We start from the raw sequence: 57,671 nt of genomic DNA, 5'->3' as shown, positions 1-57,671 counted from the left end.
ACTCCAGGCCACCGCGCAACTCCCAGCGGCTGAGAAAGCGCCAGCGCACATCGCTGCCGAACGCATGGCGGGCCGGTGAGTAGCTGTAGTAATCCCCCGCCGCCTGCTGCAAATCCTCGCGATCATTGGTGTCATACAGGTAATAGATGCCGAGGTCCGCGCCGAACGCAGTGCGGCGCGCGCGGGCTGAGAAGCGCTGCCGCCAGCCATCGAGATAGGCGTAACTCTCACCACCCGAGTAATAGGCGGGTATATAAGACAGCTGCAGCCGCACGGCGCCGAACTCCCGCGCTGCCCGCGCGGTCAACTGCAACTGGCGGCTGACCTGTTCGCCACCGAGGGAAACCTGCTCGACACCTCCCCCGGTCTCCAGCTGCCAACCACGCCAGCGACGGTCACGAATCAATGCAGCGCTGAGGCTTCCCAGGTTCAAGCTGTCCAGCTCGGAGTAGCGCCGGGTAAAACCGTAGCCCTGCAAGCGCCAGCCATCGATGTCACTACCAGCAAGGCGGTACTGCCCCCAGGCAAACAGTTCGAGAAAGTTGTCATCCCCGACCGCATCTTCACCCAGCAACTCGGCCTTCACCGCGTACGGGTTGTTGTCGAAGCCGCCATTGACGCTGGCCATGGCAAGCCAGGGACGCGGCGCCGCTGCACGCTCCACGCTAGTTCCCAACTGTAGCGCAGCAAGACGTTGCAGCTTGGGCGAACCCGCGCGCTCACTCACCCGGCGAAAATAGCGCGCAGCAAGCGCTGGATCACCCTGCCTGCTCGCCACCAGGCCAAGGTTATATTCCGCCAGGTCACGCCACTTCGGCTCTGGCACCAGCAACCAAAAGTAGTCGGACGCCTCGGCGTAGCGACCCAGCTTGTAGAGGGTGACACCGAGATTGAACTTCAGCCGCGCACTTTTATCGCCGGCCTGCTCCTTTTGCCGGAACAGCGCCAGCGCCCGGGGATAGTCACCACTTTTAAACGCGCTGGTAGCGCTGGATAACTCCGCCGCGGCCAGCCGCGCGGGACCAAACACCGACACCAGTACCAGCATGGTGAGCAGCACAAACAACTGGATAAACTCGCGCATTCCTTGCCTCGTGACGCAGCAGGGTTTTTGATGGAAGGATCCGCGGGCTCAGCTACCTGTAGCGTCGCTCGCATCAACCGGTTCGGCTGCCACCTCCCCACGCAGGGATTCCAGCAGTGCATCCACCTCACTCATGTCTACACCCGCACCGGCGGGCAGACTGCCGAGAATGTCCTGCACCATCTGCTCGATCATGCCCTGCATCTCGTCGCTGGTGAGGCCGTTTTTCAATGCCTCCTCGACTGCCTCACGGGCAGACTCCACCGCCTGCTGTGCCTGCTCATTCGCGGCAAGTGCCGCATTGTGTGCGCTTGCCATCACCTCACCGCGTCGCTCAGCCATGTCGGCCAGCATGGCTTCCCTGCGTGCGGCGACGTCACTGGAGACCTCGTTAGAAGCGGGGACCTCGCCCTGATTAGAGGGCGACGCCTCGCGCGCTGCCTTGATCGCCGCAAGCGCCGCAGCGAGGCGCTGTTCCGCTAGCGCTCGCACCTCCTCCGGGAGCTCAATGCTATCGAGCAGGTCTTCAGCGCTTTGCGCATCTTCGATCACCTGCAGGGTGACATCCGGGTCGACCATATCAGCCTGTGCATCGAGCACCGGAGCGTCATCGGGTACGGCCACATCCTGCTGGGCAACAGTAACACTGGAAAACAACAGTGCAGTAAACGCCAAGCCAACCAAACCGGCAGAAACGACTGGAAGTGCAAATAGAGAAGGGATGCATTGAAAAAAATGCTGTGCTTGTTTTGCTGACATAATCCTTTACCTCGCGTCATCAAAAGCAATCAATGGAGCGGAATGACAAGGAAATTAAAGCAGGCTATTTGCACATGGATTGGGGAAACTGCGCAAAGCAGGTCTCAAAAAACAGGCTTGATGCTCACAGAGGTGACAGGCTGCTGCCATTCGACGCAAGAACAGGCATGCAGGTGACAAGGGAAAGGAAGTTGCAGAGAGACCGGGCACCAGCCTCTCCGCCATGCAACAATCAGAGTGATGGTTAACCCGGCCGACGTTGCCGCACGGCCTCGAACAAACACACGCCGGTGGCCACGGAAACATTCAGGCTGCTGACTTCACCCGCCATCGGAATTTTAATCAGGTGATCGCAGTTCTCCCGCGTCAGGCGGCGCAGCCCCGGCCCTTCAGCCCCCATCACCAATGCCAGCGGCCCGGTCAACGAGGACTGGTACACATCCTGCTCCGCCTCACCCGCAGCGCCATAAATCCATACGCCGGCCTGCTGCAGCATTTGTAGCGTCCGTGCCAGATTAGTAACCGTAACAAACGGCAACACTTCCGCCGCACCGCAAGCCACCTTGCGCGCCGTTGGCGTGAGCCCTGCGGCTTTATCCTTGGGTGCGATGACTGCGTGCACACCGGCCGCATCCGCGGAGCGCAGGCAAGCACCCAGGTTGTGCGGATCGGTAACTCCATCGAGGATCAACAGGAAGGGCGCTTCGCCATTAGCGTCGAGATCCTTCAGCAGAGATTTCAGGAACTGCTCATCATAGATCTTGGTATCGCCCACACAGATGGCCACCGCGCCCTGGTGATTGCCCTCATCGGCAACCTTTTCATCCAGTGCACGGCGATCCACATAGCGAATCACGATTTCATTCTGCTCCGCCTGCCGAATAATTTTCTGCAGTTTTTGGTCGCGGCGGCCGCGCAAAAGCAGCAATTCCTGCACCTGCTGGGGCGAACTTTTTAACAGGGCCTGCACCGCGTGCAGGCCATATACCAGTTGCTTTGCCACGACTTACTTCTTCCCGCCTGATTTTTTCGCCAGCTTTTTCTTCAGCTTCTTTTTCGCCGCTTTCTTGGCCGCACGCTGTGCTGATTCGGCTTTTTCTGCCTTCTGCGCCGCTTTGCGTGCCGCTACCGCCGGGCGTTTACCGCCTTTGCGCGGCGGTGTTTTCTTCGGGCGACGTTTCTTCGGTGCAGCCTCTTCGCCAGCGCCAGAATCCTCAACAATTTCTGTTGAGGGCGGCACCACCTCGGCGTCATCGCTACCCACCTTGCGTTTGCGAATCGGGCGCGGCTCATCCTCAGCCGTATCGGTGCGCTTGGATTTCAAGCCACCGCCCCAGGGGCTCGCCTTTTCCGCCTCCTTGCTAAAGTCGTGTTTACCACGACGTTTACGCTCAGCCTGAAACTCCACCGCCATTTCCATCGCGCGACCACTGACTTGCGTGGACTCTTCACCAGAGCGGGATTTCTTCGCCACTTTTTTCGCCTTGCTTTCCACATCGGGCGCCGGTGTTGGCTCACCGGTAACACTGTACTTCACGGACTGTTTATCAACCTTGCTGTCATTTTGCTTGCGGGACTTCTTGTCGGACGCTTTGTCCGCCTTCTTATCAGCCTTTTTATCGGCTTTAGGCTTGCGATACTTGGGCGTCTGATAGCTGGGGCGCGGGTGCAATTCGACAAAAGTGAAATCGACCTTGCGCTCCTCCAGGTCCACACGCGCCACCTGAACCGTGACGCCATCTCCCAGGTGGAAGCGGGTGCCGCTGCGCTCACCAACGAGGCGCTGCTGCGCCTGCTCAAAGTGGTAGTAATCCTTTGGCAAGGCGGTGACATGGATCAGACCTTCCACATACAGGTCTTCCAGCTCGACAAACAAACCAAAGCCGGTCACTGCGCTGATAACACCGCGATATACCTCACCCACATGATCCTGCAAATATTCACACTTCAGCCAGCTGACCACATCGCGGGTTGCGTCGTCGGCGCGGCGTTCGGTCATCGAGCAGTGCTCACCCAACTCCACCATGGCCACGGCGGTGTACGGCAAAATCTGGGCGCGTTCCATTACCTGGGCGCCCGGTGCCTGGCGCACCTTCTTGGCCACTGCCGCCGGATTGGCGCTGCCATTGCGAATCAGCCAGCGCAGCCCGCGGTGCAGCAGCAAATCCGGGTAGCGACGAATCGGTGAGGTGAAGTGCGCATAGGCACGATAATCGAGCCCGAAGTGGCCGCGATTCTCCGGCTGATAGACCGCCTGGTTCATCGAGCGCAGCAACATGGTCTGGATAATGTGGAAATCCGGGCGACCATCCGCCTGGGATAACAATTCCTGGTAGTGACTGGGCTGGGGCTCGCTGCCGCCTTCGAGGCGCAAGCCCAGCTCACCCAGATACTCGCGCAGATTCTCCAGCCGTTCCTGCTTGGGGATGTCGTGCACGCGATACAGCGCGGGCAATTCCGCCAGCTCCATCAGCTCTGCCGCACACACGTTGGCGGCGAGCATGCACTCTTCGATCATCTTGTGCGCGTCGTTGCGCTGCACCGGCACAATGCGCTCAATCTTGCGCGCAGAATCGAAAAGAATGCGCGTTTCTGTGGTTTCGAAGTCGATGGCTCCACGGCGATCGCGCGCACCGCGCAACGCACCATACAGGTCGTGCAGGTTGTCGATATGCGGCGTCAGTGCGGCAAACTGTTTGCGGATCCCGCTGTCGCGGTTATCTCGCTCCGCAACCATCTCCCCAACCTGGGTATAAGTGAAGCGCGCATGGCTGCGCATCAGGCCTTCGAAGAACTGGAAATTAAGAATATTGCCGGACGCATCGATGTGCATTTCGCACACCATGCACAGGCGGTCTACGTGTGGATTCAACGAGCACAGACCGTTGGAGAGCTTCTCCGGCAGCATCGGCACCACAAAATCGGGGAAATACACCGAGTTTCCGCGCTGATGGGCTTCCTGATCCAGCGCCGTGTTGATCTGCACATAATGGGAAACGTCGGCGATCGCGACCAGCAACTTCCAGTTGCCATCCGGCAGCACTTCACAGTAGACGGCATCGTCAAAATCCCGCGCATCCTCACCGTCGATGGTCACCAGCGGTAGCTGGCGCAGATCAATGCGCGCTGCCTTATCCTCTTCCAGCACCTCATCGGCGATGGTGTCGGTTTGCGTCAGCACCGCGGCGGGCCAGCTGTGGGGGATACCATAGTTGCGGATGGCAACGTCGATCTCCATCCCCGGCGCCAGATGGTCACCAAGGATTTCCGCGACCTCACCCTGCGGCAAATTGTTGCGCCCCGGCTGGGTAGTGATATTGACCACCACATACTGGCCGCTCTGCGCATCCGCACACTTGCCTTCCGCCACCAGTACGTCGAGGGTCATGCGCGGGTTATCCGGGCGCACAAAACAAACACCGTCTTCACGGTACAGGCGCCCGGCCAGCTGATGGGTATTGTGTTTGATTACCCGCACGACCGCGCCTTCGCGCTTACCGCGAAAACCACCGGGGGTTTCCCGTGCCAGTACTTCGTCGCCGTCGAATACCTTGCGCATCTGGCGGTGAGACAAGAACAGGTCGTCGCTGCCGTCACCCGCAGACACAAAGCCGAAACCATCGCGGTGACCGATTACGCGGCCACGCACCAGGCTCATTTTATCCAGCACGCCGAAGTCGCCGGCGCGGTTGCTGGCGATCTGCCCGTCGCGGCTCATGGCAATCAAACGACGGCGCACACCCTCGCGACGATCTTCATCGTCGATCGAGAGAATATCCGCGACCGCTTCCCAGGCAACCGGGCCCGGTTGCTGCTCCAGCACATCGAGCAGAAACTCGCGGCTGGGAACGGGTTTTTCGTATTTCTCTGCCTCGCGCTCGGCATGAGGATCATCCGAGATGGCAGAGGGATTGGTTTTATCTTGATTCAAATCTGCTTCCATTGTTCTGCGTTAAACCGCGCGCTCTGCGCGTCCCCGGAATCGTCCGGCGCAGGGAGGTAAGTGGGTGCAACTGCCAGGCCTTGGCGTTCATGGTCGAAGCCGCCGGGAAGTCATTCCCAGGTATGCGGTTCACAGGCGAGAATCCAAGGTGAGCATTTGGAGTGGCGAATGCCGGGAGCGGCACAGGGCCACTAAAATCGTTGCACATTGCCGCGATTATAAGCGATTTGCGAACCAATTCCCCCGTTGATTTGGAATATCCGTCCAGATCTATGTCCAGAAAGAGACTGAGTGGACAAAAAAGGGCACAAACTGCGCCGCAAAAAGCGTTGACACCCCCAGGGCAAATCACTATAGTGCGCGTCCTCAACGGAGCACACCGTTGAATTGCCCAGGTGGCGGAATTGGTAGACGCGCTAGCTTCAGGTGCTAGTGACCGCAAGGTCGTGGAAGTTCAAGTCTTCTCCTGGGCACCATCTTTAAAAAAGGGGCCAACTCGCAAGAGTTGGCCCCTTTTTGTTTTTGGGATTTTGCGCAGGCAAAGCCAAAAGAACCAATAAAAAGGGGAGCGATACGCCCCCCTTTATCTGGCCCAGGAAGTTAACTCAGTTCCACTTCAGAACCAGTCGTCCCGCGACATCGTTGCCCGCTACCGCGTGGTAACCATTGCGCCCCTTGATGCGCGCAGCCGGGCCGGTGAAGCCCTGCCAGTTTTTCATCACCTTGCCGCCCTTCGCCCAGGCAAGCCACTCGAAGCCTTCCAGTACATCCTCGAAGCACAAGCCTCCGCCGATTCCCTGGCCGGAATAACGAATGCCATAGTTGCTAGTGTCGGGCACTAGCGCGAGAGTTGCCCGTGGGTAGGTACCAACACCATTCACCGCAACACCCAGCGGCTTGATGTTGTCACAGCTCATACCACCCATGGCGCGCTCACCAAAGGCCTGCTTGCCGCGATCAACACTGTCATAGCACAGACCCCCACCAATGCCTTCTCCAGACAAACGCACACCGACCAGCACCAGTGGCTCATAGGCCTCCCCATTCTCACCCAGCGCATACAGCTTGTAACTCACGCCATCTTTGAACGCCTTGTCCACCACGACCTTACTCGCCGTGGTACTGCCGAGCGGCGCAGCATTGTTACAGGAATAATTATTGGCGGCCTGGGAGGCCAAGCTGAAGCAGGCAGTGAGTAAAGCCAAAAGGCAAGCGAATCCATTCTTGTACATTATCTACTCCAAAAAGGTCATTATTGAGAACAAGGTCACACATTTCGAGCGCTTTGGATCCTATCACGAAAGCGCAAAACGCCAATGTATTTGCCTGTACGAGCGACCAATTAGGCGCACCTTTCGTCTTATTGCTCGCGTTCTCGGCCGCACACTAATTGCGATTAACCCTTTTTAGTCAACAAATTTCCCTCCACAAAAACCCCACGTTCACGGCAACCCTCTGCCAGCTATATGTTCTCAGCAGCCACTAAAAAAGGCCGACTCGATTGAGCCGGCCTTTCATTGTTTGACGAACTTGGGGGGCACCCGCAGCAACGCGGTTTAACCGGTATTGCGCATCCCCGCCGCAATTCCCGCAATCGTCACCATCAGTGCACTTTCCAGCACCGGGTCTTCCTCACGGGTGCGCAGGCGCGCCATCAATTCCGCCTGCAACAGGTGCAGCGGATCGGTGTAGGGGTCGCGCACGCGGATGGACCAGCGCATCACCGGATTGTTATCCAGCAGGCTTTCGCGGCCAGTCAACTCGCTCAGGGCCGCCACGGTGCGCGCCAAACGGCTACGCAACTCGACGCCCAGGCGCTGCAGTTCCGGATCGTCGGTAAGGCGCTCTTCATACCACAGCGCCACGCGCGGATCGGACTTGGCCAGAACCATTTCCAGCATATCCACCACGGTCTGGAAGAAGGGCCACTCTTCACTCATGGCGCGCAGGGTATCCGGCGCGTTTTTCAGGCCAGTCTCCAGCGCCGCACCGGTACCCAGCCAGGCTGGCAACATCAGGCGCATCTGGGTCCAGGCAAAAACCCACGGAATTGCGCGCAGGGTTTCCACGCCACCTCCCGGCTTGCGGCGTGCCGGACGGCTACCCAGAGCCAGACGGCTGAGCTCGGTTTCCGGGGTGACGGTGCGCAAATAAGACACCAGCGCCGGATCGTCACGTACAACTTCGCGGTAGGCGCCCACCGAGGCCTGCGTCAGGCGGTCCATCACGGCACACCATTCCGGGTGCGGCTCTGCCGGCGGCAGCAACGTAGCCTCCAGGGTGGCTGCGATGTACTGCTCCAGGTTGTAGGCCGCAACCGACGGGCGACCATACTTGAAGCGAATCATCTCACCCTGCTCGGTAACGCGAATGCGTCCGGCCACAGAACCGGGTGGCTGCGACATCAGCGCCATGCGGGTGGGCGAGCCACCGCGGGAAATAGAACCACCGCGGCCGTGGAACAGCGTCAACGGGATACCGTGCTCCTTAAAAATTCCGGTGAGCGCTTCCTGCGCACGAAATTGCGCCCAGGCCGCCCCCAGGAAACCGGCATCCTTGGCGGAATCGGAATAGCCGATCATGACTTCCTGACCCGCCTTCACCCGCTCGCGGTAAAAAGGAATTTCCAGCAATGCACTCATGGTATCGAACGCATTGTTCAGGTCGTCGAGAGTCTCGAACAGCGGCACCACGCGCATGGGCTCACGCACGCCGGCAATTTTCTGCAGCAACATCACCGCCAGCACATCGGACGAAGTGCGGGCCATGGAAATGACGTAGGCACCGAGCCCCTCTGAACCCTGCTCCGCAATCACCTTGCAGGTGTCGAGCACTTCGCGCACCTCATCGGTACAGAACTCGCTACGGAAAAAAGCACCATTGATTAGCGGGCGACGACTCTCCAGCTCCTCCAGCAGGAACTTCTGCTTCACCTTCTCGCCCCACTCGGCATAACTGCCGAGATCCAGGAAGCGGGTGATGGCGTCGATCGCCATGGCGTGACGGGTAGACTCCTGGCGAATGTCCAGCTTCAGCAGAGTAATGCCAAAACCGTTGAGACGACGCAGCGTGTCTTTCAGCTGCCCATCGGCGATGGCTGCCAGCCCCACTTCGCGTAGCGAGCGGTCGATCAGGCTCAACGGCTCGCACAGTTCACTGCCCGAGGTATACACCTCACCCTGCGGCTCGACCGCGCCATTCACCCGCGCCTCCATTAGTTCACGGGTATTGCGCAGACGATCGCGCACCGCACGCAACAGCAGCCGGTACGGCTCGTGACTCGGCCCAGTATGTGCCAGCAGTTCCTCACTGGCGCGATGCATGGAGAGGTCGGCGAGCAGGTTTTCCACATCGCGCAGGTACAAATCCGCCGCCATCCAGCGCGCCAGATTCAACACGCGGCGGGTAACCTTGGCGGTGACATTAGGGTTACCGTCCCGGTCACCACCCATCCAGGATGCAAAGCGGATGGGCACCCAATCTGCGGGCAGCGGTTCGATACCGGCGAGCGCCAGTTCGTCTTCAATTTCGCGCATTCCCTGGGGGACAGCCTGCCACAGGGACTGCTCGATGGTGGCAAAGCCCCACTTGGCCTCATCGACCGGAGTCGGGCGCTCGCGACGGATCTCATCGGTGCACCAGGCAGACAAAATCTGCTCGCGCAACAGGCGGCGCAGGCGCTCGGCCTCTTCCGGCGTGCAATCCGGGCGATCGAGGCCGGTCAGCAGGTCCGCCATCTGGTCGTACTTGCGGATCAGGGTGCGACGCGTTACCTCGGTCGGGTGCGCCGTGAGCACCAGCTCCACGGACAAATCAGACAGCACCTGGCGCACCTGCTCGGGGGCGACATTCGACTTCTTCAGTTCCTCCAACACCTGGCGCAGGCCGCGGTCGGTGTCCGGGTCACCAGGGAAGCGCTCGTGCTGGCGACGCAGGCGCTCGCGATGGCGCAACTCGGCGATATTGGCGAGGTTCAGAAACTGGCTAAACGCACGGGCCACTTCCAGCAGGGTCTCATCGTCCAGTGGATCGAGCAGTTCTCGTAATTTACCTACAGGCATTTCCCCCTGGCCGCGGCTCTCCACCGCGACCTGGCGAATGGTCTCCACGGTATCGAACAATGCTTCACCAGCCTGCCCGCGCAACACGGTTCCCAGCTCTTCGCCGAGAAGGCGAACATCTTCCCGCAACGGTGCATTTTGATCTTGATCCATGGAATATCTCCCCCTGAAGGATTACTTTCTGGAATGTATTCTCACATATTTCCAGCCGGATTTTGATGTCGCAGGCTAAATTCTTGTAATTTAACTACAAGGATATAGAGCAAAAGCCCTATTCAGCCACCCATCACAGGATTCACCGGTCACACCTGACAATTGACACCCCGCAAAAAACGGCTATAGTGCGCAGCCTCAACGGCGCATAGCGCTGTTTGCCCAGGTGGCGGAATTGGTAGACGCGCTAGCTTCAGGTGCTAGTGACCGCAAGGTCGTGGAAGTTCAAGTCTTCTCCTGGGCACCATCTTTAAAAAAGGGGCCGACTCGCAAGAGTCGGCCCCTTTTTGTTTCTGTGTTCTTGGTTTTGCGCTCCCAGCTTTGCGCCTTGGGAGGCAAGTGAAGACCAGCGACCACCTACCACACTGGCGCTGCCAGTAGCCACTGCGCTCTCGCGCGGCATGGCCTAGCTATAAATCGGGCTTGATAAACAGTGGCTACCAAGCCGAGAGAAAACTTTGGGCACATATGCGAAAGGGTAATCACTCAACTGATGCCAACTTAGTTCCCGAGAAGCCCCTTTAGGTGAGCGACGACACTACGGCCTAATGCGGATAATGCGTAACCGCCCTCGAGTGCGGAAACAATCCGCCCTTGGCAGTTCTCATCCGCGTATTCGCGCAATCTCTCGGTTACCCACAGGTAGTCATCTTCCTTAAAGCGCAGCTGGGCCATCGCGTCCTCAATATGTCCGTCGAAACCAGCGGAGATAAACAACATCTGCGGCCTGAACTTTTCCAGGGCAGGCAGCCACTGCTCGGTGACGATTTCACGCAGCGCATCGCCACCGGCGCCCGCCTCCAGCGGAGAGTTGACAACATTATCCGGCAGCTCGCCGGTGCCAGAAAACGGATAGTAGGGCGACTGAAAACTGGAGCAGAACAGGTAGCCCTCGCGGCCGGCGGCGAAGTCTTCGGTGCCGTTGCCATGATGGACATCGAAATCGAGGATGGCGACACGTTCCAGACCATGCTGTTTTCGCGCGTGCTCGGCAGCAATCGCAATATTGTTGAACAGACAGAATCCCATAGCCTTTGCACGCTCGGCGTGATGCCCGGGGGGGCGCACGGCACAGAACCCGGAGCTGATCTCGCCCCGCATAACGCGGTCAACCGCATCCACCCCACTACCGGCGGCATGCAATGCGGCGGCGAGCGTGTGGGAGTTCATGCGCGTGTCTTCGTCGAGTACGGCAAACCCTTCACTCGGTGCGCGCGCGAAAATTGACTCGACATATTCTGGAGTGTGCACCCGCTCAATGTGCCTGCGTGTTGCCTGCGGCGCGTCGAAGAAGCGCAGTACGTATTCGATACCGCTACTCAGCAGTTGGTCCTGAATAGCATCCAGGCGCGCGGGACACTCGGGGTGATCGTCGCCCATGTCGTGTTTATGACAAACAGGGTCAGAGAAGAATCCAACGGCGGGCATAGTCAGTCCTTGTTCCCAGTCAGTGTCAGTTCGAGATAGAGCTCATCCATGGAGTCACCGGGGCGAGTGGCGAAGCCACTCGCTTCAAAGATTTTGAGCATGGGTTTATTGTCACGGCGCACACAGGCAAACATTTTCTCAATACCACGCGCCCGTGCAACTTTTTCCATTTCTTTCAGTAAGGTGGTGGCAATGCCCTTGCCGCGGCGACTCTCCTTGATCACAAACGCCACCTCACAGCTATTATCCGCCGGATAATAGTAGTAACGCCCCACCCCCTGGATTACTTCGCTGTGACCATCAAAGTCGGTAAAGCACAGCGCCAGGTCACGGCCCTGATCGACACTCACCAGGCTGCAAGACTTTTCCCGGGACATCTGCGTCACATGGTGGTTGTAGCGCATCATCAGGGTTTCTTTATTGTGGGTATAGAAGAACTCCTGAAGCCGCCGCTCATCCGCGGGGCGCAGTGGGCGCAAGGTATAACGCACACCATCGAAGGTATATTGCTTCTGGTCTACCGGGCCCAGCTCCGGCACCGTGGTAGGCGCCTGTTCCTGATACTCCGGTACCCAGTAAAATTCGCGCACTTTCTCCAATAATTCACGGCGGAACGCCGGGTGCGCGATACGGATCATTTCCAGGGTGCGCTCGCGCACACTTTTGCCGCGCAGGGAAGCAATGCCATACTCGGTTACCACGTAGTGCACATGCGCCCGGGATGTGACCACGCCGCTGCCGGGTGTGAGGGATGCCACTATACGCGACACCAGCTTGCCGTCCTTGTCCCGCGCCGTGGATGGCAAGGCAATAATCGGCTTGCCACCCTTGCTCAGCGCAGCGCCACGGATAAAGTCTACCTGACCACCGATACCGCTATATAGCAACTGGCCAATCGAGTCAGACACTACTTGCCCGGTGAGATCCACCTCGATGGCACTGTTGATCGCTACCATCTTGTCGTTGCGCGCGATTTTTACTGGCGAGCTCACATGCTCGGCAGGGTACAGTTCGACATGGGGGTTCCCGTCGACAAAGTCGTAGAGTTCGCGCGAACCCATGCAGTATGCCGTTATGGTCTTGCCTTTGTGGAAGGTCTTTTTGCGGTTATTGATCACACCGCTTTTCATCAAGCGGGCAATGCCGTCAGAAATCATTTCCGAGTGCACACCCAGGTCCTTGTGGTTGCCCAAATAACGCAACACCGCATCGTGGATCTTGCCCATGCCAATCTGCAACGTGGCCCCATTCTCAACCAACAGGGAGACATACTGCCCGATCTGCTCCACTGCCTGATCCATTTCCGGCGGCGGGGATTCCGGGATGGGGGCATTTTCGGTCATCCAGGCATGGATCTGATCGCGATGGATAAATGTGTGGCCACAGGTTCGCGGCATACTGGGATTAATCTGGGCAATGACCGTGGTGGCATGCTTCACTGCGGATGACACTACATCCACACTTACACCAAGCGAGCAGTAGCCCAATTCATCCGGTGGGCTCACCATAATCAGCGCGGCATCCAGTGGCAGCACATGGTCGCTAAACAACTTTGGCACTTCCGAGAGGAAGGTCGGCGTATAGTCCGCGCGCCCTTCGGCAACCGCATTACGCACCGCGGTACCACCAATATACAGGGCATTGATGGAAAACAACTCAGCGTGTTTACGTTCTGCCCAGACATTGTCTGAGAGGGTAAACACCTGAGTGACCTCGATGTCATTCAACCCGCGACTATTGGCGATCAGATCAGCCATTAACGCATCGGGAACAGCGGCATGGGAACCAACGAAAATACGACAGCCGCTTTTTAGCAGCTGATCCCAGGCGACGGGTTCGCTGGTTTTGGGGTTTGTCAGAGACGACATTTAGATGGGTGGAATCCTACCTTGAACTTGAAGGTATGGTAGGCGAGTGGTTTAGTGGTCACAAGCGAAGCTCACGGGATCCAATTAGAGACTACGGTGGCGGCCAAGCACCGGGTACAGGTTTTCAGGACCGCTGTGAACCCATCCCTGGGCGCTGCGGCGCAAACATCCTGTTTGCGACGCTCCTGAAAACCTGCACCCGGCACTTGACCTTCGCTTCAGATCACGCGCTACGAACATGCAAGGCTAGCGGAGCTAGGAGGGAAAATTGAAGGCTGGGTGACGGGTATAGGCTTTCGGAAGCGTCGGCGACAGGGACGTCGCCGACGCAGCGTACATGGACGTATTCACAGCGGTTCCGAAAGCCTATACCCGGCGCTCAGCCGCCACAGGACCGGCAAAAGAACCCCCAACTTTTATGCGGGTTCCGACATCTGCACAGGAATAGTATTGGTACTACGCTCAACCCGATTCTGCTCATCCAAATAAACAAGCTTGGGTTTGAAAGAGTCGGCCTCAGCCTCAGACATCTGTGCATAGGCGGCAATAATAATACGGTCGCCAACCTGCACGCGGCGGGCCGCAGCACCATTCATGGAGATAATGCCGGAACCGCGCTCCGCCAGAATCACATAGGTGTGAAAGCGCTCGCCATTGGAAACGTTGTAGATATCGATTTTTTCAAACTCGCGCAGGCCCGCAAGCTCAACCAGATCTTCATCGATCGCACAGGAGCCGTCGTACCAGAGTTCCGCCTGGGTGACCGCCGCCATATGCAGCTTGCCTTTCAACATCTCAATTTGCATCAACGAACTCCTGACTTCACACACTCAAGGAAACATTGTCGATCAAGCGCGCACCGCTGGTGTACATAGCACCGAGAATCGTGATCTCACTGTCGTCGTGGGCGGCCGGTTGCAGGTCCTTGCTGTTACAGATGGAAAAGTAATCCACCTTGAAACCTGCCTGCTCAATCTTCGCCCGCGCCTCGTCTTCCAGCGCCGCGAAATCCTTGCGGCCAGACTTGATCTCATCGCTCACCCAAATCAGCGACTGGTTGAGAATCGCCACCCGTGGACGCTCCACTTCGCTCAAGTAACCGTTGCGCGAGCTCATCGCCAGGCCGTCCTCTTCGCGGTGTACCGGCGCAGCCACAATCTCCACCGGAATACACAGGTCTTCCACCATACGGCGGATCACCGCCAACTGCTGAAAGTCCTTGATGCCGAATACCGCCTTGTTTGGCTGCACGATGTTGAACAGCTTCGCCACCACCGTGGTCACGCCTTCAAAGTGTCCCGGGCGACTCGCGCCACACAGCACATCGGTCATGGCCGGACAAATGACCTTGGTCTGTTCGTCCATGCCATTCGGGTAGATTTCGGCTTCATCCGGGTGGAACAGGTAATCACAGCTGGCCACACGCAGCTTGGCCATATCCGCCTGCATGGTACGCGGGTAGGTATCCCAGTCTTCATTGAGTCCGAACTGCAGGCGATTGACGAAGATCGACACCACCACGACATCACACTGCTCACGGGCCAGATTGACCAGTTCGATGTGCGCGTCGTGCAGATTGCCCATGGTGGGCACGAATCCGATGGTCTTGCCATCGCGACGGGCCTCGGCCAGCGCCTCGCGCAGGCTGGCCACGTGATGAAAAACTTGCATTGCCGGGGTTCCGCCAAGTGGTTAGTTGCGCGGCATCTTACCTTCAGCAGGGACCCCGAACAAATCTGGACGCATTGGTCACATTCGGTTTTGGTCGCCCGGAGCGTTTTTGGCAGCCGGTTCAGGAAAGATTCAGTGTACGCAGGGCAAACTGGCCCCCACGTTATCGAGAAGCCTTTTTATAGGGCCACAGAGTCAGCCACACGGATGGCTGAGGAGCATGACCATGAAAGTACTGATCACCGCGCTTGCCACCGCCAGCTTGTTACTGACGACGGTGCCCGCCCTTGCCGACCGGGACGATCGCCACCACGACAACAAGCAATACCATAAGCACCAGGCGCGTAAACACGAGCGCAAGGCACACAAACACGAACAACAGGCGCGCAAGCACGAGCGCAAAGCGCGTAGGCATGAGCGCAAGGCGCACAAGCACGACCGCAAGTACTATCAGGATTACAAGTATGTGGACTACCGTGGGCACCACAAGCCCCGTCACAAGCCACACTACAAGCCGCATCATCGCCCACATCACCGGCCACATTACCGCCCGCACGAGCATCGCTGGCGTCCGGCACACTTTGGCTATGGTTACCGCTGGAAGCGTTTGCCCACTTCCTATGTGAGTCTGAGCCTTGGCGGCCTGGGTTACTACTTTAGCGATGGTATTTTTTACCGCCCTTACGGTGCCGGTTATGTCGTAGCGCAGGCTCCAGTCGGCGCCTTTGTACGCACCCTGCCAGGCACTGCCTACAGTGTCAGCTTTAACGGCCTGAATTACTTTGTTGCCTACGACACCTACTACCAGTGGGACCATCACCGCCACGGATATGTAGTGGTTGCCAACCCGGGCTTTCTCTAACTTCCAACCCCAACAACCGAATTAATATTCGGTTACTTCCCCAGGCGACTCTTTCGAGTCGCCTTTTTTATTGCTACGAATTCGGCAGCTTGCGCCAGATCTGACGGCTTGAATTCTACTCAAGCGCGATATGCAAAAAGTGAATAAAAAACCGAATAAAAATTTAGTTTTAACCTTGTTGATTTATCCGCAATTTCTTTTCATTTCTTATTGATTTCCACACAATCAAACCCCAAGATTCGCGCCCCGAATACGGCACCGGGTTCCATCCAATATTTGCCCAAAGTTAACAGGCGCCATGAAGCAACAACAGATCGACAACTGGACCTGCGAAGACTCCGCAGAGCTCTACGGCATCCGCAACTGGGGTGCTGGCTACTTCAATCTGAACCAAAGCGGTGAAATCACGGTTGAAGTGAAAAATGATGCCGGCGACCTGCATGCAGTATCGCTGTTGGATATCGCCCACGGTGCCACCGAGCGCGGATTAGGTATGCCGCTGCTGGTGCGCTTCGAAAACTTGCTCGACGCGCAGATCGCACGCATCAACAACTCCTTTCGCAGTGCGATCGACAGCTGTGGTTACAACAATGTGTTCCGTGGCGTGTTTCCCATCAAGGTCAACCAGCAGTGCCAAGTGATTGAAGAAATTGCCCGCGCCGGGCGCAACTTTGGTCATGGGTTAGAAGCGGGCAGCAAGGCGGAGCTCATTGCCGCGCTGTCGATTCTCGACAATACCGATGCGCTTATTGTCTGCAACGGCTATAAAGATGAGGAATTTATCAACCTCGGCCTACAGGCCCAGCGTCTTGGTGTGCAGGTGTTTTTCGTGGTGGAAACACCCTCGGAAGTGGACACCATTATTCACTGCGCGGAGCGGGAAAACATTGAACCTAATATCGGTGTGCGGGTAAAACTGGCAAGCAAGGTGGGCGGCTACTGGAATGCCACCAGTGGTGACCGCAGTATTTTTGGTCTGGGTAGTAACGATCTGATCGCAATGGTCGACAAGTTGCGCGATCACAACATGCTGCATTGCCTGCGGCTACTGCATTACCACCTGGGTTCACAGGTGCCGAATATCCGTGATATTCGTACCGGTGTACTGGAGGCTTGCCGCTACTACGCAGACCTGGTGGAAGAAGGCGCAGCCATGGGGTACCTGGACCTCGGCGGCGGCCTCGCAGTGGACTACGATGGCTCCAAGACGAACTACACCCACTCCAAGAATTACTCGCTTGACGAGTACTGTGTGGACGTGGTGGAAGCGATTATGGAGACCCTCGACAGCGAGGGTGTGACGCACCCGGTCATCATCACCGAGTCTGGTCGCGCGACGGTCGCCTATTCATCGGTCCTGCTCTTCAACATTCTCGACACCACCAGCTTCGAACCCATCGAACTGGAAGATGACCGCATCGCGAGCGACGCACATCTGATGCTGAAGAATTTGAAGGAAGCACTGGAAAGTGTGTCGTCGAAAAATTTGCAGGAAAGTTACAACGATGGGCTCTACTACCGCGATGAGATACGCGCGCTGTATCTGCACGGCCAGGTAAGCCTGCGCGACCGCGCGCTGGCGGAAAACCTGTTCCTGCAGTGCGCACAGAAAATTCGCAAGTTGCTCGATGAAGTTGACCAGATACCGGCAGATCTCGAGTTGCTGCCAGAGGTTCTGTCCGACATTTATTACGCGAACATGAGTGTCTTTCAGTCTCTGCCGGATATCTGGGCGATCGAGCAGCTGTTCCCACTGGTACCGGTTCACCGGCTGAATGAGGCACCCACGCGCTCGGCGATCATTGCAGACATTACCTGTGATTGCGACGGCAAGATCGACCGCTTTATCGACCGGCAGGGCGAGCGAAAGACTCTCCCCCTGCACCCATTGAAGGACGGCGAAGAATATATTCTGGGCACTTTTCTGGTGGGTGCCTATCAAGAGACACTTGGCGACTTACACAATCTGTTTGGCGACACCAATGTGGTAAGTGTGCGCATTGATGACGACGGGCAAGTCGATTACAGCCGGGAAATTCACGGCGACAGCATCGCCGATGTTCTGAGTTATGTGGAGTATTCGCCGCAGGATTTGTTCGAGCGTTTCCGCAAACTCGCGGAGCGTGCGGTCAAGGAGAAGCGTATCACCCCGCAACAGCGTAAAGATATTTTGCATACGTATACCGCCAGCATGAGCGGATACACCTACTTCGAAAAGTAACTTTTGGTTTTCCCACTATCAGGAACAGGGAGAAAGAAATGGCCAACGTTCTGATTGTCGGCGCCGGCGGCGTCGGTCAGGTAGTCGCGCACAAGTGCGCACAAGTTGAAGAAGTATTTGAAAATATTACCCTCGCCAGCCGCACCAAATCCAAGTGTGACAAGATCGCAGAGATGCTGCCGCGGAAAATTGATACTGCCGAAGTCGATGCAGATAACGTTGGGGAAATGGTCGCGCTGATCGAAAAAGTCAAACCGGACATGGTCATCAATGTGGCACTTCCCTACCAGGATTTGCACATCATGGACGCGTGCCTCGAAACCGGTGTGCACTACCTCGACACCGCCAACTACGAACCACCGGAAGAGGCAAAATTCGAATACAAGTGGCAGTGGGCCTATCAGGACCGTTTTGAAAAAGCCGGCCTGATGGCATTGCTCGGCAGTGGCTTCGACCCGGGTGTGACCAGTGTGTTTACCGCCTATGCGAAAAAGCACCACTTTGACCGCATCAAGACCCTGGACATCCTCGACTGCAACGCGGGTGACCACGGCCTGCCATTTGCGACCAACTTCAACCCGGAGATCAATATCCGCGAGATCACCGCGAATGGCCGCTACTGGGAAGATGGTAAATGGGTCACCACCAAACCCATGGAAGAAAAGCGGGTATTTGAATTTCCCGAAGGTATTGGTGAAAAAGACCTCTACCTGCTGTACCACGAGGAACTGGAATCACTGTCCACGCATTATCCTGAGATCGAGCGTGCGCGTTTCTGGATGACCTTCGGTGCCAGTTACCTGAAGCACCTGGAGGTGTTACAAAACGTGGGCATGACCAGCATTGAGCCAGTGGAGTTCCAGGGGCAACAGATTGTACCCATCCAATTCCTCAAGGCGCTGTTACCGGATCCGGCGAGCCTGGGCCCCCTAACCAAAGGCAAAACCTGTATCGGCAACATCATCAAGGGTACCCCGCAGGGCGGCGGAGATGACAAGATCTACTATGTCTTCAACATCTGCGACCATGAAGAAGCGTACAAGGAAGTTCAGTCCCAGGCGATTTCCTATACCACCGGCGTACCAGCCATGATCGGCGCCAAGATGATGATGGAAGGCAAGTGGATGAAGCCCGGGGTGTGGAATATGGAACAGCTGGATCCGGATCCATTTATGGACGACCTGAACAAATACGGGCTTCCCTGGCAGGAAACCTGGCTCGACAAACCATTTCTGTAACAGACACAACACTGCAAGCCCGGGCGCCTACTCGCGTGGCCCGGGGCTCTCGCACTCCAGCGCAAGAATTGATTTATGGACCTGACACCCCGTCGAGACTACTTTGGCGAATTCGACCCCAGCCGGGTGCCCACCCCCTGCTTTGTGGTGGATGAGATTGCGCTGCGCGACAACCTCGAGGTACTGGCCGATGTGCAGAAGCGCAGCGGTGCCAAGGTGCTCGCCGCACTGAAAGCCTTCTCCATGTTCAGCGTCGGGCACATTGTTGTCGAGTACCTGTCCGGCACCTGTGCCAGTGGCATTAACGAGGCAAAACTGGGCTTCGAGGAGTACGGCGGCAAGGATCTCGGCAAGGAAGTGCATGTCTTCAGCGCAGGCTACAAACAGCAGGAGCTGGAAGAAATCCTTGGGTTTGCCCACCACGTTATCTTCAACTCGTTTTCGCAGTGGCAACGCTACAAAGCCATGTGTCTCGAAGCACAACAGCAACGGCCAGAGTTGCGCTTTGGCCTGCGCATCAATCCGGAGCATTCGGAAGGCCACACCCCGATTTATGACCCATGTGCCCCCTGCTCGCGCCTCGGTATCGTACGCTCACTATTTGATGGGGAAGACCTGACGGGTATCAGCGGCCTGCACTTCCATACCTTGTGTGAGCAGGACTTCGAACCCCTGCAACGTACGATTGCAGCGGTGGAAGAAAAGTTTGGCGATCTGCTCCCACAGATGGAGTGGATCAACTTCGGCGGCGGTCACCATATTACCCGCAGGGATTATCAGGTGGAGGCACTTATTGACGCAGTTAAGGGGTTTTCGCAAAAACACAATGTGCAGGTTTATCTCGAGCCTGGTGAAGCGGTAGCCCTATTCTGTGGTGTGCTGGTGGGCGAAGTTATCGATCTAACCTGGAATGGCAAGCAACAGGCGATTTTGGATGTATCCGCGACCTGCCACATGCCCGACGTAATCGAAATGCCCTACCGCCCGGAAATTACCGGTGCCAGCCTACCGCAGGAATTGCCCCATGCCTATTTGCTGGGCGGACAGAGCTGCCTCGCGGGGGATCGGATTGGTGAATACAGTTTTGCCGAGCCATTGAATATCGGCGACCGTTTGGTGTTTGAGGAGATGGCGTATTACACCATGGTGAAAACCAACACGTTTAATGGAATTCCGCTGCCTTCGATTGCGCTGTGGAATTCAGATACGGATGAACTCCGAATGGTCAGAGAGTTTGGCTATGAGGACTTCAAAGGGCGGCTGTCATAAAGTTGCTTCCTCGCATTTGCTCTACCTCAGAGCCGTGGCGGTATAGCACCGGGTGCAGGTTTTTGGGACCGCTGTGAACCCATCCCTGGGCGCTGCGGCGCAAACATCCTGTTTGCGACGCTCCCAAAAACCTGCACCCGGCACTATCCCTTCGATTTTGGCTTCAATGCCAATTAACAACTTTTTTGGTTCCGAAGTATTGGGCTGTAAAGCGAAGGCGAAATGCTGGGGATCTATTTTCAAAAGCGTCGGCGCCATGGACGGCGCCGCCGCAGCGCCCAGGGATGGGTTCACAGCGGTTTTGAAAATAGATCCCCAGCATTTGGCCGCCATAAAACGTCCTTATGGGTCCCTCAACCTGGAACTGTGAAACCAAGAATCACTGGCTAAATCTCATGCATACTGAAGATCCCAATATTTTCCTCGGCTCCGAAATCGAACAACCCAAACCCGAAGAGGCACTGTTCCATATCCTACCGATCCCCTACGAGGAGACCGTCTCCTACGGAGGCGGGACCGGCAAAGGACCAGCGGCAATCATTGAAGCATCCCACCAGCTCGAGACCTTCGACAATTTTTCGTCGCCCTGTGACCTCGGGATCTACACGCGCAAAGCGGTGGATGTTGACGGCCCAGCAGAGCAGGTAATGGAGAACATTGCCAAAGCCACCAGCGAAATTCTGCAGCTCGGTAAAATGCCCGTTGGTATCGGCGGCGAACACTCGGTCACATGGGGCATTATCAAAGGCTACCTCGACGCAGGGATTAAAGACTTCGGCGTGGTGCAGATCGATGCTCACGCCGACCTGCGGGACCGATACGAAGGTCACAAACACAGTCACGCCAGTGTCATGCGCCTGGTGTGCGAAGCGGGCATCCCTCTGTATCAGCTAGGCATCCGCGCCTACTGCGAAGAAGAAATCGAGGCACGCAAACAATACGGCGTGGGCTACATGGACGCCCACGAACTGGTACCCACCCAGATCCAATCCATCGAGCTGCCCCAGGATTTTCCCAGCAAAGTGTTCTTCACCCTGGACATCGACGGCATGGACCCATCGGTCTTCCCCTCCACCGGCACCCCAGTACCCGGTGGTCTCGGCTGGTACCAGACCTTGAACCTGTTTGAATCCGTGGCCAAACAGCGTGAGATCATTGGCTTTGACCTGCTGGAATTCGCGCCCATTCGCGGCTTCCACGCCTACGAGTTCGGCGCGGCGCAACTGCTGTACAAGCTGATGGGCATAGTCCAACGTAACCTGAACGCCAGCTGAACTGACAATTCTTAACCATGACGCGCCATCGCTCGCTAGAAAGAACCCCCAAAAGCGTTTATTATTTGCACAGATAGTAAGTACTCGCTCGCGGGGGAATTCATGAAACAAGCGGCTAAATACCTTTTGCTGGGAGCTGGTCTCGCGGCCCTGCTTTCCTTTGCATTTGCCGCACCGGCGGAGGCGCACCCAGGCCACCGCGGTCATCACCACGGCCATTTTCCGGCTTATGGACCACGGTTCCGCCCAGTGTACGGGCGCGGCTATTGGGGCCCCCGTTTTCGTGGGCCGCGCATCAGCGTTGGAGTGACCGTGCCGATCCTGCCGGCGGGTTACGTAAACCTCGCCGTGGGTGGGGTGCCCTATTACTACTCCGGTGGCTATTACTACCGCCCGGCACCTCGCGGATTCGTCGTGGTCGATGCGCCACTGGGCGCGGCCGTACTGACCCTGCCCGGCAGTGCGGTACGCGTGCAGATCGGCGGGCTCACCTACTACCAGTATGGGGCTTCCTATTACCAGTGGCGTCCGCATATGAATCGCTACGTGGTGGTTCCAGCACCGGTCGCGACCGTAACCGCAGCCCCAGCTGTAGGGGCAACACACTCCGCCTACTCACCGGGTCAGGTGGTCAACGAGCTGCCGGTCGGCTACACCGCCGAGGTAATCAACGGTATCCAGTACTACCGCTACGGCGGCCACTACTTTATGCCGACCCAGCGCGATGGCCGCGAGGTCTATGTGGTGGTTCAGGTGTAATCACCGACGAAAAACCATTTCGGTTTACAGGCCCTCGGAGACAAGCCCATGAAAACGAGCGAAGTCTGCGAGGGCCTTGTTGAATCCGGACAATAGTCCTGCCCGCGGTTGCTCTCGCCAGTGCAACGCCTTAATCCGCAAACGCCCCACACTGCGATCCGCCTTCAGATCAACGACACCAGCAAACCCATCCCGGTACAAAATCGGCAGGCAGAAATAGCCATACCTGCGCTTGGCCGCGGGTACGTAGCACTCGAGCTGGTAATCAAAATCAAACAAACGCTTCAGGCGTTTGCGCTGCAACACCAGCGGATCGAACGGGGACAGCAGCCGCACCTTGCGCGGCACCACCGGTGGCTCGCAGTCCAACTCTTCGGCGAGCATCAGCTCCGTGCCCACCTCCAGCAGCTCCCCGGTTCTTTTCATCTGCACAACGGCATCATTGATCAACGGCTTGTCATGTTTACGTAAATACGACATTTCCGTCGCCCGACCAATTCCCTGGGCGTTTAAAAAGCTACGTACAAGGTGGCGGCCGTACTCTGCTTCGCTCGCCGCTGTCGTCTCGACCTGCGACGGCAGCAGGCGCTCGGGCAAGTCAAACACCTTCTGAAAGCCCTCGCGGTGGCTCACCATCAACTCGCCCTCATGGAAAAGCTGTTCGAGCGCCTTCTTCTCCTCGCTCCAGCTCCACCAGCCACCTTTTGTACGCACAAAGTCACTGGCCTTTAGCGGCCCCTCCGCACGAATTCGGTCCAACACAAAGCGGCACAGCTTTGCGTTTTTTTCGAACCAGTGTTTCTGCCCTTCGCGAATACGATCCATACGCACGCGGGCAAAGCGATAGCTCTGCATGGGCAAATAGGCGGCGGCGTGGGACCAGTACTCGAATACCCGGCGTTCACGCTCCGCGCTATCCAGCATCTGGATCAACCTGGTTTCATCAGGCTTGGGCAGGCGCACATGCAACTGGTGCAAATGGGCACGGGTAATTACCTGAATCGCATCCAGCTGCAAGGCGCCAAGATGGGCGATCAGGCCAGCGATATCGCCGGGCCACGGCTGCTGCACAAATTGGCGCGCCAGCACCAGCGCACGGGCTCGATCCACTGGCAGAGGCGGTGCTTTGGTATAGGCTTTCAAAGGCTGTGATGTCCCTATATCGGTCGCATAACTGCACACCACTATCTGCGCAGCACGGTATGGATTCAAGGCCCGGCAGCTCGAAAAATGACAACAACGGAGAGAACATTGCGCAACAGGCCCACACTTTTCACCGCTTCATGGAACTACATTTGTCGTCTTCCCTGGCGCTTTCTCTGGCGCACTCTCTGGCCTGGCGCCTGCCACCTCACGGTGGTGATTGCGCTCTGCTGGGCGAGCTTCGCGCTCGCAGAAGGGTTCCCCAAGGGCCGCTGGGTGGACCTGTCCCACGATTTTGCTGAGGACACTCTTTACTGGCCCACGGCCGACAAATTTAACAAACACACGGTGTTTGCCGGGGAAACCGACAAGGGGTATTACTATTCCGCGTATAACCTGGCGGCAGCCGAGCACGGCGGTACCCATGTGGATGCCCCGGTGCATTTCGGTCGCGGGCGGCAAAGCGTGGATCAGATACCGTTGCAGCAACTGATCGGGCCCGCCGTAGTCATTCGGGTCGCAGGGCAAATTCCACAAGCAGGCAAGGGTGCCAATAGAAACTACCTGATCAGCGTTGCCGACATAGAGCGCTGGGAGCAGCAACACGGCAAGCTCGAGAGAGACACGATCGTGCTATTTGATACCGGGAGTGCGCAGTACTGGCCAGACCCGGTGAAATATCTGGGTACCGCAGAGCGCGGTAAGGCGGCGGTAGATAAACTGAACTTTCCCGGACTGTCACCCGAGGCGGCGATATTTTTGGCCGACGCGCGCGGCATAAAAGCGGTAGGGTTGGACACGCCGAGTATCGACTATGGCGCGTCGAAACTGTTCAAGGCACATCGCGAATTATTCAAACGCAATGTTCCCGCACTGGAAAATGTCACCAATCTGCAGGCGCTACCGGAGAAGGGCTTCACCCTGATTGCACTACCGATGAAAATCCGCGGCGGCAGTGGTGGGCCCACGCGGGTGGTGGGATTTATTCCCAAGGATTAGCAGAGTAATTGCGCCAACGCTTAACCCGGCGCGAGGGCATCAAGAGCATCAAGGGCTGAAACAGCAGCGGCTGCATGCGCCAACTGTAAATACAACACCTCATAGGTCGCTGGCAGTCCTACGTCGGTGCGTTCGCGCTCATAGGCGTCGGTGAGCTTGCGCAATTTCGCGCGACTCAGCAGCCCCTTGCCCGCGTCACGATTCACATTGTGCGCACCAATGCCCTTAAGTTCCCGCATTAGCGATTTCACATCTTCGAAATGCAATACCCGCTGCTCGACTGCGGTCGTTGTTTGCAGATGATTGGCCACACAGGCACTGTGCCAGTCACTCTCGGGCAGGAAGCGATTCACATGCACCGCGTCATCTGCGGCCTTCCAGCTAGCCTCCAACTCTTTGAGCGTTCCCGGTAGCAGCGTGGAAATGAGTACGTCACCGTCGGGCGCCAGCACCCGGCGTAGTTCCGCAAACAGCTGCGGCAACCGGTAACACCACTGCAGGGCAAAGCTGGAAAACACCAGATCAATGCAATCATCCGCCAGTGGCAATTGTTCTGCATCTGCCGCCACATACGCGTTGCTGACCGGGCGGTGTGCGCGGGCAAACTGCAACATCTGTGGGGCGAGATCCAGCGCAATAATTTCCGCTTCGGGGAAGCGTTTGCGCAGCAGCTCACTACCGTAACCGGTGCCACTGCCCAGATCGAGAATACGTCTTGGGGAACAGTGCTCCGGGGCGCGGCTAAGCAGCTCGCGACAGACCGCGCGCTGCAAGTGAGCGGCGGCATCATAACTCTCGGCCGCACGGCCGAAGGCTCGCGCCACGGCAGACTTTTCCAGCGGTGCGGCAAAGTTAGAAGCAGAGCCGAAAATAGAGTCGCTAAGTGAATTACCGACAAAGTCGCGAATAATCTCCGCGACTTGCGCGGGACGACTCAGGTGCGGGCAGTGCCCGGCTTGCGGGATCACCTTGCACGACGCACCCAACACTTCCAACGCACTCGCGGCCTCAACTGGTACCAGCGCGTCACCTTCACCAAACAGGTGCAGCGTTGGCACTGCAGGCACCGCCAATAGTCCGCGGTTATCCAGGCTACCCAGGCATTCGAGGGCCTGCGACCAGCTTTGCGGGACCGCTGCGGGGACCTCGGCCCTCAGCGTTTTCAGCAAGCCGCGCATCGCGGAATCTCCGCGCGCCTGCAAGCCGGCAAAACGCTGCATATTTTTTCCCGGCGCTTCATGCTGGGCGCGGCAGAAATCGCTAAATACCGTTTCCGGCATGGCCGCCGGCCAGCCATCGGAGGCGACAAAGCGTCCGTTGGCACCGATGGTCACCAGTGCCCGCACCTTGTCGCTCCCAACCTGCTTGCTGCGTTCGGCAAGCTGCACCGCGAGCATCCCACCCAGGGACCAGCCCAGTAGCAGGCAATCCTCCGGTAGCTGTGCTTCCAGTTCGGCAAGCAGGGTTTCGGTTTGCGGCCAGGACTCGTGAATACGCGCACCAAAGCCCGGCAAATCTATATTTACGACGGGGCCAGCAAAGGGGCCGTTGAAGGGGCCATTAAAAGTGCCATTGAAAGTACCGGCAACGGATTGCCACTGCTCCAGCAACGGCTGCCAGCAACGGGAGTCGCCGCCCCAACCATGAATCAGCGCCAGGCTTTTAATTTCGCCCATTGAACACCTCACGCCGGTGCCTCCACCGCGCGCAGTGCCTGAACCAGTGCATGCAGCAGGCCATCGATCTGCGCCTCGCTGTGTGCAGCGGACAGGGTGATGCGCAAACGGGCGGTGCCCGCAGGTACCGTGGGTGGACGAATAGCGCCCACCAGAAAGCCCGCTTCCTGCAATCGTTCGGCGACGGCGAGCACGGCTTGCTCACAGCCGAGCACCAGGGGCTGAATGGCACTGGTGGAGTTTTCCAGCGGCAACTGGAGCGTCGCGGCGCACTGACGGAAATAATCAATGCGCTGCTGCAAGGTCTCGCGCAACGGCTGTTGCTGCATCAGCTCGAGCGCGCGCAGGCACCCTGCAGCCACCGCCGGCGGCATACCGGTGGTGTAGATATAGGTGCGGGCAAACTGGGTGAGGTATTCGATCAGCGCTTTTGAGCCCGCGACAAAGGCGCCAGCATTGCCGGCCGCTTTGCCGAGAGTCCCCATAATGATGGGCGCGTTGTGCTGGTCCAGCCCGGCGGCAGCGGCACTGCCGGCGCTGGGGTTTTGGTGACTTCCCATCACGCCGAAACCATGAGCTTCATCCACCATCAACCAGGCGTCATAGCGCTGACAAAGTGCGGCCATCTGCACAAGCGGCGCGGTGTCGCCGTCCATGCTGTATACGCCATCCACCGCGAGCAGAATTTTTCCGCTGTTTTTTTCCCGTGCGCGACGCAGCTGAACTTCCAACGCTTCCAGATCATTGTGGGCAAAGCGCAGGTACTGGGCGCCGGAGATGCGCCCGCCATCAATCAGTGAGGCGTGGTTGAGTTTATCCTGCACCACAAAATCACCGCGGCCCACCAGCGCATTGATGACACCAACGTTGGCCATATAGCCGCTGCCGAACAGCAGCGCCGCTTCGCGGCCAGTAACTTCGGCAATCTTGTTTTGCAGTTGCTGGTGGATATCGAAGTGGCCATTGACCAAATGGGAGGCGGTGGCCCCGGCACCCAGCGCGGCACCGCGCTGCTGCGCGGCAATTACGTCGGGGTGGGTGGCAAGGCCGAGATAATCATTACTGCTGAAGGTAACCAGGGTACGGCCATCTACCTCGGCCACAGGCCCCGGGGCAGCCGCGAGGACTTTGTGTCTGCGGTACAGCTGCTGCGCCCGGCGTTCCGCCAGGCGCGTATCGAGAAATTCCTGCAGGCTATTTACCACGGCGGTCACAGCAACAACTGAACTTACGCCTTGGCGGCGTCGTAAAAGAAGGGGTCGGATTCCTGTTCGGAGATCTTTGCCTGCAGCTCGGCTTCCACTGCGGACTCATCTTCATACTGCTGGTATTCCTCCGGCTTGATGCCCAAGCGCTTGAACAATTGCATGTCCTCGTTGGCTTCCGGGTTACCGGTGGTCAGCAGTTTTTCGCCGTAGAAAATCGAGTTGGCACCGGCGAGGAAGGCGAGGGACTGCATCTCGTCGTTCATGGATTCGCGACCGGCGGACAGGCGCACGTGGGACTTCGGCATCATGATACGCGCCACCGCGATGCAGCGGATAAACTCGAACGGATCCAGGTCTTCGTTGTTTTCCAGCGGCGTGCCGGCAACTTTTACCAGCATGTTGATGGGCACCGACTCGGGGTGCTCGGACAGGTTGGCCAGCTGCATCAGCAGGCCCGCGCGGTCTTTTTCCTCTTCGCCGAGGCCGATAATGCCACCGGCGCACACCTTCATGCCCGCCGCGCGCACATTTGCCAAAGTATTCAGGCGGTCTTCGTAAGTGCGCGTGGTGATGATGTCACCGTAGTATTCCGGCGACGTATCCAGGTTGTGGTTGTAGTAATCCAGACCCGCTTCGGCCAGGCCCTTGGCCTGCTCGTCGCTCAGCATGCCCAGGGTCATGCAGGTTTCCATGCCCAGGGCCTTTACTTCCTTCACCATCTGCGTGACGTAGGGCATGTCCTTGTTCTTGGGTGAGCGCCACGCGGCGCCCATGCAGAAGCGGGTCGCGCCACTGGCCTTGGCTGCGCGCGCCTCTTCCAGCACCTTCTCCACCTTCATCAGTTTCTCGCGCTCGAGGCCGGTATCGTAACGAGCACTTTGCGGGCAGTAGGTGCAATCTTCCGGGCAGGCGCCGGTTTTGATCGAACACAGGGTGCTCACCTGAACCCGGTTAGCGTCGAAATGCTGGCGATGCACCATCTGCGCGGTAAACAGCAGATCGTTGAACGGCAGCGCAAACAGGTCGAGTACCTGCTGGCGGCTCCAGTCGTGGCGTACCTCACCGTAAGTGGACGAGGCGGAAGACATTTGCGGGTTGGCGGTCACTGGGATTACTCTCCTCAGACGACGAGACTCAATAGGGGTTTCGCCGTCGATCGGCTGCGGACAGGAGCCCGCGCCGCGTTGTTCTTGGTTTTTGCAGGTAAATCGTGCGCGAAAGGCTGTCAGTGTAGCGGTGGCCCCTTCGCTGTCAACCAAGAGAACCGATTCCGGTTTACAAGTCTGCAGTCAGGGAGGATTGCGGTGCCGCTATTGCGATTACTGGGTCAGGCGCTCACCCACCCGCTCGACAAACACCTCGCCCGCTGCCTGTTATGCGGCTCCGGCGACGAGGTACAGGCCGGGGTTTGCGCGCCGTGCCAGCACGACCTTCCGACGCTGGGTCATGCCTGTGCGCGTTGCGCACTGCCCCTGCCGGAAACACAGGACCGACACTGTGCCGCCTGCATTCAACGCCCGCCCCCGCAGGCCGCGAGCGTCGCCTGCTGGTCCTACGCCTATCCGGTCGCGCAGCTGGTGCAGCGCTTCAAATACCAGCGCGACTTCGCCGCTGGGCGCACGCTGGCAGAACTGGCGGCACAGGCGCTTTACCCGCACATCCAACTGGCTCCGCGCGTCGACATTCTGGTGCCAATCCCCATGCATTGGCGCAAGCAATTAATCGGCCGGGGTTACAACCAGGCACAGCTGATCGCCGACATCTTCGGCCACCACTGGCGCCTGCCGGTGGCCCCGGGTGCGCTGCGCAAAGTTGCCGCCAGCGACAGCCAGCAGACCCTCACGCGCGCCCAGCGACGCAAGAACCTGACCCACAGTTTTGCCGCCGAACCGCAGGTGCAAAACCTCCATGTAGGCCTGGTGGATGATGTCATTACCACCGGCGCCACCCAGGAGGCGGCAGCCCAGTCGCTGCTTGCCGCGGGGGCCGCGCGGGTCAGTGTTTTCGCCTTGGCCAGAACCCCCTAGCAGTCAGCCAATATCCCCCAATGACTCGTTAGACTCCCGTTCCTATTCATAGACCAATGTGACTCTAGGCGCCAAAATAGTCGCCCTTTTCGCGGCCGCTGCGCAAAAATCCACCGGCTGCTAACGTTACAAGTAGAGCGCGCCCTTTATCGCCCGTTTACTCGCAGGGCTTACGGGTGCGATGCACAGGATGATGGGACCCAGAAACATGAGTGAATTCCAATTGCCTCGCGGCATCGTGATCAGCGGCACCGGTCTGTGGACTCCGCCTGAGGCCATCAGCAATGAAGAGCTGGTGGAGGCGCTGAATGCCCACGCGGAAAAATTTAATCGCGAACATGCCGATGCCATTGAGTCCGGCCAGGTAAAAGCCAAGTCTTTCTCTTCCGCGGAATTCATCGAGAAAGCGTCCGGCATCAAGAATCGCTACGTCATTAGCAAAGAGGGCATCCTCGATCCGGAGCGTATGCGTCCTTACCTGCCAGAGCGCGCCGATGAGGAACTGTGCCTGCAGGCGGAGATGGGTTTGAACGCGGCCAAGCTGGCCCTGGAAAAAGCCAACAAGAAACCGCAAGACATTGATGCGGTGATTGTGGGCGCGTCCTATATGCAACGCGCCTATCCGGCGATTTCCATCGAGATCCAGTCTGCGCTGGGCATCGACGGTTTTGCCTTCGATATGGAAGTGGCCTGCTCTTCCGCCACCTTCGCGCTGCAGCGCGCGGTGGATGCGATCAGTTCCGGTTCGGCCAAATCGGTACTGGTAATTAACCCGGAACTGGCGTCACCACAGATCGACTTTTCTGATCGCGACAGCCACTTTATTTTCGGCGATGTGGCGGTGGCCACCGTGGTGGAGCGCAAGGAAAGCTGCAATACCGACAGCGCCTGGGAAATTCTCGGCACCAAGGCCAAAACTGTTTTCTCTAACAATATTCGCTCCAACTTCAGTTACACCGCGCGCGCTGCGGATGTGGACCCATTTGGTGAGGGCAAGCTGTTCCGCCAGAACGGGCGCAAGGTATTCAAGGAAGTCTGCCCGATGGCAGCCGCGCATCTGGAGAGCCAGGTGCAGGCGCTGGGTTTCGAACCGAATGAAGTCAATCGCTGGTGGCTGCACCAGGCAAACATCAATATGAACTTATTGATTGCGAAAAAGCTGATGGGCAATGACGCTTCCCCCGAGCGCGCACCTATCGTCCTGGACCAGTACGCCAATACCGGCTGTGCGGGCTCCATCATCGCGTTCAATTTGCATAACGACGATCTGCCGGTGGGCAGCAAAGGGGTGATCTGCTCCTTCGGCGCTGGCTACTCCATCGGTAGCCTGGCGCTGGAAAAAATCGCGATTTAATTTTCGCTGCGCCGTTTTTGCCAGCAAATCTCAGCCCCTCTTACCTGCCGGTGCAGGTGGAGGGGCTTCCGATTGCTGTAGCGCTCTCCGCTTTCTTTCTTCTCTGCAAACACCTTCTCGACCTGCATAAATAGTGTTTTCAGGCGACACTCGTCCGACATCTGCCACCCAAATCCTCATTTCACGATATTACACTTTTTGGCGCGTAAAGCTTGCCAACCTCGTGACCAGTGTCTGACATTCGCGAACTGCATTTCGCTTACAGTCATACATCGACGTTTAAGCAACGCCGAGCTTGCGGCTTTCCAATACGGAATGCCTTACCGGCGACCCGTACTGGCGCAAGTTTTGCTGAACAGTAGCCCTGCCAACAGCAGTCCGTTGCAACTCAGCACACCACCCAAACATAGATCCTTATACGGGGAGAAAAATAAGAATGAAATCCATTCTGAAGGGGTACTCACTTGCTGCCATTTCGGCAATCACCGCGCTGGGGTTACTCGGCAATCACTCGCAAGCAATCGCACAGGTTGCTGCCGACGGAGATTTCTCCAACGTCCCGCAACGCCTGATCGTGCGCTACAAAGACACGCAGGTGCGCGATTGGCAGTCACAGGCAAACACCCTGTCCAACCGCGGCGGCGTAAAGATGGGACATCTGCGCAAAATGGCGTTGCCGGACCGCCAGGTATTCCGGTTGGAAAAGCGCATGGCCCCGGGCCAGCTGAAAAAACTTCGGGCCGCGCTGGAAGCGGATCCCAATGTGCTCTCCGTTGAAGAAGATGCGCTGATGCTTCCGCAATTTACACCCAACGACTCCTTCTATAACGTACAGTGGCACTATTACGAAGCCACCGGCGGCATAAATTTGCCGGCAGCGTGGGACAAGCAAACCGGTGCAGGAATAACCGTTGCAGTGCTCGATACCGGGTATGTGTATCACTCGGATCTGGACGCCAATATCCTGCCCGGCTATGACTTTATCGATGACACCTTTGTATCCAACGATGGTGACGGCCGCGACGCGGATCCGTCCGACCCGGGTGATGCGGTTACACGCAACGAATGCGGCATTTTCAACCCGCCCCAGGATCAGGACAGCAGCTGGCACGGTACCCATGTTGCCGGCACGGTAGCGGCTGTGACCGATAACAACAAAGGCGTAGCCGGCGTTGCCTTCGACTCCAAAGTAGTACCGGTGCGCGTGCTGGGTAAATGTGGTGGCTATCTGTCGGATATTGCCGACGGAATCGTGTGGGCTTCCGGCGGCAACGTGGCTGGCGTACCGGTGAATTCAAACCCGGCGCAAGTGATCAATATGAGCCTCGGCGGGGCCGGCGCCTGTGACTCCACCTACCAGAGTGCAATCAACACCGCGGTCGCCAACGGCTCGACGGTTGTTGTCAGTGCCGGCAACAGCGATGACGATGCTGCCGGTTATCGCCCGGCCAGCTGCAACAATGTGATTTCTGTTGCAGCGACCGAGCGCTTCGGTGCCCGCGCGTATTATTCCAACTTCGGTAGCACCGTCGACGTGAGTGCCCCCGGTGGGGACGTCGCTTACGATGCAACCCACGGTGTCGCTTCCACCCTGAACGATGGCACTACCGGTCCGGGCGCAGAGTCTTACGTCTACTACCAGGGCACCTCCATGGCTGCGCCCCATGTAGCGGGCGTTGCCGCGCTGATGTACGCGGCCAATGGCGGCGTTACCCCGGCTCAGGTTGAAAGCGCACTCAAGTCGACCGCGCGTGCCTTGCCCGGCGCCTGCTCCGGCGGATGTGGTGCGGGCATTATTGACGCGAGTGCCGCGATTGATGCGGTCGGTGGCGGTGGCACCCCCACCAATCAGGCACCGAACGCGAGCTTTACCTTTAACGCTTCGGATCTGTTCGTAACCTTCACCGATGGCAGTAGCGATAGCGATGGCAGTGTTGTCAGCCACAGCTGGGACTTTGGTGATGGCGGCAGCTCAACCGATGCCAACCCGAGCTACAGCTACGGTGCTGCCGGTACCTACTCTGTCACCTTGACGGTTACCGACGACGATGGCGCAAACGACAGCAGCACCCAATCGGTCACCGTCAGCGATGGCAGCGGCGGCCCGAGCAGCGATGGCTTTAGCGAGAGCAATATCAGCGTCGCTGGACGTGCATGGGAGTACTACACCATTGATGTGCCAGCCGGCGCGACCAGCCTGGAAGTTTCGACTTCCGGTGGTAGCGGCAACCTGGACCTGTACCTGCGCCTTGGCGCCAACCCTGCAAACAACCAGTACGATTGTCGCGACACCGGTGGTGGTAACAATGAGAGCTGCACCATCAGCAACCCGGCAGCGGGCACCTGGCATATTGGCCTCAAGGGCTCTCGCCGCGGTGCCAGTGGCGTGACCCTGGATGCCTACTGGTACAGCAACTAAGCGGCGCTAGCGCTGCGCGCGAATTTACCGCAATTCGCAAATAACGAGGGCGCCCTGTTTTCAGGGCGTCCTTTTTTCTGTCCGGTACCATAAAGTTGCCGATTACTCCTCGCTGTTCGGCGGCGTAACCACCCACTCCGGTTCCTCGTAGGAGCCGAGCACCCGAATCTCCACAAAAGGGGCAGCACTGCGAATAATGCTGTCGATCTCCGGATTATGCTTTTCCTGCATCGCATCGCGCTGCGTCTTGGATTCCCAATGTGCAATCGCGATCAATTTATCCGGCTCGCCAATCATGCGGTGCAGTTCGGTGCCCCGCGCCCCCGGCGCCTGCTGGATCAGTTCCGATGCGCGCACCCAGGCATCGGCGTATTGTTCCGCACGGAAGCCCGGTTTTATCTGCACCTCAAAAATGTATTTCACGCCAATTCTCCTGCCGATTTCCCACTCACCAGCAACACCGGTAAGTCCCCATGAACAGTTGGTGCGCTAGTCCATCCGCGTTAGCATAGCGCCCCCATTTGATCCGAGCCCCACCGTGCTCAGCGGAGCCCCCATGACCGAATCGTCACACCCCTACGACGCGCTTACCCCCGACCGGGTAATCGACTGCGCGGAGAGCGTGGGCCTGCTGTCTGACGCGCGTATTTTCCCGCTCAACAGTTACGAGAACCGCGTCTATCAGGTGGGCATCGACGAGGCGCAACCATTAATCGCCAAGTTCTACCGCCCGGGGCGCTGGAGTGACGCGCAAATCCTCGAGGAACACGCATTTTCCCTGGAGCTCGCGGCAGCCGAGATACCCGTGGTGGCACCGCTGGAATTCGATGGCACCACCTTGCTGGAAGCCCACGGGTTTCGCTTCGCACTGTTTCCGCGCCGCGGCGGCCACCAGATCGAGTTGGATAATTTTGACCACCTGGAACAGGTGGGCACCATGCTCGGGCGGATTCACGCCATTGGTGCGGCGCGCCCCTTCGCGCACCGCCCACAGTTGAGTTTGCAGCGCTTCGCTATCGACAGCCGCGCAGCGATTCTTGCCGGGGACTTTTTGCCGCCAGAGAACGTGGAGGCCTACGCCACTACCACGGCCCATATCATCGAACAGATTACCCCGCGGCTGGAGCAGGAATGGCCCACATTGCGGCTACACGGCGACTGCCACAGCGGCAACTTCCTATGGCGGGACGATACGCCCTGGTTCGTGGATCTGGACGACTGCCTGCAGGGGCCGGCGATCCAGGATATCTGGATGCTGATTTCCGGTGACCGCGCTGAGGCAACCGCTTATCTGGATACCGTGGTCGAAGGCTATGAAACCTTCTACTCTTTTGATCCGGCCCAGCTGCAGCTGGTAGAACCACTGCGCTGCCTGCGGCAGATGCACCACGCCGCCTGGCTGGCGCGACGCTGGGAAGACCCGGCGTTTCCCAAGGCATTCCCTTGGTTCAATACGCCCCGCTACTGGGCGGAACATATTCTGGCTCTGCGCGAACAGCTTTCCGCACTGCAGGAGCCACCCCTCACGCTTGGCGCGGTATAGACAGCGTGCAAGCCGTAGTGAGAAAACAGGAGCCCTAGCCGATGGGAAACGTAACGCCGAGCGCCAATCAACTCGACCAGCTAGACCCAATCTGGGACAGCATTCGCCGGGATGTCGCCGTGCAAGTGGAGCGCGAGCCAATCCTGGCGAGCTTCCTGCACGCCACCATCCTGAATCACGCCACGCTTGAGTCAGCCCTCAGTTTCCATCTGGCAAACAAACTGGACAGCCCGGTGGCTCAGGCACTGCTGATTCGCGAAGTGATAGACGAAGCACTGGCGGCGGACCCGCGTATCGGCGCTGCGGCACGTGCCGACCTGGCCGCGATTGAACAGCGCGACAGCGCCTGCCACTCGCTGTACGAACCCTTCCTGTTCTTCAAGGGTTACCACGCCCTACAAGCCTGGCGCGTGGCCCACTGGCTGTGGCAACAGCAGCGGCGCTCACTATCCCTGTTTATCCAGCACCGTATCTCGGTGGTCTTTGGGGTGGATATCCACCCTGCCGCCGAACTGGGGCAGGGCATCCTGCTCGACCACGCCACCGGCATCGTCATCGGCGAAACGGCGGTGGTGGAAGACAACGTATCGATCATGCAGTCGGTCACCCTGGGCGGCACCGGTAAGGAAAGTGGCGACCGCCACCCGAAAGTGCGCTGCGGCGTGCTGATTGGTGCCGGCAGCAAGATCCTCGGCAATATCGAGATTGGCGCCTGCTCGCAGATCGCCTCCGGCAGCGTGGTACTGAAGCCGATCCCCGAGAAATCCCTGGTGGCCGGGGTACCCGCCAAAGTGATTGGCACGGCAAGCTGCGACCAGCCCGCCATCAGCATGAATCAGATGGCCATATCGCAGGTGGATCAGTTGCGCTGATTCTGCTGTCACAGGTTGCACAGTTTCATTCCAGCCGGGCACCGGCAAGACTATCCTGTAACCATGAAATACAGTCTCAGCGCCAAAAACCTCGTTTGCCGCAACCTGGAAACCAAAGCCGGGTACTTTGCCGGGCTGGCCAATCCCAATCAGACCAAAGAAATCACCGGCCTGCTGCGCACCGACAGCGGGCTCCTTTCTGCGCACTTCAACCAGGTCATAAGCAACTCGGTGGCACAGCCGCGCATCCTGCAACGCTTCGTGGTGGACTACTTTGCCGAGCGCCACAGCCCGTTCTCCCTGTGGCACTGTGCGAGTAAACCGCTGGACGATGAAGCACTGGCAGCACTGCACCTGGTTCGCCAGCCGCCGTTAATCGCCATGGCTGCGGAAGTGAAACAACTGGCCCCGGACGAGAAGCGCGATGACAAGCTGGCGATTAAAAATGTCGCGCGCGCGGAAGACGTCATCGCCTACGGTGACCTGATTGCCGCAGCACAGAGCTGCAACCTGGAAGCCGCGCAAATCAAAAAATTCTACAAACACCTGTCCGAACTACCGGAACATAAATACAGCCGCTTGAAGATGCACATCGGTGAATTTGAAGGGAAAGCCGTTGCTACCGGCTGCCTGTTTTCTTCCGCCGACGCACTCGGTTTTTACGACCTGTGGACGCTGCCCGAATACCGCGAACACGGAGTGGGCAGTGCCATGTTCCAGCAAATGGTGCGGGAAGTCGTGAACAGCCACCACAAGCACGCGGTGGCACTGGTTGGAGAAGACCAGCAGGACCTGTGGCTCGATACCGGTTTTTACGCGGTGGGTGAAGTCACCAGCTACGTATTCACCCCCGAGCGCGGCGCCAGCAGTCTCCAACAGGATGCGCCGAATGACGACGCCAGTGACGATCGCGCAAGCGCCTGACCAGTTGGGCCTCAGCAATAACCATCAAGCGCGCTCGATCGGGAACGCAATCACCTCCTCGATACGCTGTGCCCCGCAGGCCAGAATTAACAACCGGTCCACCCCCAGCGCCACCCCCGCGCAATTCGGCATGCCCGCGGCGAGGGCCTCGACCAGACGCTCCTCATACGGATTCACCGGCTTGCCATGCTCCGCACGGTATTGCTGATCCGCTGCAAACCGGCGCTGCTGCTCCGCCGCATCGGTTAATTCCCAGTACCCATTGGCCAGCTCCATCCCCGCCACATAAGCCTCAAAGCGCCGCGCCACCGGCGCCCCCAACTCATCATCCTCCACCCGCGCCAGCGCCGCCTGACTCGCGGGAAAATCGTAGACCAGCGTAATACCACGCTCGTCTGACGAATCCATGTTCGGCTCGATATGGTGGCTCATCAATAAGTCCAAACACTCATCGCGATCCGCCGGCTCAAACGACAACTCCAACACCCGCGCCACAACCGCCTTCAACTCCTCCAGCGACGCCCGGTGCGGGTCGATATCGAGAAACTTCAAAAACAGCGCACGATAGCTATAGGAACACACCCGGGAAATGTTCAGCATCCACGACAGAAACTCGCCCACCTCGATCATCAACCGATGATCGTCCCAGCCCACCCGGTACCACTCCAGCATGGTGAACTCCGGGTTGTGGCGGCCCCCGGCCTCACCATTGCGAAACGCCTTGCCTAGGTAATAACAGTCCCCCATACCCGCTGCCAGCAAACGCTTCAGGCCAAACTCCGGGCTGGTCGCCAGGAACGCCGACGCGCCGCTGCAGTCCGCCGTAATCGAATCGATATGCGGGTCGCTGGTGGCGCGACGGGACAGGATCGGCACCTCCATCTCCAGCACCTGGCGTTCACTGAAGAAACGGCGGATATCCGCGAGTAGGGTGGCGCGGCGGCGGAGATTATCGAGTGGGGCAGTGGGCTGCCAGAGGGAAATATCGGACATACGATTGGGGATACTTTAGATTGAATTCAGTCTAGCCGGGCAACCGGAGTTATCTGCGGGCGAAGGCAGAGTGGTGAGCAGAAGTTTTTAGGATCGTCGCAAACAGGATGTTTGCGCCGAAGCGCCCAGGGATGGGTTCACAGCGGTCCTAAAAACTTCTGCTCACTGCTTTGCCGCCACAAGTCCAGAGGACCGTATACAGGCCAAAACCAAAAAGGGCGAATACCAGAGTATTCGCCCTTCGGAATCGCTGAGCAAAGGAGGATTAGTCTTCCTTCGCGCGACCCAGGTATTCCGCGGTACGAGTGTCGACCTTGATGGTCTCACCGATTTCCAGGAACAGGGGTACCTTCACCACGGCACCGGTGGACAGGGTCGCCGGCTTGGTGCCGCCCTGCGCGGTATCGCCACGCACACCCGGATCGGTGTCGGTGATTTCCAGAATCACGTGGTTCGGCGGCGTTACTGCCAGCGGTGCGCCGTTGTACAGCGTGACCACGCAGATATCCTGCTCCTTCAGCCACTTCGCCGCATCGCCAACCGCCTTCGCATCCGCCTGATGCTGCTCAAAGGTCTCCGGCTCCATGAAATGGAAGAACTCACCATCGTTGTAGAGGTATTCCATATCGCGGTCCATCACGTCTGCACTCTCCAGGCTCTCACCGGAACGGAAAGTACGCTCCCACACGCGACCGGTCTTCAGGTTGCGCAGCTTCACGCGGTTGAAGGCCTGCCCCTTACCGGGCTTCACGAACTCATTGTCCACAATGGAACAGGGGTCGCCGTCCAGCATTACCTTCAGGCCGCCTTTGAATTCGTTAGTGGAATAATTAGCCATGAGCTCCTCGAAATATCAGCATTACGCCGTCAAATTGATTAAACTTCGCGCGCCCCACCCGGGGCTATCCAGTAGCCAACGGCCACCGCGCCAAAAAAACAGCCCGCTATGATACAGCACCGCCAGCCCGCACGTGAAATCAGCAGCATCGAAATCGCCGCCTCCGGCGAGGAGATCCTGCGCCCACGCCGCTGGCAGGAAGAAATGAGCGATCTGGTGCGCGACCCGCAGGAACTGCTCGCGCTGTTGCAACTGGATGCTGAGCAGCTACCCCAACTGAGTGCTGCCTCGGCCGCCTTCGAACTGCGCGTACCGCGCCCGTTCCTCAGCCGTATCCGCCCGGGTGACCCCAAGGACCCACTGCTGTTGCAAGTATTGCCCACCGCAGCAGAACTGCAGCCCAGCCCGGGCTACATCGACGACCCATTGGAGGAGGCCAACGCCAACCCGGTGCCCGGTGTCGTGCATAAATACCAGGGCCGCCTGCTGCTGATTGCCGCCGGCCAGTGCGCGGTCAATTGCCGCTACTGCTTCCGCCGCGCCTTCCCCTACGCGGACAACCATTTGAACCGCCAGCAGTGGCAGCAGGCGCTGGACTATATCCGCGCCCAGCAGGGCCTGCGCGAAGTGATCTTAAGTGGTGGCGACCCGCTGGTGATGAGCGATCGCCAGCTGGCCTGGCTGGCGGGCGAGCTGCAGCAGATCCCGCAGCTCGACAAGCTGCGAATCCACACCCGCCTGCCCATCGTCGCGCCGTCCCGCGTCAACGACGAACTGCTGGATTGGTTTACCCGTAGCCGCCTCAAGCCCGTACTGGTGCTGCACTGCAATCACGCCAATGAAATTGACGAGGAAGTCGCAGCTGCCCTTGCTCGCCTACGCGCTGCCGGCGTTACCCTGCTCAACCAGGCCGTGCTGCTGAAACACGTCAACGACAGCGCGGACACGCTGGCCGAGCTCTCGGAGAAACTGTTCGCCAATGGCGTGCTGCCCTATTACCTGCACCAGCTGGATCACGTGCAGGGTGCCGCCCACTTTGAGGTGACAGACGCCCGCGCGCGCGCGCTGGTGGAGAGTGTGCGCCAGCAGTTGCCCGGTTACCTGGTACCGCGCCTGGTACGAGAAATTCCCGCGGAAAAATCCAAAACGCCTGTGTGAACCCCGCGGGCCGATGTGTGCCTGCCAGCACTCGACGCACACACAAACTAAACGCATCCCAAAAAAGAGCTAATAAGCGACGACTTTGCTGCTTGCTCGACGATTTTTGGCGCCAAATAATTCGTATTGGACGCCTATTTGCTCTGACATATTTGTGCAAATTTCGCGGCCTCGTATACTGCAAGCACGCAACACTCGGTTATCGCCATGCAGGACGCAGCAGACTCAGAAGTAGGGCAAGATGCCCATCGCGGACACCACACCGCGCACAATTCCAACACCGAATTTCCCTCGCCACACAGTGCTTCGGCAGGACCGACCACGCCCCCCTTGCGGGACCTGGCCCAACTCACCTGCGGCTGCCGCAATCATCGCCAGTTGAAACACTGGTTGCGCGACTTCCTGAGCAATAACCCACTGGACGAAAAAGCCCAGCGCAACGCCGGTACCCTGCGCAGCCTGCTCGCGGAAATTACCCGCTGGGATGCACCGGTGCGCCTGCGCCTGGCCAGCCTGGAAGTTCTGCGCCCCGCCATCGTCGAGCACTGCAGCAATCTGGCGCTGGCGCCGCTGGCGAATATCAGCAACACCTTGGGTAGCCAAAACCAGCGGCAACGGCGTGAACAACTCACCGCCGTGATTCTCTATCAGCACCTGGCACAGGCTTATGCCAGTGTGAGCGGCCAGCTTATGGAAGCGAGCCACGCGCTGTTTTTCCGCCGCCGGCTGGCCCGCGCGCTGCATCGCGGTTGCGATAGCTACCGCCGGCTGATCCAAATCTGCAATCTCGCCTACCAGGCCCCGCCCAAAGGGAGCTGGTCGCGCCTGCAGCACCTGGTACAAACTGCGCGCGAGCACGGCCTGGAACAGCGCCTCGTAGTTGACCCCCTGGCGACAGGTGCCGCCGATGCACCTCTGGCTGCCAGGCGCCGCCTCAATCGCTGGGTAAAGCTGAGCCACCCCTATCTGCAAACCGCCCTGTTTGCCAGTGCCAACCCACTGCAACTGACCCTGGATGAGCAGCTGCAGCTGTGGCTGTGCTGCGGCCGCTGGGCCGGCAAGACAACACTGCTCGAACGAGCAGAAAAATCCGCACAAACCCTGCTGTGCAGCCTGAACCTGGACCAACCTCCGATTCCGGCAGTGCGCCTGCGCCGCAGCGCGGTGGACCTGAAGCATTTTTCCGCGCCTTTGGGCTGGCCCATCGACCTCGGCGGCCCCCTGCGGCTACTACAAAAACGGCTGCGGCGCCCCGGAGCTCTGTCGGTGGATATGCTGGAGCGCGTACAGGCGATTTGGGCCGGCGCCAAGAGCCGCGGCGAATTGCGCACTCCGGTAGAAATAGGCTGCCAGGTGGCGATTGGTATCAGCGCGATTGCCTATCACCTGAAACAGGATGGTGATGAAGGCCCGGAGCTGGCAGCGAGCTTTGACGCGGGCAATTCACCAGACCTGGTGATGGAGGTGGACTCCATCGACTTCGGTACCGGCCGCGCGCTGAACGATTACCAAGTGGCCACGCCACTGCCCGATGCACCGTCGGTGTCGCGCGGGCACAGCGAGGGTCCGCGCTCCACCCAAAAACGCTACTCGCCAACACCCGCCACCCTACTCAACACCAGCGACAACGGCGCGGGTTTACGCCTGCCAGCAGAGGTGCAGGGGCGCCTGCACAGCGGCAACCTGATCGCGCTCAAGGTCGCAAAACGCTGGGAAGTGGGACTGGTACGCTGGCAGTTCGGCCTGCCCGACCAGTGCCGTGCGGGGCTGGAGCTGCTCGGCGGCCACACCAGCGCGGTGCGGGTGCGCCGCCACACCCGGGACGGGCGACTTACCGATGCCATGGCCGGGCTTCTCAACGGTATCGCCGGGCAGCCACCCGAACTGTTGCTGCCAACCCCTCTGTTCCAACAGGGCGACACGGTAGACATCGTCACCGCCGGTCAATCCCGCACGGTTACCCTGCGCCAGCAAAACCTGAATACCGGCAGTATTGCCATCTTTGCCTTTTCCTGACGGCCTGCCGGGGATCCCGGCGGTGCCCACCTGCCCCTGCGGCACAATTCTTGCCACTAACCGCGAAGGTTTTCCCTTCAAGAGGCAAGAACGTGGAAACATATCCCAGACTGCCGACTGTGCACTTGTTCACGGTATTTATAACAACCTAAACTATCGGGTTCGCGGTACTGGACCGCACCAACAGGGTGCGGGCATCGGCAGGGAAGCGCTCGATCTGGCCCCGATCAGAATACACAATGAAAAATAACCGCCGCGACGCAGTACAACAGGAACACAATGAGCAGCGAAAACACCATCCGCCTTCTTCTTATCCACGACGTCCCGGCCGAGGCCCAGCGACTGGTAAGCATGCTGCAGAATGCCGGCCGCCCCAACCGCGCTAAACACGTTGCCAGCGAGGCGGCACTGACCAAGCTCCTGCAGGAACACACCTGGGATTTGCTGATTGCGGCAGAGCAGGGCAAACAACTGGAAGCCGCCACCGCCATTCGCACCATCAGCAAACTGCAAAAGGATGTCCCCGCGATTTTGCTGACCGAGCGCGAAGGCTCGCAGCCGGTGGTGGAAGGCCTGAAGGCCGGCGCGCGCGATGTGGTTACCATCGATGAGGACCAGCACCTGCTGCTGACCATCCAGCGCGAGCTCACCGCGCTCGAAGAGCGCCGCCAGGCGCGCCAGCATGAGCTGCGCTACCACGCCACACTCAACCGCGCCAAGGAGCTGCTGGACAGCTCCAAGGACGCCATCGCCTACATTTCCGACGGTCTGATCGTTTACGCCAATGAATCTTTTGCCGAGCGCTTCGGTTATCAGGACCGCGACGATGTGGAATACCAGCCGCTGATCGACATGCTCACCGAGGGCGAGCAACCGGACGCACGCGAATTCCTGCGCAGCTGCGCCATCAACAACAACGAGGTGGAAGCGCAGGAGTGGCAGTTCACCGCGCGCACCGCCAACGGCACGCCGCTCTCCACCAAAGCGGAAGTGCTGTCGACGGTATACGACGATGAGCGCTGCCTGCAGGTGCGCATCGCCGCCAGCACCGGCAACACCGAAGAGCTGGAAGCGCAGCTCAGCGAAGCCAAGAACCGCGACTCCGCCACCGGCCTCTACAACCGCCAGCGTTTTGTGCAGCTGCTCAACAGTGCCATCCAGTCGGCGGCCGGCTCCCAGCGCACCGGCGGCCTGATGTTTATCGAAATCGACCGTTTCGAGCAGTCCGTGCAGCAGGTGGTTGGCGTCGCCGGTGCCGACCAGGTACACAAGAAGTTCGCCGAACTGCTGCAAAGCAGTGTGCGTCGCGGCGACGTTATCGCGCGCTACGGCGAGGAGAGCTACTGCCTGCTGATGCCGGAAACCACTCCCGACAGCGCCGAATCCCGCTCGAAAGAGCTGCTGCAAAAAGTGGCGGACACCATTTTCGAGGCCGCCGGCAAAACCGTGCACATCACCGCCTCCATCGGTATTTCGCTGCTGAGCGAAACCTCGGGCAATGCAGACAAGGTGCTGGAGCAGGCCTCCAAGGCCCACGACCAGGCCATGGCCAAAGACAACGGCAACGGCTTTGCCCTGTTTGAGCCCGACAGTGAGCAGCAGGGCGATGCCGATACCTATTTGCGCGCGCGAGTTGCGCAGGCGCTGGAAGCGGGCAATTTCAAGTTGCTGTACCAGCCAATCCTCAGCCTGCAGGGCAGCGGGGAGAAACTCTACGAGGTGCTGGTGCGCCTGGTAGACGGCAAGGAAGAGCTTGCGCCCATCGCCTTCCTGGAAACGCTCGGTGACGCCGGCCTGTCCTGCAAGATGGATCGCTGGGTCATCCTCAACGCGATGAAAGCCGTTGCGGCAAAAAACAGTCAGGGCGACGAGGCATCGTTGCTTATCCACCTGACGGCGGCGTCCCTAAAAGACAGCAGCCTGCCGGCCTGGCTGGGTGTCGCCTTCAAAGCATCCAAGGTTTCGCCAAGCACCGTGACCTTCCAGTTGCGCGCCGAGGACATTAACAGCAACCTGCACGCCGCGCGGGATTTTGCCAAGCAGGTCCAGGATCTGGGTTGCCGTGTTGCCGTGTGCCGCTTTGGTACCGGCCTCAGCCCATTCAAGGCACTGGAACACGTGCAGGTGGATCTGGCCAAAATCGACGCATCGTTTGTGCGCGAAGTGCAGGACCAGGGCGAGGACAGCGAGACCCTGGTCAAGCTGGTAAGCCAGCTGAAAGAGATCAATACCAAGGTCATCGTGCCGCACATCGAACAGGCCAGCATGCTGCCGACCCTGTGGCAGTCCAGTACCGACTACATCCAGGGCTATTATGTACAACCGCCCGCGGACGAGATGGACTTCGACTTCAGCCTCGACTGATCCCAGACAGCGGACTCCGGGTGTCACCTTTACTGGGTGGCGTCCGGGGTTCGCTGCGGCTCGGCGCTAGCCCCTAGCCCTAAGCCCCTAGCCCCTACCCCCCAACAAGGGCAAAAATTCAAAATTCGGTCTACTCTAGGACCAAACCCGCAATCCAATTTCCCCGCCACGCGGGTCATTGGGTATTCTGTCCCGCAAAGAATTTATCCAATTCTCACTCAAGAACTACAACAATCACGGAGCCCAACATGCTGCCCCAATTGTTTCCTACCAGTCTCGGCCGCCTGATCGGTGTCGGACTGCTTAGCGCCAGCCTGGTTACCCTCAGTGCGTGCGGAAAACCCGCGGACACCGACGCGGCCAAAACGAAGCAAGAAGCTGCCGCCGGCGAAAAGAGTGCCAGCGACATTCCTGAAAGCGCCACCCAATACACCCCCGAAGATTTGCAAAAATCGGCACCGATGGCGCAAGAAGCAGGGCCCGAATCCGGTGTCGACTACCACTCCTTCGCCAACACCCAGGATTACCTGGTCAAGCATGTCGACCTGGACCTCACCGCCGACTTTGACAACAAGGTACTGAAGGGCGAGGCGATTCTGGATATCCAGCGCCTCACCCAAAAGAACCCGGCGCTGATTCTCGATACCCGCGATATCGATGTGACCAATGTACGCGCAGGCGTCGGTAACAGCCTGCAGGACGTGAAGTTCAGCCTCGGCAAGACCGACCCCAACCTTGGCACCCCACTGAAGATCAATCTGCCCAAGGGTGCCAACCGGGTCGCCATTCAGTACCAGACCTCCCCGGGCGCCTCCGGTGTGCAGTGGCTGGAGCCTGAGCAAACCGCCGGGAAGCAGCATCCCTTCCTGTTTACCCAAGCACAGGCGATCCACGCGCGTAGCTTTATCCCGCTGCAGGACTCCCCCAAGGTGCGCGTGACTTACAAGGCCACCATCCGCACGCCACAAGAACTACTGGCAGTGATGAGCGCTAACAACGATCCGGATACGGAAAAAGACGGCGTTTACGAATTTGAAATGCCGCAACCCATCCCGTCGTACCTGATAGCCCTCGCGATCGGCAATCTTGAGTTTAAGCCCATGGGCGAGCGCACCGGTGTCTACGCCGAGCCGGAGCTGCTGGACGCGGCAGCCGCCGAGTTTGAAGACACCGAAGACATGCTCGAGGTCACCGAGAAAAATTATGGGCCCTACCGCTGGGACCGCTACGACCTGCTGATCCTGCCCCCGAGTTTCCCGTTCGGCGGCATGGAAAACCCGCGCCTGAGCTTTATCACCCCCACCGTGATCGCCGGTGACAAGAGCCTGGTGGCACTGATCGCCCACGAACTGGCGCACTCCTGGTCCGGCAACCTGATTACCAATGCCAGTTGGCGCGACCTGTGGCTGAACGAAGGCTTCACCACCTATCTCACCAACCGCATCATGCAGTTTGTCTACGGTGATGAGCGCTACCAGATGGAAATGGCGCTGGGTTACGACGACCTGAAGGCCGACCTGGACGACCGTGAAGACAAAGACGAGATCATGGCCATCGATCTGCGCGGTCGCGACCCCGATGAAGTCTTTTCCAACATCCCCTACGAAAAAGGCTCCCTGTTCCTGTACGAACTGGAACAAAAAATCGGTCGTGAGAATTTCGACCAGTTCCTGATGGATTACTTCAACCACTTTGCCTTCCAGAGCATCACCACGGAAGACTTTGTGAAATACCTGGACGAGACGCTGCTGAAACAGTATCCGGACAAGCTCGACCGTGCGCGTATCCAGCAGTGGATTTTCGAACCGGGTATTCCGGAAGGCGCACCGCAACCCACTTCCGATGCGTTTACCAAACTCGATCCGATTCGCCAGCAATGGCTGAACGGCGAGATCAAGGCCAGCGATATCGACACCAAGGGCTGGACCTTCCATCAGTGGAAATACTTCCTGGACGGCATGCCGGCCAAGCTGAGTGAAGACCAACTGGCAGAACTGGACAGCACCTTTGATCTCACCCAGTCGAAAAACAATGAGATCGCATTCAGCTGGCTGATGATCGCGGTACGCAACCAGTACGAACCCGCCGACGCGCGCCTGGAAGATTTCCTGGTGAGCATCGGCCGCAACAAGTTCCTGCGCCCGCTGTACCGCAATATGATGGAGCACGACCAGAGCGATGCGGCCAAGCGGATTTTCGAGAAGGCCAAGTCCGGCTACCACCCGCTGACCGTGAAAGTGAACAGCAAAATTATCTACGGCGATTGAGCCGTCGCACCACACTCCGTGTCGGATAATCCCGCGGAGAAAGACGTTCATCGATTTACCGCCCGCCGCTTGCTCGGCGGGTGGTAAATTTTTGTAAACTCCCCCCTCTTTGTGATCTCCGCCAGTTACTCTGGCGTAAATGTTGCTTCAGCAACCTCTCTGATCCAACCCATGATGTTCATTCGGCGGAGGTTCGTTGCGACCGCTTGCCGGCCATAACCACAAATACAGATCGTCCTAAACAACATGAAATCCTTTGGTGTACTCAACCTAAGCGCCTTGCAGCCGGCCTGTGCCAGGCTCGCCCTCGTCGCCACGCTGCTGCTTCCCTCCACCGTGCTGGCCCAGCCGAATAAAGCGCCAGTGCCAGTGCGCGCGGCGCCGGTCGAACTGGAACAGATCTCCAACCCGGTGGAAGCCCTCGGCACCGCCAAGGCATGGGAGTTTGTCTCCATCCGAGCCGGAGTCACCGAACATATCAGCCGCGTCAATTTTGAGAGCGGCCAGCGGGTAAAAGCCGGCGATGTCCTGGTGGAACTGAGCCACGGCGAGGAAAAGGCGGAACTGGCGCGGGCCCGCGCCACCCTGGAGCGCTACGAGCGCGATGCCAAACGCCTGCGCGGCCTGGTGACCAAAAACCTCTCCACCCGTGAACAACTGGAGGCCGCAGAGACACAGGTAGCAGAAACCCGCGCGCTGATAGATGGCCTGCAGGCGCGCATTGACGATCGCATTATCCGCGCCCCGTTTGACGGCCAGCTGGGGTTGCGCAATATCAGCGTCGGCAGTCTGGTGACGCCGACCACCGAAATCACCACCATTCAGGACAGTGCGCGCCTGAAGCTGGACTTCACCGTGCCCGAGCGCCAGCTGTCCGCGATCAGCGGCGGCATGGCCATCGAGGCGGCAAGCCAGGCCTACCCCAATCGCGTGTTCAATGGCGAAGTGATGATTGTCGAGGCGCGTGTAGACCCGCAAACCCGTGCCTTTACCGTGCGCGGCCGCCTCGACAATCGAGACGGCCAGCTCAAGCCCGGCATGCTGCTGCGCGTCCGCGTAGTCACCAACCCGCGCCGGGCACTGATCATTCCCGAAGCCGCACTGGTACCGCTGGCCGGTGAGCAATCGGTGTACGTGGTGAAGAAGACCGAAGGCGGGCACATGGTACAGCGCCGCGAGGTGCAGATCGGCCAGCGTTATGAAGGCAGGGTGGAGGTGCTCACCGGCCTGTCCCAAGGTGATCGGGTAGTGACCCGCGGCACGCTACATATTCGCGACGGCCAGCCCGTTGCCGTGGAAGTTGAGAACGGGGCCCGCACGCAATGATCATCAGTGATACAGCGGTCAAACGCCCGGTTTTCGCGCTGGTACTATCGCTGCTGCTGGTGGTGTTCGGCCTGATCAGCTTCGACCGCCTGGCGCTGCGTGAATACCCGGATATCGACCCGCCGATTGTCTCCATCGACACCAACTATCCCGGTGCCTCCGCGGAGATTGTGGAGACCCGCATTACCCGCCTGATCGAAGACCGCATCGCCGGTATCGAGGGCATCAAGACGGTCACCTCGTCCAGCAGCGATGGTCGCTCGCGTATTTCCATCGAGTTCAATATCAACCGCGACGTAGATGGCGCCACCAACGATGTGCGAGACCGCGTTTCCGGGGTGCTGAACAACCTGCCGGTGGAAGCGGATCCGCCCGAGATCGAAAAGGTCGACAGCAGCGACGATGTGGTGATCTGGCTGAACCTGACCTCCGACCGCATGACCGTGCCGGAACTGACCGACTACGCCAACCGCTACCTGGTGGACCGCTTCTCGGTACTCGACGGCGTGGCGCGGGTACGGGTCGGTGGCGCCAAGGACTTCGCCATGCGTATCTGGCTGGACCGCGGTGCGATGACCGCGCACAACGTCACCAGTGCGGATATCGAACAGGCGCTGCGCGCGGAGAACCGCGAGCTGCCGGCGGGCTACCTCGAGTCCAGCGATCGTCAGTTCACCCTGCGCCTGCAGCGCCAGTTCCAGAGTGCCGAAGACTTTGCCCGCCTCGCCATCACCACCGGTGATAGCGGACACGTGGTGCGCCTGGGCGATGTGGCGCGGGTTGAACTGGGTTCCGCGGAGGACCGCTCTACCTTCCGCGGCAACGGTGAGCCCATGGTAGGCATCGGCATTACCCGCCAGTCCACCGGCAATATCGTCGCCGTCGCAGAAGCGGCCAAGGCGGAGATGGTGGAGGTCAACAAGTCCCTGCCGGACGGCATGCGTCTTAGCCAGAGTTACGACGCGTCGGTATTCGTATCCGAGGCGATCAAGGAGGTGTACACCACCCTGGCCATCGCAGTGATTCTGGTGACCCTGGTGATCTACCTGTTCCTGGGCAACTGGCGCGCGACGCTGGTGCCGGCGGTCACGGTGCCGGTGTCTTTGATCGCCACCTCTATCCTGCTGTATGCGTTTGGTTTCAGTATCAACCTGCTCACCCTGCTGGCGCTGGTGCTGGCCATTGGTCTGGTAGTGGACGACGCCATCGTGGTGCTGGAGAACATCTTCCGGCGCATGGATGAATACGGTGAACCGCCGCTGCTGGCCGCCTATCGCGGTGCGCGCGAGGTGGGCTTTGCGGTGGTGGCCACCACGCTGGTACTGGTGGCGGTATTCGTCCCCATTACCTTCCTTGAGGGGGATATCGGGCGGCTGTTTTCCGAGTTCGCGCTGACCATGTCGGCGGCGGTGATCTTCTCCTCCATCACCGCGCTCACCCTGTCGCCAATGCTCGCCGCCAAGCTGATCCGCCCCAACGATTCCCACAATGCGGCCACCCGCTTTATGGACAAGGCCCTGACCCGCGCCCAGCGCAGCTATCGCAGCGGCCTCGATGTCCTGTTGCGTCGCCACTGGGTTGCCGGACTGGTGTTTGTCGGGGTGATGGCATTCGCCGCGGTATCCTTCCGCCTGATTCCCACCGAGTACGCCCCCCGCGAGGACCGTGGCTCCTTCTTCCTGCTGGTCAACGGCCCCGAGGGCGCCAGCTACCAGTACATGCAGGAATACATGGACACCATCGAAGAGCGCCTGATGCCGCTGGTGGACAAGGGCTATGTCAATCGCCTGCTGGTGCGTTCACCGCGCTCCTTCGGCACCTCTGCCACCTTCAATACCGGCATGGTGATCTTCACGTTGGCGCCCTGGGGTGAACGACCCTCCGCGTTTGAACTGATGAACCAGGTGCGCGCGGCGGTGAAAGACCTGAGTGGGGTGCGCGCCTTCCCGGTCATGCGCCAGAGCTTCGGCGGCGGCCTCGGCAAGCCGGTGCAGTTTGTCCTCGGCGGCAGCAGCTACGGCCAGCTCACCGAGTGGCGTGACCAGCTGAACCAGGCGCTGGCGGAATCCAACCCAGGGCTGCTCGGCGTCGACTGGGACTACAAGGAAACCCAGCCGCAGCTGCGCATCAATGTGGATTACGAGCGCGCCGCGGACCTGGGGGTCCAGGTAAGCGATGTGGGCACCACCCTGCAGACCATGTTCGGCTCCCTGCGCGCCACCACGTTTATCAACAATGGCGAGGAGTACGACGTAATCCTCGAGGGCGAGCGGGACCTGCAACGCACCCCGGACAGCCTGGAGAACCTGTACGTGCGCTCCAAAACCACCGGCGCGCTGATCCCGCTGCAAAGCCTGGTGGAGGTTAGCGAGTACGCGGATTCACCGCAGCTGCAACGCTACAACCGGGTGCGCGCGATTACCCTGGACGCCAACCTGGCCGACGGCCTGGTACTGGGGGAAGCGCTGGCTTACCTCAACCAGCTGGCGGCAGACAACCTGGAAGGCACCCCGGTAATTGACTACAAGGGTCAGTCCAAGAACTTCCAGGATTCCGGCAACACCATTCTGTTCGCGATCTTGCTCGGCGCACTGGTGGTATTCCTGGTGCTCGCCGCCCAGTTCGAGAGCTTCGTGCACCCGCTGGTGATTATGTTCACGGTGCCGCTGGCCATGGCTGGTGCCCTGCTGGGCCTGCTGCTGACCAATCAATCGCTGAACATATACAGCCAGGTAGGGTTGATCATGCTGGTGGGGCTTGCCGCCAAAAACGGCATTCTGATCGTGGAATTTGCCAACCAGCTGCGTGATCGCGGCGTAGAGTTTGGCGAGGCACTGCGTCAGGCGGCGGAAACCCGCCTGCGCCCAATCCTGATGACCGGGATCACCACCGCGGCGGGCTCGCTGCCATTGCTGCTGTCATCCGGTGCGGGTTCCGAGACCCGCGCGGTAATCGGCACCGTAGTGCTGTTTGGGGTACTCGCGGCCACCCTATTCACCATCTTCATCGTGCCCACGGCCTACGATGTGCTCGCGCGCCGCACCGGTTCACCGGGGCAGGTGGCGCGCAAAATTGGTGAGCTGGATGCGGAGTACCCGACGCAAAAACAGGATTGAGTGGCGGCTAATTCTGCGCCGGACTATCTAAGCTGGCGCAGATCTCTTAACCTCTGCCAGTCTTTTGTGAGACGACCGCAACTTTTTTCGCGTTGGGGTCGTCTAACTCGCACAATTGGAAAGAAACAGAACATCGTAGACAGGGAAACGACCATGTTCATGGGCAAGCGACTTCTCGCCGCCACGGCTTTGCTCTCACTGCTAATGATGATGAGCGCCTGCACCAAGCAGGTGTGCTATCGGGATGGGGAGCGCAAGCCGCGCATGCCATTTGCCAGCACCGTGCACGAGCTGGCGCCCGCGGTCAGCTTCGCCGCCCGCTACGCGGCGGCTTACCACGCCTTCGATTAAGACATTGCCGCCAGGCGGCAGCTCTCATCAAGCGGCTTCGCCGACCAGGTCGGCAATCTGACGGTCGTTCAGGCCAAACAGGTACAGCGCCGCATCCAAGCCAAACCCGTCAATCGCCTGCGGCGCCTCGGCCCGAACCTTCGGCTTGGCGTGGAACGCAATTCCCAGCGCACCCAGCGACAGCATCGGCAGGTCGTTGGCGCCATCGCCCACTGCAATCACCTGGTCCAATGACAGCTCCAGTTGCTGGGCAATTTCCTGCAACAGCAGCGCCTTGCGCGCGCCGTCCACAATCGGGTCAATGACCTCACCGGTGAGGGCACCGTCGGCAAAGGCCAGCTGGTTGGCGTGCACAAAGTCCACCGCCAAATGGTTGTCTTTCAGATAATTGGCGAAGTAGGTAAAGCCACCGGACAGGATCGCGGTTTTGCACCCCAGTGCGCGCAGCGCCAGCAGCAGGCGCTGGGCACCGGGCATGATCGGAATGCGCGGGGCAATTTCCGCGAGGCTCGCTTCGGTAAAGCCCTTCAGTAAACCCATACGCTTGCGGAAGCTCTGCTGGAAATCCAGCTCGCCGCGCATCGCCGACAGGGTAATCTCGGCCACCTGGTCGCCGACACCGGCAATTTTTGCCAGCTCGTCGATCACCTCTGCCTGGATCAGAGTGGAATCCATATCGAAACACGCAAGCTTCGGCGCGCGCTGGGTGCTGCCTGCCTGCAACACCAGCTCGAGGCCCAAAGCCTGTGCCAGTTCCAGCAGTGCCAGGCGCGCCGCGGCAAACGCAATATCCCCCTCCAGCTGGATACGCAGCACGCGGCAATCTTCCCGCGCGGCCAGGATATCCAGCGCCACGGGGCGCCATGCATTTGCCTCGATAAACTCCGCCAGACGCCGCAGCTGCACCAACTCGATGTCGTCCGCCAGCACCGTCAGGCACCAGGGGGCGGTCACCGCCGCGGGAGCCTCGGGCAGGGTTGCGGCAACCGGCAGCGAGAAGGCTGCATGACTGAGGTCAGCGAGAGCGGTGTACTGGGTGGATGAGTGGGCGGATGGGGAGCTGGCGTCCATGACTGAATCTCGTTGCTGGCTGTTTTCTGCGCACGTCGTTGCGCGCGCAGCGCCCGGCCCGGGCATACTTGACCGCCGGGCCGCAGGTGAATTGGCTGCGCATTATAGCCCGGCGCCTTTTTTCACTGAAGAAGTGGGATAGAATCGGGCGGACTTCTGTTCGCACACTAAAAACAAGATGAAAACACTCCTTACCCGCCTGTCCGAACTCTCCGGATCGCTACCCCAGTGGCTGGAAGCGCTGAGTGCCAAGCGCCAGCGCCAGTTGATTGCCGCCACTATCTGGCTGACCCTTGCCGGCTTCTGTCTGGCAGCTCTGGGCCACGCCTACAGCCAGCAGTTATCCACAGCGCAACATCGCGACCGCGAGAGTGCCGCGGCTGCGGCGAAACTGCTGGCGACCCAGAGCCTGCAGCAAATTGTCGCCGGCGATCGTATCAGCCTGCAGCTGCTGGCCCAGCAAACCCTGGCCCTGCCCGCTGTGTACGGTGTAACCATTCAGGACGTGGACTCCAGCCCGCTGGCACAGGCTGGGGTGCGCGACCGTGGAGAAATGCTGACCGAGCCGGTGGTGCTGCACGATAGCTTTGCCGGCAGCGTGGCACTGAATATCCAACCCGGCGCACAGGTGGGCTACCCCTGGGCGAGCCTGCTGTTGTGCATGATCTTCGCGCTGCCGTTCAGCGCCGCCTGCGCGCTGGGTATTTCCCAACTGCGCTCGCGCAAATCAAAGCAACGCAAACCGCTACTGGTACCCAAGGCCCAACCCAAACCGCAGCCGCAGGTCACCTCCGGGCTCTACCTGCGCCCACTGAACTGGGCCCAGCTGGGCAACCAGCTCTCGCGCAGCGCACTGGAGAATCTGCAGAGCGAACTGGAACAGCGCCTGCAACTGCTCACCCGCATTTACGATGCACAGCCACTTCCCAGTGCTGGCCCGTCTGTCGGACTCGGCTTTGCCGGCGAGGATGCCGCATTCCGCGCGGTGTGTGCCGGCCTGCTACTGCGCGGCCTGCAACAGTCCAGCCGCGCCACCGGCCTTCAGCTGGCCCTGGCCGTGCTGCCAGCCAAGCCCGAGCAGTTCGATTTCAATGGCGAGCAACTGTTGAGCCAGGCGCGCGGCCTGACCCTGCATCCGCAATTGCTCGACGACGAATCCCTGGCCGACCGCATCCAGTGCCACACCACCGACTGGGGCGCCGAGGTCACCGGGCTCAATCCCAAGTTACAGCAGTTGCTGGATAACCAGTTGCAACAACTGGTCTCGGCTTAGCTTTCGCGCGCTCAAACTCTTTGCGGTGACAAGCGAAGGAGTCGCTATCCGGTGCGGGTTTGCGAGACCTTCGAAAACAGGGATGTTTTCGCAGAGCCCCCATGGATGGGTTCACGGCGTGTCTCGCAAACCCGTACCGGATAGTGGCACCGCCACTCAACTCCAGACATTCACTTATATCCCGCCGCCTCTTCATAACTTTTTAGTTGTTGATATTCACCGCAATAGGTCGTGATTGTCCTTCCGCGACCTTTAAATAACTTTCACTTGGGTTTCGAGACTGTTTCAGCTGTTGTCAAGCAGCGAGCAGTTCGAAAGGAAGTAAAAAAGTTACCCGCCTGCGGGCGCGGAGGTTTTCATGAAGCGTTCATCCGAGCGGTTCACCGGGGCATGTACCGGCGTAATCGGGGCCACAGCACTGCTGCTTGCCACCGGTTGCACCACCATGGAAGACATGACCGACACAACAACGGCTATCAACCGCACCAACGAAGGTCCTGGTTACTACCGCGTCCAGAGCCGCTATTACCACTGCCACCAGAACAACCGCTGCCACAACGTTCGCCACCCGAACTATTACACCCGTGGTGACGGCGACTACCGCCGGCAAATGCCCAGCAACCGAATCAATCAGCCTCGCTGATCCAACACACGCGTAATTTCAAAATTTTTTCGGTGTACGCACTGCCAACCATTCCGGTTTGCGCAGGGCCACACCCTTACTCTGCAACGCGGAGGTCTCGCATGAAGAGTATTATCAAAAAGGGCCTTTTGGCCGTAACGGTGTTCGGCACCCTCACGTTAGGGGCCTGTGTCTCTGATGGATATTATTCGTCGAGTAGCGTGGGCTATTCGAGCTATCCGTACTCACGACCCTACGTATATCCGTCGAGTAGCGTGTCCTTCTATTACTCTTCGCCACGCTATTACCGTTACGGCTATCCGCGCTATCGCGGCAGTTACTATCGCTACGGTCGCGGTTATTACCACCGTCACCATCGCTACCATGGCCGTCACTATTACAACCGCCCACACCATCGTGGACACCGTTACCATCGCGGTGGGGCCCATCGCTACCATCGTAGCGGCGCGCATCGCGCACATCGCAGTGGTGCACATCGCGGAAGAGCGCATCGCCGCTAAGTTTGGCTGGCTCAGCCCGGCCAAGTTGACCCAGGTATGAGTGCCCTCTCATACCTTGGTCATACAGACCCATAACTCCCGCCACTGCTAGGATTTCTGCAAAGAACAAAAGCATGCGGGAGTTTGCCGTGCAACAAGATACATCACGCGCCGTCTTGATTACCGGCTCCACCAGTGGCATCGGGCTTGCCGTCGCCCACGGTTTTGGACGCGCCGGCTACCATGTGATGCTGCACGGGCTCGCCGATCAAGAGACCGTTCAGGCCCTGCAGGACGAGTTTTCCGCATACGCCGGCAAAGTCGGCTTCAGCAATGCCGATATTTCCAGCGAAGAGGGCTGCGCCCAGCTGGTAAGCGATACCCGCGAAGCCATTGGCAACCCCTCGGTGCTGGTCAACAACGCGGGCATTCAGTTCACCGCGCCCACCCACGAATTCCCCGCGGACAAATGGCAGCAAATTCTTGCCGTTAACCTGAGTGCCAGCTTTTACCTGATGCGGGACCTGCTGCCCGCGATGCGCAGCGCTAATTGGGGCCGTATTATCAATATCGCTTCGGTACACGGGCTGGTGGCATCGGAGCAGAAGTCAGCCTACTGTGCGGCAAAACACGGTCTGGTCGGGCTGACCAAGGTGGCGGCCCTGGAGAACGCCGACTGCAATATCACCGCCAATGCGATTTGCCCGGGCTGGGTAGAAACCCCGCTGATCCAACCGCAGATCGAAGCGATCAGCCGCGAGCAGGGCATTGACCTGGACAGCGCGCGCGCGCAACTGGTGGGCGCCAAGCAGCCAATGGCAAAAGCCAGCCCACCCAATGCCATTGCCGAACTGGCCATGTACCTGTGTGGCGACTTTGCCGGCACCATTACTGGTGCATCACTACCGGTGGACGGTGGATGGACCGCGCAGTAGTATCCTTTGCACCCGATCACTTTCTTCTTCAGGGTGCTGCCGTGAATTACCAGTTGCTGATTGCCGACGATCACCCGCTTTACCGCGATGCGTTGGCAACGACCCTTTCCAGTCATTTTCCCAATGCCGATTTGCTGCAGAGTGAGGACCTCGATTCCACTCTGCAGCGCCTTGCCCAGTCGGAAGTGGACCTACTGCTACTCGACCTGAATATGCCGGGCAGTGAAGGCTTCAGCGGCCTGGCCCGTATCCGCAACGATTTCCCAGCGGTGCCGGTGGTGGTTGTATCCGGCAGCGATAAGCACTCCGTTATCCAACAGGCTTCTGGCCTGGGCGCCAGTGGCTTTCTTTCCAAGACCGCACGGCCGGATGAAATTTTGCAGTGCATTGAATGCGTGCTTTCCGGGGACCAATGGTTCAGCGAAGAGGCACTGCAGGCAGAGACCGAGTCGGCGCTCGCCGACAAACTCACGCAACTCACACCCCAGCAGTTGAAGATTTTCCAGATGATTGCGCAGGGCATGCTGAACAAGCAGATTGCGTATGACTTGGATATCACCGAACCAACGGTGAAAAGCCACGTGACTGCGATTTTACGTAAGCTGGAGTTGCGGGATCGTAAGCAGCTGATCCGAGAGGCGCAGGCGCTGATTCAGCTATAAGGGCTTCGTAGCCTTTCCCAAAACCTTGATTCTCAGCTTGAGGCGGTGGCGCAGCGGGTAGTTGTTTTCAAAACCGCTGTGAACCCATCCCTGGGCGCTGCGGCGCAAACATCCTGTTTGCGACGCTTTTGAAAACAACTACCCGCTACCCCACCTTCACATCTGACTCCTCTACTCCGCAAGCAACCTCTGCTGTACTCACATACAAAGTCCGATGGTCGTGGTTAAGGCAGAGTGCCGGGTGCGGCTTTTCAGGAGCGTCGGCGACAGGGACGTCGCCGCCGCAGCGCCCATGGATGGGTTCACAGCGGTCCTGAAAAGCCGCACCCGGCGCTCTGGCGCCGGTGAACTTTGACAGAGCGCGGGACGGTGGAGGTCAGACGCCCTGCAAATACTCCGCCACATGGCGATAAACCCGCTCACACGCCTCAGGCACTAGGTTTTCCAAATTCAAGAACGCGTGGATCATATCGTCAAACTGCAGCAGCTCTGCATTGGCACCGCCGGCGCGCACCTTGTCGACATACGCTACACCCTCATCCCGTAGCGCACAGAACTCTGCCGTAACAACCAATGTTGCCGGCATATTTTTGGTGAATTCGCCATGCAATGGAGAAACTGAATAGGGGTTTTCCGCACGCTGCAGATAGTTTTGGAAATACCAGAGAATTTTTTCTTTCTCCAGTAAATAACCTTTGCCATTTTCTTCAATGGAAGGCGTCTGCATGGTGTAGTCGAGGCTGGGGTAAATCAGTACCTGCGCATCAATGGTATGCGGTTGATGCTGCAGCAGCCGGCTCGCAGATGCACACAGGGCACCGCCGCCGGAGTCGCCCATCAAGATCCAGCGACCATTGTGGGCAACACCCTTGCGATCCAGTGCAGCGCCCAGGTTGCGCACCACGCTAATCAAATCATTCAGTGCCGCCGGGTAAGGATTCTCCGGCGCCAGGCGATATTCGAGGGAAATCACCGTGCGCTTGCTGGCATCCGCCACGCGTCGGCAAATAGGATCGTACACCGTCACGCTGCCGGCCATATGCCCGCCACCATGGCAGTAAATAATTGCCGCACCGTCGATTGCATCCTCCGGCTGGTAGATCCGTACCGGTACTGCGTATTCACCACCGGTCACTACCGTATCAGACACTTTCATGTCTGGCCCAGCGGCAACAAAGCCGGCGGTGAGGTTAGCAAGGCTCTCGCGAGCGTTGACCGGTGTTGGCTCGAAACCGGCAGCCTTCACCTGTGCAATCTGGGCGTTAACCGCCTCCAACCATTCGGCGAGTTTCGGATTAAGCTGTCGCATTATCGGCCTCCAGGTTTTCATCGCTGGGTTTCTTGCCGCTTTCCGGCAGCAGGAA

The 57,671-nt window shown here is 59.0% G+C and carries 44 protein-coding genes and 2 tRNA genes (1 of these 46 running past the window's edge); 27 read left to right on the top strand and 19 right to left on the bottom strand.

Annotation, left to right across the window (positions count from 1 at the left end):
- The 4 genes from AS89_RS0113880 to rnr all read right to left on the bottom strand — a co-directional run.
- A protein-coding gene (locus AS89_RS0113880) for a tetratricopeptide repeat protein (RefSeq protein ID WP_010133302.1) crosses the window boundary here: on the bottom strand, positions 1 to 1,084 show its 5' portion. 230 nt of this gene lie to the left of the window's left edge; only the first 1,084 of its 1,314 coding nucleotides appear in the window; its start codon is at positions 1,082 to 1,084; its stop codon lies off the left edge, out of view.
- A gap of 48 nt (positions 1,085 to 1,132) precedes the next feature.
- Positions 1,133 to 1,843 carry a hypothetical protein gene (locus tag AS89_RS17680; protein ID WP_010133300.1) on the bottom strand — a complete coding sequence of 237 codons (711 nt, stop codon included), beginning with the start codon at positions 1,841 to 1,843 and terminating at the stop codon, positions 1,133 to 1,135.
- A 244-nt stretch (positions 1,844 to 2,087) separates the two neighbouring features.
- Positions 2,088 to 2,846, bottom strand: a complete 759-nt coding sequence (gene rlmB / locus AS89_RS0113865; RefSeq protein WP_010133299.1) for a 23S rRNA (guanosine(2251)-2'-O)-methyltransferase RlmB — start codon at positions 2,844 to 2,846, stop codon at positions 2,088 to 2,090.
- Positions 2,847 to 2,849: 3 nt separating this feature from the next.
- Entirely contained in the window at positions 2,850 to 5,786 is a 2,937-nt protein-coding gene (gene rnr, locus AS89_RS17675; RefSeq protein WP_010133298.1) for a ribonuclease R, read from the bottom strand.
- Positions 5,787 to 6,175: 389 nt separating this feature from the next.
- On the opposite strand from rnr, the gene AS89_RS0113855 reads away from it, so the two are divergent.
- Positions 6,176 to 6,262 (top strand) — tRNA-Leu (locus tag AS89_RS0113855).
- A 129-nt stretch (positions 6,263 to 6,391) separates the two neighbouring features.
- Here the strand turns inward: AS89_RS0113855 and AS89_RS0113850 are convergent.
- Complete coding sequence (locus AS89_RS0113850; protein ID WP_033230531.1) at positions 6,392 to 6,991, bottom strand: hypothetical protein; 600 nt, start codon at positions 6,989 to 6,991, stop codon at positions 6,392 to 6,394.
- Between the two features lie 351 nt (positions 6,992 to 7,342).
- Positions 7,343 to 10,000, bottom strand: a complete 2,658-nt coding sequence (ppc, locus tag AS89_RS0113845; RefSeq protein ID WP_010133296.1) for a phosphoenolpyruvate carboxylase — start codon at positions 9,998 to 10,000, stop codon at positions 7,343 to 7,345.
- Positions 10,001 to 10,220: 220 nt separating this feature from the next.
- On the opposite strand from ppc, the gene AS89_RS0113840 reads away from it, so the two are divergent.
- Positions 10,221 to 10,307, top strand: a tRNA-Leu gene (locus AS89_RS0113840).
- A gap of 254 nt (positions 10,308 to 10,561) precedes the next feature.
- On the opposite strand, the gene AS89_RS0113835 is transcribed toward AS89_RS0113840, so the two are convergent.
- The 4 genes from AS89_RS0113835 to panC all read right to left on the bottom strand — a co-directional run bounded on the left by AS89_RS0113835 (position 10,562) and on the right by panC (position 15,027).
- Positions 10,562 to 11,488 carry a histone deacetylase family protein gene (locus AS89_RS0113835; protein ID WP_029250044.1) on the bottom strand — a complete coding sequence of 309 codons (927 nt, stop codon included), beginning with the start codon at positions 11,486 to 11,488 and terminating at the stop codon, positions 10,562 to 10,564.
- A gap of 2 nt (positions 11,489 to 11,490) precedes the next feature.
- Positions 11,491 to 13,356, bottom strand: a complete 1,866-nt coding sequence (locus AS89_RS0113830) for a GNAT family N-acetyltransferase (protein WP_010133294.1) — start codon at positions 13,354 to 13,356, stop codon at positions 11,491 to 11,493.
- Between the two features lie 416 nt (positions 13,357 to 13,772).
- The gene (panD, locus tag AS89_RS0113825) at positions 13,773 to 14,162 is read right to left on the bottom strand and encodes an aspartate 1-decarboxylase (RefSeq protein ID WP_010133293.1); all 390 of its coding nucleotides are present in this window, start codon (positions 14,160 to 14,162) and stop codon (positions 13,773 to 13,775) included.
- Positions 14,163 to 14,178: 16 nt separating this feature from the next.
- Positions 14,179 to 15,027 (bottom strand): pantoate--beta-alanine ligase, encoded by an 849-nt coding sequence (gene panC / locus AS89_RS0113820; RefSeq protein WP_010133292.1) that lies wholly within the window; start codon positions 15,025 to 15,027, stop codon positions 14,179 to 14,181.
- A 226-nt stretch (positions 15,028 to 15,253) separates the two neighbouring features.
- Between panC and AS89_RS18265 the strand changes: the two genes are divergently transcribed.
- The 6 genes from AS89_RS18265 to AS89_RS0113785 all read left to right on the top strand — a co-directional run bounded on the left by AS89_RS18265 (position 15,254) and on the right by AS89_RS0113785 (position 22,650).
- On the top strand, positions 15,254 to 15,889 hold the full coding sequence (locus AS89_RS18265; RefSeq protein WP_010133290.1) for a DUF6515 family protein: 636 nt from the start codon (positions 15,254 to 15,256) through the stop codon (positions 15,887 to 15,889).
- 298 nt (positions 15,890 to 16,187) lie between these two features.
- Positions 16,188 to 18,110 (top strand): biosynthetic arginine decarboxylase, encoded by a 1,923-nt coding sequence (gene speA / locus AS89_RS0113810; RefSeq protein ID WP_010133289.1) that lies wholly within the window; start codon positions 16,188 to 16,190, stop codon positions 18,108 to 18,110.
- 38 nt (positions 18,111 to 18,148) lie between these two features.
- Positions 18,149 to 19,348: a saccharopine dehydrogenase family protein gene (locus AS89_RS0113805; protein WP_010133288.1), complete on the top strand. Its 1,200-nt coding sequence runs from the start codon at positions 18,149 to 18,151 to the stop codon at positions 19,346 to 19,348.
- 75 nt (positions 19,349 to 19,423) lie between these two features.
- Positions 19,424 to 20,617, top strand: coding sequence for a carboxynorspermidine decarboxylase (gene nspC / locus AS89_RS0113800; protein ID WP_010133287.1), 1,194 nt, complete (start codon positions 19,424 to 19,426; stop codon positions 20,615 to 20,617).
- A 395-nt stretch (positions 20,618 to 21,012) separates the two neighbouring features.
- Positions 21,013 to 21,891 (top strand): agmatinase, encoded by an 879-nt coding sequence (gene speB, locus AS89_RS0113790; protein ID WP_010133285.1) that lies wholly within the window; start codon positions 21,013 to 21,015, stop codon positions 21,889 to 21,891.
- Positions 21,892 to 21,993: 102 nt separating this feature from the next.
- Positions 21,994 to 22,650, top strand: coding sequence for a DUF6515 family protein (locus AS89_RS0113785; protein ID WP_010133284.1), 657 nt, complete (start codon positions 21,994 to 21,996; stop codon positions 22,648 to 22,650).
- Positions 22,651 to 22,674: 24 nt separating this feature from the next.
- Here AS89_RS0113785 and AS89_RS0113780 read toward each other — a convergent pair whose 3' ends face one another.
- Positions 22,675 to 23,793 (bottom strand): winged helix-turn-helix domain-containing protein, encoded by a 1,119-nt coding sequence (locus AS89_RS0113780; RefSeq protein WP_010133283.1) that lies wholly within the window; start codon positions 23,791 to 23,793, stop codon positions 22,675 to 22,677.
- A gap of 108 nt (positions 23,794 to 23,901) precedes the next feature.
- Here AS89_RS0113780 and AS89_RS0113775 point away from each other — a divergent pair, with 108 nt between their 5' ends.
- Positions 23,902 to 24,792: a cyclase family protein gene (locus AS89_RS0113775; RefSeq protein ID WP_202798406.1), complete on the top strand. Its 891-nt coding sequence runs from the start codon at positions 23,902 to 23,904 to the stop codon at positions 24,790 to 24,792.
- A 20-nt stretch (positions 24,793 to 24,812) separates the two neighbouring features.
- Here AS89_RS0113775 and bioC read toward each other — a convergent pair whose 3' ends face one another.
- The 3 genes from bioC to bioB are packed head-to-tail and all read right to left on the bottom strand — an operon-like array spanning position 24,813 to position 28,764.
- A complete protein-coding gene (bioC, locus tag AS89_RS0113770; RefSeq protein ID WP_010133281.1) occupies positions 24,813 to 26,468 on the bottom strand; it encodes a malonyl-ACP O-methyltransferase BioC in 1,656 nt (551 codons plus the stop codon).
- A gap of 8 nt (positions 26,469 to 26,476) precedes the next feature.
- Positions 26,477 to 27,682, bottom strand: a complete 1,206-nt coding sequence (gene bioF, locus AS89_RS0113765; protein WP_010133280.1) for an 8-amino-7-oxononanoate synthase — start codon at positions 27,680 to 27,682, stop codon at positions 26,477 to 26,479.
- 14 nt (positions 27,683 to 27,696) lie between these two features.
- Complete coding sequence (gene bioB / locus AS89_RS0113760; RefSeq protein WP_029250042.1) at positions 27,697 to 28,764, bottom strand: biotin synthase BioB; 1,068 nt, start codon at positions 28,762 to 28,764, stop codon at positions 27,697 to 27,699.
- A gap of 216 nt (positions 28,765 to 28,980) precedes the next feature.
- On the opposite strand from bioB, the gene AS89_RS0113755 reads away from it, so the two are divergent.
- From AS89_RS0113755 to AS89_RS0113740, 3 genes are all read left to right on the top strand, one after another.
- A complete protein-coding gene (locus AS89_RS0113755; protein WP_010133278.1) occupies positions 28,981 to 29,703 on the top strand; it encodes a ComF family protein in 723 nt (240 codons plus the stop codon).
- 208 nt (positions 29,704 to 29,911) lie between these two features.
- Complete coding sequence (locus tag AS89_RS0113750; protein ID WP_010133277.1) at positions 29,912 to 31,057, top strand: beta-ketoacyl-ACP synthase III; 1,146 nt, start codon at positions 29,912 to 29,914, stop codon at positions 31,055 to 31,057.
- Between the two features lie 436 nt (positions 31,058 to 31,493).
- Positions 31,494 to 33,476: a S8 family serine peptidase gene (locus tag AS89_RS0113740; protein WP_010133276.1), complete on the top strand. Its 1,983-nt coding sequence runs from the start codon at positions 31,494 to 31,496 to the stop codon at positions 33,474 to 33,476.
- Between the two features lie 102 nt (positions 33,477 to 33,578).
- Here the strand turns inward: AS89_RS0113740 and AS89_RS0113735 are convergent, their stop codons facing one another.
- Positions 33,579 to 33,899 (bottom strand): antibiotic biosynthesis monooxygenase family protein, encoded by a 321-nt coding sequence (locus tag AS89_RS0113735; protein ID WP_010133275.1) that lies wholly within the window; start codon positions 33,897 to 33,899, stop codon positions 33,579 to 33,581.
- A gap of 133 nt (positions 33,900 to 34,032) precedes the next feature.
- On the opposite strand from AS89_RS0113735, the gene AS89_RS0113730 reads away from it, so the two are divergent.
- The 3 genes from AS89_RS0113730 to AS89_RS0113720 all read left to right on the top strand — a co-directional run bounded on the left by AS89_RS0113730 (position 34,033) and on the right by AS89_RS0113720 (position 36,815).
- On the top strand, positions 34,033 to 35,019 hold the full coding sequence (locus AS89_RS0113730) for a serine/threonine protein kinase (RefSeq protein ID WP_010133274.1): 987 nt from the start codon (positions 34,033 to 34,035) through the stop codon (positions 35,017 to 35,019).
- Positions 35,020 to 35,060: 41 nt separating this feature from the next.
- Positions 35,061 to 35,891, top strand: coding sequence for a serine O-acetyltransferase (cysE, locus tag AS89_RS0113725; protein ID WP_010133273.1), 831 nt, complete (start codon positions 35,061 to 35,063; stop codon positions 35,889 to 35,891).
- Between the two features lie 63 nt (positions 35,892 to 35,954).
- Complete coding sequence (locus AS89_RS0113720) at positions 35,955 to 36,815, top strand: GNAT family N-acetyltransferase (protein ID WP_010133272.1); 861 nt, start codon at positions 35,955 to 35,957, stop codon at positions 36,813 to 36,815.
- A gap of 24 nt (positions 36,816 to 36,839) precedes the next feature.
- Here AS89_RS0113720 and epmA read toward each other — a convergent pair whose 3' ends face one another.
- Positions 36,840 to 37,808: an EF-P lysine aminoacylase EpmA gene (gene epmA / locus AS89_RS0113715; RefSeq protein WP_010133270.1), complete on the bottom strand. Its 969-nt coding sequence runs from the start codon at positions 37,806 to 37,808 to the stop codon at positions 36,840 to 36,842.
- A 265-nt stretch (positions 37,809 to 38,073) separates the two neighbouring features.
- Positions 38,074 to 38,646 (bottom strand): elongation factor P, encoded by a 573-nt coding sequence (efp, locus tag AS89_RS0113710; protein WP_010133269.1) that lies wholly within the window; start codon positions 38,644 to 38,646, stop codon positions 38,074 to 38,076.
- A 108-nt stretch (positions 38,647 to 38,754) separates the two neighbouring features.
- On the opposite strand from efp, the gene epmB reads away from it, so the two are divergent.
- The 7 genes from epmB to AS89_RS0113675 all read left to right on the top strand — a co-directional run bounded on the left by epmB (position 38,755) and on the right by AS89_RS0113675 (position 51,244).
- Positions 38,755 to 39,804, top strand: a complete 1,050-nt coding sequence (gene epmB, locus AS89_RS0113705; protein WP_010133268.1) for an EF-P beta-lysylation protein EpmB — start codon at positions 38,755 to 38,757, stop codon at positions 39,802 to 39,804.
- Positions 39,805 to 40,011: 207 nt separating this feature from the next.
- Complete coding sequence (locus AS89_RS0113700; protein ID WP_010133267.1) at positions 40,012 to 41,820, top strand: hypothetical protein; 1,809 nt, start codon at positions 40,012 to 40,014, stop codon at positions 41,818 to 41,820.
- Between the two features lie 279 nt (positions 41,821 to 42,099).
- On the top strand, positions 42,100 to 44,184 hold the full coding sequence (locus AS89_RS0113695) for an EAL domain-containing response regulator (protein WP_010133266.1): 2,085 nt from the start codon (positions 42,100 to 42,102) through the stop codon (positions 44,182 to 44,184).
- Positions 44,185 to 44,432: 248 nt separating this feature from the next.
- Entirely contained in the window at positions 44,433 to 46,451 is a 2,019-nt protein-coding gene (locus AS89_RS0113690) for a M1 family metallopeptidase (RefSeq protein WP_010133265.1), read from the top strand.
- A gap of 246 nt (positions 46,452 to 46,697) precedes the next feature.
- Positions 46,698 to 47,777: an efflux RND transporter periplasmic adaptor subunit gene (locus tag AS89_RS17660; protein WP_010133264.1), complete on the top strand. Its 1,080-nt coding sequence runs from the start codon at positions 46,698 to 46,700 to the stop codon at positions 47,775 to 47,777.
- Positions 47,774 to 50,893, top strand: a complete 3,120-nt coding sequence (locus AS89_RS0113680) for an efflux RND transporter permease subunit (protein WP_010133263.1) — start codon at positions 47,774 to 47,776, stop codon at positions 50,891 to 50,893. The genes AS89_RS17660 and AS89_RS0113680 overlap by 4 nt, the downstream gene beginning before the upstream one ends.
- A gap of 159 nt (positions 50,894 to 51,052) precedes the next feature.
- Positions 51,053 to 51,244, top strand: a complete 192-nt coding sequence (locus AS89_RS0113675; RefSeq protein ID WP_138976410.1) for a hypothetical protein — start codon at positions 51,053 to 51,055, stop codon at positions 51,242 to 51,244.
- Positions 51,245 to 51,271: 27 nt separating this feature from the next.
- On the opposite strand, the gene serB is transcribed toward AS89_RS0113675, so the two are convergent.
- A complete protein-coding gene (serB, locus tag AS89_RS17655; protein ID WP_010133260.1) occupies positions 51,272 to 52,315 on the bottom strand; it encodes a phosphoserine phosphatase SerB in 1,044 nt (347 codons plus the stop codon).
- Between the two features lie 178 nt (positions 52,316 to 52,493).
- On the opposite strand from serB, the gene AS89_RS0113665 reads away from it, so the two are divergent.
- The 5 genes from AS89_RS0113665 (at position 52,494) to AS89_RS0113645 (ending at position 56,307) form a co-directional block, all read left to right on the top strand.
- Entirely contained in the window at positions 52,494 to 53,588 is a 1,095-nt protein-coding gene (locus tag AS89_RS0113665) for a hypothetical protein (RefSeq protein ID WP_010133259.1), read from the top strand.
- Between the two features lie 358 nt (positions 53,589 to 53,946).
- Complete coding sequence (locus tag AS89_RS0113660) at positions 53,947 to 54,231, top strand: hypothetical protein (RefSeq protein ID WP_010133258.1); 285 nt, start codon at positions 53,947 to 53,949, stop codon at positions 54,229 to 54,231.
- Between the two features lie 177 nt (positions 54,232 to 54,408).
- On the top strand, positions 54,409 to 54,771 hold the full coding sequence (locus tag AS89_RS18705; protein WP_138976409.1) for a hypothetical protein: 363 nt from the start codon (positions 54,409 to 54,411) through the stop codon (positions 54,769 to 54,771).
- 88 nt (positions 54,772 to 54,859) lie between these two features.
- Positions 54,860 to 55,645 (top strand): 3-hydroxybutyrate dehydrogenase, encoded by a 786-nt coding sequence (locus AS89_RS0113650; protein ID WP_029250040.1) that lies wholly within the window; start codon positions 54,860 to 54,862, stop codon positions 55,643 to 55,645.
- Positions 55,630 to 56,307, top strand: coding sequence for a response regulator (locus tag AS89_RS0113645; protein WP_010133256.1), 678 nt, complete (start codon positions 55,630 to 55,632; stop codon positions 56,305 to 56,307). Before AS89_RS0113650 ends, AS89_RS0113645 begins: the two co-directional genes overlap by 16 nt.
- A 376-nt stretch (positions 56,308 to 56,683) precedes the next feature.
- Here AS89_RS0113645 and AS89_RS0113635 read toward each other — a convergent pair whose 3' ends face one another.
- Positions 56,684 to 57,616 (bottom strand): alpha/beta hydrolase, encoded by a 933-nt coding sequence (locus AS89_RS0113635; protein WP_010133255.1) that lies wholly within the window; start codon positions 57,614 to 57,616, stop codon positions 56,684 to 56,686.
- Positions 57,617 to 57,671 lie beyond the last annotated feature (55 nt).

Source organism: Microbulbifer agarilyticus S89, assembly GCF_000220505.1.
GTDB classification, from domain to species: domain Bacteria; phylum Pseudomonadota; class Gammaproteobacteria; order Pseudomonadales; family Cellvibrionaceae; genus Microbulbifer; species Microbulbifer agarilyticus_B.
The sequence above is the reverse complement of the archived record's forward strand: the minus strand, read 5'-3'. Positions and strand labels throughout refer to the sequence as shown.

Coding starts and splice junctions, on each gene's coding strand:
- AS89_RS17680 (WP_010133300.1), bottom strand. CDS start 1,843: ATGTCAGCAAAACAAGCACAGCATTTTTTTCAATGCATCCCTTCTCTA.
- rnr (WP_010133298.1), bottom strand. CDS start 5,786: ATGGAAGCAGATTTGAATCAAGATAAAACCAATCCCTCTGCCATCTCG.
- ppc (WP_010133296.1), bottom strand. CDS start 10,000: ATGGATCAAGATCAAAATGCACCGTTGCGGGAAGATGTTCGCCTTCTC.
- AS89_RS0113835 (WP_029250044.1), bottom strand. CDS start 11,488: ATGCCCGCCGTTGGATTCTTCTCTGACCCTGTTTGTCATAAACACGAC.
- AS89_RS0113830 (WP_010133294.1), bottom strand. CDS start 13,356: ATGTCGTCTCTGACAAACCCCAAAACCAGCGAACCCGTCGCCTGGGAT.
- panD (WP_010133293.1), bottom strand. CDS start 14,162: ATGCAAATTGAGATGTTGAAAGGCAAGCTGCATATGGCGGCGGTCACC.
- panC (WP_010133292.1), bottom strand. CDS start 15,027: ATGCAAGTTTTTCATCACGTGGCCAGCCTGCGCGAGGCGCTGGCCGAG.
- AS89_RS18265 (WP_010133290.1), top strand. CDS start 15,254: ATGAAAGTACTGATCACCGCGCTTGCCACCGCCAGCTTGTTACTGACG.
- speA (WP_010133289.1), top strand. CDS start 16,188: ATGAAGCAACAACAGATCGACAACTGGACCTGCGAAGACTCCGCAGAG.
- AS89_RS0113805 (WP_010133288.1), top strand. CDS start 18,149: ATGGCCAACGTTCTGATTGTCGGCGCCGGCGGCGTCGGTCAGGTAGTC.
- nspC (WP_010133287.1), top strand. CDS start 19,424: ATGGACCTGACACCCCGTCGAGACTACTTTGGCGAATTCGACCCCAGC.
- speB (WP_010133285.1), top strand. CDS start 21,013: ATGCATACTGAAGATCCCAATATTTTCCTCGGCTCCGAAATCGAACAA.
- AS89_RS0113785 (WP_010133284.1), top strand. CDS start 21,994: ATGAAACAAGCGGCTAAATACCTTTTGCTGGGAGCTGGTCTCGCGGCC.
- bioC (WP_010133281.1), bottom strand. CDS start 26,468: ATGGGCGAAATTAAAAGCCTGGCGCTGATTCATGGTTGGGGCGGCGAC.
- bioB (WP_029250042.1), bottom strand. CDS start 28,764: ATGTCTTCCGCCTCGTCCACTTACGGTGAGGTACGCCACGACTGGAGC.
- AS89_RS0113750 (WP_010133277.1), top strand. CDS start 29,912: ATGAGTGAATTCCAATTGCCTCGCGGCATCGTGATCAGCGGCACCGGT.
- AS89_RS0113740 (WP_010133276.1), top strand. CDS start 31,494: ATGAAATCCATTCTGAAGGGGTACTCACTTGCTGCCATTTCGGCAATC.
- AS89_RS0113730 (WP_010133274.1), top strand. CDS start 34,033: ATGACCGAATCGTCACACCCCTACGACGCGCTTACCCCCGACCGGGTA.
- cysE (WP_010133273.1), top strand. CDS start 35,061: ATGGGAAACGTAACGCCGAGCGCCAATCAACTCGACCAGCTAGACCCA.
- AS89_RS0113720 (WP_010133272.1), top strand. CDS start 35,955: ATGAAATACAGTCTCAGCGCCAAAAACCTCGTTTGCCGCAACCTGGAA.
- epmA (WP_010133270.1), bottom strand. CDS start 37,808: ATGTCCGATATTTCCCTCTGGCAGCCCACTGCCCCACTCGATAATCTC.
- efp (WP_010133269.1), bottom strand. CDS start 38,646: ATGGCTAATTATTCCACTAACGAATTCAAAGGCGGCCTGAAGGTAATG.
- epmB (WP_010133268.1), top strand. CDS start 38,755: ATGATACAGCACCGCCAGCCCGCACGTGAAATCAGCAGCATCGAAATC.
- AS89_RS0113700 (WP_010133267.1), top strand. CDS start 40,012: ATGCAGGACGCAGCAGACTCAGAAGTAGGGCAAGATGCCCATCGCGGA.
- AS89_RS0113695 (WP_010133266.1), top strand. CDS start 42,100: ATGAGCAGCGAAAACACCATCCGCCTTCTTCTTATCCACGACGTCCCG.
- AS89_RS0113690 (WP_010133265.1), top strand. CDS start 44,433: ATGCTGCCCCAATTGTTTCCTACCAGTCTCGGCCGCCTGATCGGTGTC.
- AS89_RS17660 (WP_010133264.1), top strand. CDS start 46,698: ATGAAATCCTTTGGTGTACTCAACCTAAGCGCCTTGCAGCCGGCCTGT.
- AS89_RS0113680 (WP_010133263.1), top strand. CDS start 47,774: ATGATCATCAGTGATACAGCGGTCAAACGCCCGGTTTTCGCGCTGGTA.
- AS89_RS0113675 (WP_138976410.1), top strand. CDS start 51,053: ATGGGCAAGCGACTTCTCGCCGCCACGGCTTTGCTCTCACTGCTAATG.
- serB (WP_010133260.1), bottom strand. CDS start 52,315: ATGGACGCCAGCTCCCCATCCGCCCACTCATCCACCCAGTACACCGCT.
- AS89_RS0113665 (WP_010133259.1), top strand. CDS start 52,494: ATGAAAACACTCCTTACCCGCCTGTCCGAACTCTCCGGATCGCTACCC.
- AS89_RS0113660 (WP_010133258.1), top strand. CDS start 53,947: ATGAAGCGTTCATCCGAGCGGTTCACCGGGGCATGTACCGGCGTAATC.
- AS89_RS18705 (WP_138976409.1), top strand. CDS start 54,409: ATGGATATTATTCGTCGAGTAGCGTGGGCTATTCGAGCTATCCGTACT.
- AS89_RS0113645 (WP_010133256.1), top strand. CDS start 55,630: ATGGACCGCGCAGTAGTATCCTTTGCACCCGATCACTTTCTTCTTCAG.
- AS89_RS0113635 (WP_010133255.1), bottom strand. CDS start 57,616: ATGCGACAGCTTAATCCGAAACTCGCCGAATGGTTGGAGGCGGTTAAC.